Origin of the sequence: Micromonospora sp. SH-82 (assembly GCF_051132485.1) — a bacterium.
Classification (GTDB): Bacteria; Actinomycetota; Actinomycetes; order Mycobacteriales; family Micromonosporaceae; genus Micromonospora.
In genome coordinates this window covers 3,262,569-3,320,239 of sequence record NZ_CP148049.1, presented here as the reverse complement: position 1 = coordinate 3,320,239, position 57,671 = coordinate 3,262,569, and the positions used below count along the sequence as shown (strand labels likewise).

Genomic DNA, 57,671 nt, shown 5'->3' with positions numbered 1-57,671 from the left:
TTCGGACCCTCCAAGGAAATGAGAGGTTGGACGCAGGATGAGTGACACCAGGGCCTTTCCCGTACCACGGGCCTGCCCCTTCTCGGCCCCCCGCGAGTACGCGGACATTCACGTCGAGCAGGTGCTGCTGCCCACCGGACGGCGGGCCTGGGTGGTGACCGGGTACGAGGACGTCCGGGCCCTGCTGGCCGACCGGCGGCTCAGCGCCGACGTGCGGCACGCCAACTTTCCCGCCCTGGCCGAGGGGGAACAGGAGGTCGGGGCCCGCACCCGGCCCTTCATCCGCATGGACCCGCCGGAGCACACCTCCTACCGCCGGATGCTGCTGCCGGAGATGACCGTCCGCAAGGCGCGGGCGATGCGCCGGGCCGTCCAGCGGGTCGTCGACGAACGGGTCGACGAACTGCTGCGGCACGGACCCCCGGTCGACCTGCTCACCCAGTTCGCCCACGCCGTCTCCAGCACGGTGATGTGCGAGATGATCGGGGTGCGGCGCAGCGACCCCTGGTTCCGACGCATCACCGGCGCACTGGGCTCCCAGCAGATCGGCGGTGGCCGCAGCGACGCCCGAACCGCCACCGAGGGGCTGGACGCCCTCTTCGACGTCTTCGACGGGCTGGTCGCCGAACGGGAACGCCACCTCGGCGAGGACCTGCTGAGCCGGCTCATCGCCGACCACCTGCACACCGGCCTGGTCCGGCGCGACGACCTGCTCGCCACGGTGGCGATCACCGTCGTGGCCGGTCGGGAGACCACCACCAGCATGATCGGCCTCAGCGTGCTGGCCCTGCTCGACGACGACCGGCGGCTGTGGAAGCAGCTCGACGCGGACCCGACGCTGCTGCCCGCCGCCGTCGAGGAACTGCTGCGCGCCCTGTCCGTGGGCGACTCGATCGCCCTGCGGGTGGCCACCGAGGACATCCGGGTCGGTACGGTCGTGATCCCCGCCGGCGACGGGGTGATCCCGCTGCTGGCCGGGGCCAACCACGACCCGGGGGTGTTCGTCGACCCCTCGGTCGTCGACTTCACCCGCGAGCGGCGCAGCCACGTCGCCTTCGGGTACGGGGTGCACCAGTGCGTCGGGCAGAACCTGGCCCGGGTCGAGCTTCAGGTCGCCCTGGGCACCCTCGTCGACCGGGTGCCCAGCCTGGAGCTGGACGCCGAGATCACCGACCTGTCCTTCCGACACGACGCCATCGCCTACTGCCCCGACCGGGTGCCGGTCAGGTGGTGACGGGAACACGGAGCACGCCGGCGTGCGGCAGACCCGGCAACGGCTCGTACTCCAGGCCCGCCTCCGCCGCGACCTGAGCGACGGTCACGGTGAACCACAGGTACGAGTCGTGGACCTCGCGGACCAGCTCGTCACCGCGAAGGACCCGCCAGGTCGTGTCCAGGCGCATCCGGTCGGGCCCGGCGGGCTCGCCCGCCATCCACCACTCGTACCGGTGCTCACCGAGGCTCCGGGTGACCAGCCGCACCGGCGACATCGTCACCGGCTCCGACAACCCCATCAGCTCCACCACGATCGGCCCACCCGGGGGCAGCCGTCGCACCGCCTCTGCGAGCAGCCTCCGGCGGGCCCCGGCGTCGAGGTGCCCGAGCACCCCGCAGAGCACCACCGCGCAGAGCCCGGACGGCAGCGCCAGGTCCTCGGCGGCGGCGGCTACCACCGACACCCGGTCCCGCAGCGCGGGTTGGGCGTCCACCCGGCTGGTGAGGATCGCCCGCATGGCCGCCTCCGGTTCGGCGGCGATCACCGCCGCCTGTGGGAAGGCCCGGGCCACGGCCTCGGTGACCAGCCCGGTACCGGCCCCGATCTCCAGGATCGGCCCGGCGACGGGGTCGACCCCGGCCAGGGCCGCCACGACGGCCGGGGCGCTGCGCTCGGCGTGCTCGCGGGCAGCCAGGTCGAAGAACTCCGCCGAGGAGCCGTACCCGGTGACCGCCGGGCCGACCCGCTCCGCCGGCAGCGGCACCGGGCTGGCCGGGCTGATCAGCTCGGGCGGACCGAGCCGTTCCATCAGCTCCCGCCACCACCCCGCCATGGCCAGATCCGACTGCCCCCCGCGCAAGGGGTCGCCGCCGGCCCGGACCGCCCCGGCGAAATCGCCCAGTGCCACTCCCACCGCCTGCGGCCACCACCGGTCGAAGGCGTGGGCGTAGGTCGGCTGCTCGGTCGAGCCGAGGACCGAGGTGGTGGGCAGCGGCATCGACGGCCCCGCAGCGGTGGCCCCGGTGAGCAACCGGCCGTCCCCGTCGCGCAGGGCGTGCAGTCGCGGACTCCAGAGCACCGGGCCGTGAGTGTCGGCCAGGGTCAGCACCCCTGCGTCGGTACCCAGTGCGATCCGGTGCCAGAACAGTGCGTGGTTGTCCCGGTCGGCCGGGTCGATCTGGTTCTGCACCCGCAGGGTCAGCGGCACCCCGGCCAGCTCACCGTGCAGGGTCCGCAGCGGCCCCGACCCGACGGGCTCCGACAGGCCCCGGGGTCGTACCCCACCGACCGCCCGGACCAGGATGTCCGCCAGGGGTTGCAGCACGTGCACCGAGGAGGCGACGTCGGCGAAGAGCAGGGTCCGCTGCGCCCGCAGTCGGGCGGCGGCCTCCAGGAAGGTCCGCACCGGCTCCAGGTGCCGGTAGTGGGTGTTGACCCGGTACTGCACCCCGGCGGCGCGGGCGGCCCGCAGACACCGGGCGATCTCGTCGGGGTGCACGGGATGCTCCTGCAGGACGTGGATCCCCCGCTCCAGCAGCGCCACCGCCACATCGGTGCCCCGGCCGCCGCTGACCGCCCCCGGCACCACCACGCACGCCGCCTCGACCTCCGGGGGCAGCTCCTCGACGGCGGTGAAGGCGGGCACCCCCACCGACCGGGCGTACTCGCGGGAGTACCGGCTGCCGGTCGACAGGATCCCGGCCAGGGTCAGCTCCGGATGGGCCTGGACCGCCCGGACGTAGAACCGGCCGAAGTTGGTGCCGCACACGACGGTGCGCAGGGGGCGGGTCACAGGGTCCCCTCCTCGTACGTCCCGTCGTCGTGGCCGGGCACCAGGATCTCGGCCGCCCCGCACCGGTTGACCTCCTCCACCGCCCATGCCGGGTCCATGACCTCCCCGCCGTAGTGCAGCCCCGCCGGGACGGCCCCGTCGAGGACCGCCCGGACGGCGAGCACCCCGACGACGGCGGTCAGCCGGTAGCTCGACGTCGTGCTCACCACCGCCGTGTGGGAGCCTTCGGGACCCTCCAGGGTGAACACCATCCGGTAGTAGGGCTCGCGGCCAGCCAGGTCGACCTCCGCCGCCGTGATCAGCCGGGTGACGGCGGCGGCCCGTACCCCGGGGTCGTCGAGGTCGAGGGTCCGCAACCGGGCGAAGACGGCCCGCACGGCGGTGCCGGGGTACACGTTGTAGTTGTCCAGCTCCGACAGGCCCAGGGTGACGGCGAGGCGTTCGGTCTCCGCGGTCAGGATCGGTTGCAGGGTCGCCCGGTCCGGGAAGTACGGCACCTCGGCGTCCTCGACGACGCGCAGGACACGCAGTGCCCGCCGGCCGGTGCGCCACCCCGCCAACGGCAGCCCGAACGGTTCCCCGTGCGCCCCGCCCACGGTCAGCGACAGCATGACCTCGGCGGCCACCGCCTCGGTGCACCGTTCCAGCCCTCCGGCCCGGCAGGTCAGCCGGGCGCCACCGGGCCATCGTCCCGCCAGCCACCGTGGCACCAACACGGACAGCCCGGGCAGGGTCCCGGCCGACAGGACCACCCTGGCCCCGCCGCCGACGGCACCCGAGGCCGCCAACGTCTCGTGGACCGGGTCGTCGCCGCCCACGTCCACGTAGTGCGCCCCGGTCGCCAGCGCGGCCAGCGCCATCCGCTCCTGCAACGCGTAGGTCGGTCCGGCGCAGTTGAGTACCACCCGCAGTCCCGAGCAGAACGCCGCCAACGACCGGTCGTCGGTGGCGTCGACGGCCACCACCTCCCCGTCGGCGGTCGACAGCCGGTCCGGGCGGCGGGCACCCAGCCGCAGCGATCCGACCCCGGCCGCGCGCAGCTCCCGGACCGCGAACCGGCCCACCGCACCGGAGGCCCCGAGCACCCCGATCACGCCGGCTCCAATCCGTCGACCAGCTCCACCAGGTGCCCGAACACGGTCCGCACGTGGGTGCCGGTCATGCAGGTGAAGTGCTGTCCGGGGATGTCCCGGCTGGCCAGGTCCCCCAGGCACAACGTCGCCCAGTGCTCCGTGATCGTCTCGGCGCTGCCCGGGAAGGGGTACGTCCCGTTGTGCCGCAGGAAGGTGATGTCCCCGGCGTACGGCTCGGTGCGGTGCCGGCTCAGGGCGAAGATGCTCTGCTGGTACGTGCGCAGGGTCCGTAGCATCCCCTCGGGTTCGTAGGAACCGGCCAGGTCCGGCGGCAGGGCCTCGCACATCCGGGCCACCCGACGCATCCGGGGTACCGCCTCCAGGGCGGCGAAGGCCTCGGCCACGTCGGCGAACTCTCCCTCCAGGTCCGCCAGGGACCCGTTGGCGATCGCCCCCGGCGAACGGGTGAGGACCGCCCCCGCCGCCGCGCCGACCCGGTCCTGGTCGGCCGGGAAACCGATCGCCTCGAGGTCCATCCCCATCATCAGGGCGAAGGAGTACTCCGAGAGCAGATCGTCGTCGATGCGGAAACTCGGGCTGTGGCTGGAGATCACCGTGAGGCTGCGCACGGTGGCCCCCGACTCGGACAGCACCCGGGCCACCTCGGTGGCGATGATCCCACCGATGCAGTACCCGACCACGTCGTACTCCCGGGCGCCGGTGTCGAGCAACGCCGCCGCGTACCGGGCGGCCAGCCGGTCGATGAGCCCCTCGGGGTCGGCGTTGAGGAAGTCGTCCAGCGCCGGGATCTCCAGGCCCACCAGCCCGTTGCGGCCACCGGCCCGCCGGATCTCGGTGATCAGCGGCCGGTACGGCAGCAGGGTGCCGGTACCCGCGTGCACCAGCACCGTCACCGGGCCGGACGGCTCGTCGACCAGCCGCACCACCGGTGAGACCGGGACCCCGGTCTGGGTCGACCCGGCGTCGGCGTGCTGGCGCAGGTACGCGGCCAACCCGGCGACCGTCGGGGTCCGCAGCAGGTGCCGCAGGACCACCTCCCACTCCAGGTCCCACTCCCCCGGCAGGCCGTCGAGGCCGTCGCGCAACCGGCCGACCAGCCGGGCCACCAGCAGCGAGTCACCGCCGAGGGCGAACAGGTCGTCGTGCCGACCCACCCGCTCCACCCCGAGCAGCTCCGCCCAGAGTCCGGCCAGCCGCTGTTCCAGGTCGTCCACGGGCTGCTCGCCGGCCACGGGGAGGTCGGCGGGGGTCAGCCAGGACAGCAGGGCGGCCCGGTCCAGCTTGCCGTTGGCGGTGCTCGGCAGCGCGTCCACCACCTGCCACTGGCCGGGCACCATGTACTCGGGCAGCCGGTCGGCGGCGAACCGGGCGAGGTCGGTGAGCACCACCGGCTCCCGGTCGGTCTTGAACCGGACGAGGAACAGCGACTGCCCGCCGAGCCCCGTCTCGGCGACCAGGTCACCTCCGGCCGCGCCCAGTGCGTCCCGCCACTGCTGCGGGGTCAGGAACGCCTGGTCCGCCCCGGCCCGGACGTCGGTGAAGGGACCGGCGTGCTCGGTGAGGAACTCGCTGGAGATCTGCACCGAGGCCGCCCCGTCGTCGGTGTTCTCCAGCAACAGCAGCCATCCCCCGGGGGCGACCAGTTCCCGGATCCGACCCAGGACCGCGTCGACGTCGGGACTGTTGTTGAGCACTCCGGCGCAGACCACGACCTCCGCCGTGTTCGGGGTCAGCCCCTGACCACGCAGGTCCCGGTCCGGGTCGAGGACGGCGAACCGGGCCCCCTCGACCCGCTCCTGGGCGGCGGCCAGCCGCAACGGGGAGCTGTCGGTGCACAGGTAGTCCACGTCCAGCCCGGCCAGCGCGGGCAGCAGCTCCACGGCCGCGCCGCCGGAGCGCGTGCCGATCTCCACGATCCGCAGGGTCCCGGGGTGCGTCACGGCGACGGCCCGGACCGCCTCGACGATCGCGGCGTGCAGCCGCCGGCTGACGGTGTTGCCCCGGTAGGCCGTCTCCCTGGCCTGCGCAGACAACAGGCTGCCCACCTCGATCTCGTCACGTAGCAGCGGCACCAGTTGGTCGGCGCAGGACCGGACGGCGTCGAAGAGCTCCTGCCCCCACCCGGAGTTCTGCTGAAGGGCGGCCGCCCGGTCCCAGGCGGCCGTGACCTGGTCGGCCGAGGGCACCGGGACGGGCACGGCGGACCAGCGCCGCACCAGACGGTGGTGCCGCTGCGCGACGCCCAACTCCGCGCAGACCTGCTCGGCGCTGCGGCCGTCGAGCAGCCGCGCGGTCGACAGCAGGGCCGCCGCGTTGAACGCGTCGAGGAACTCCGCCACCCGGTGGTCCCCCGGAACCTCCAGCGCGTCGGTCAGCCCCGACGGCACGGGGGCGGGGCCGCTGCGCCGGGCCGGCTCGACGAAGGCGGCCAGGCGACGCAGGGACGCCTTCGCGGTCGCCCCCGACTCGCCCTCGACCACGACCGCGCTCGCCCCGACCCCCTCGGCGGCGTCCAGCACCGCCTGGATCTCGCCGAGTTCGATGCGGTAGCCGCGGATCTTCACCTGGTGGTCCGCGCGGCCCAGGAACTCGATCACCCCGTCCGGGTGGTACCGGCCGAGATCGCCCGTGCGGTACAGGCGCCGGCCGTCCACCGGGTGGGTGACGAAGCGGGCCTCGGTGCGGTCCCGGTCACCGAGGTACCCCTCGGCCAGCCCGACCCCACCGATGTACAGCTCCCCGACCACGTGGTCCGGGCAGGGGCGCAGCGCCCCGTCGAGGACGTCGAAGGTCTGGTTCCGCAGCGGGGTGCCGTACGGGATGCTCGGCCACTGCGGGTCGACCTCGTCCACCGGGTGGTGGATCGACCAGATGGACGCCTCGGTGGCTCCGCCGAGGGAGTGCAGCCGGGCCTGTGGCAGCAGGCTGCGGACCTGATCCGGCAGGGAGAGCGGGATCCAGTCCCCGGAGAGCATCGCCAGGCGCAGCGTCGGCAGGGGTTCCCCGGTGGTGCCCAGGTAGTCCGAGAGCATCTGCAGCTGACCCGGTACCGAGTTCCAGAGGGTCACCCCCTCGGCGGCGACGGTCTCGGCCCAGGCGGCGGGGTCGCCGCGACGGGCGGGGTCCGGCAGCACCACGGTCGCGCCCGCGCCGAGCAGCCCGAAGACGTCCCAGACCGACAGGTCGAAGCCGAGCTGGGCCAGGGCCAGGCCCCGGTCACCCGGGCCGACGGCGAACCGCTCGTTGATGTCGACGACGGTGTTGAGGGCGGCCCGGTGACTGATCATCACCCCCTTCGGGTCCCCGGTGGAGCCGGAGGTGTAGATGACGTAGGCCAGCTCGGTGGGGTCGGTGCGGGGGGTGGGCACCTCGGCGCCCCGGGCCGGCAGGGTGTCCACCGCGACCGGGTCGACTCCGTCGGGCAGCTCCAGTTCCCCGGTCAGCCACGACTGGGTGAGCACCCGCCGGACGGCGGCGTCGCGCAGGATCGTCTGCCGTCGCAGCGGCGGCTGGGTCAGGTCCACCGGCAGGTAGGCCGCGCCGGCGAGCAGCACCCCCAGCACCCCGACGACCTGTTCCCAGCCCTTCTCCATGGTCACCGCGACCAGTTCACCGGGGCGGACCCCCCGGTCGGTCAGCACCCGCGCGACGACCGCCGCCCGGTCCAGCATTTCCCGGTAGGTCAGGTCCTGCCCGTCGGCGCGCACCGCGACGGCATCGGGGGTACGGCGCGCGGCCGCCACCACGGGGTCGGTGAGCAGGCCGGCGGGGACCGGGGCCGTGGTGGCGTTCACCGCCGCGCGGACCCGCCGGGTCGCGGCGGGCAGTTCGACCGTGGCCGGGGCGTCCCAGACGGCGGGGTCGGCCAGCGCACCGACCAGGGTGGTGAACGCCGTGAACATCTCCCCGGCGGTGTCCCCGGGCAGCACCCCGTCCCGGACGTCCCAGCTCAGGGCCAGGGCACCGGAGCGCTCCATCACCTGACAGTCGATCCACACCTGGGGGGTCTGGCTGACGGCGTACCGGACCTCGGCCTCGGGTCGTCGTGCCGAGGCGGCCCCCAGGGTGCTGGTGAACACCACCGGCATCAGCACCGTGTCGGCCTCGCTGCGTCGGGTCAGCTCGGCGAGCACCTCGCTGCCGCCGAAGAGCGGATGGGCGAGGTCCTCCAGCAGGGTGGCGCTGATATCCCGGACCCGTTCGATGAAGGTCCGAGTGGTGCCGAGGTCGACCTCCAGCAGCTCCACGGCGGTGAAGTCACCGACCAGCCGGCCCACGTCGCGGTGCAGGGGCAACCGGTCGAAGACCGGCACATTGAGCATGAACCGGGGGCTGCGGCTCCACCGGCCGATCACCTCCGCGTAGGCGGTGAGAACCGCCGAGGAGACGGCGACGCCCCGGTCGGCGGCCTGCTTCTGCACGGCGGTGTAGGTCTGCGGCGGCAGGGTCACCGCGAGGTGCCGGAACCGGCCAGGGGCGTAGGGGTCCCCGGCGACGGGCAGGTCGGGGCCCGGAGGCAACCCGTCCAGGCGTCGCTGCCAGTACTCCCGGTCCCGGTCGTAGGCGACGCCCTGCCGCTGCCCCCGACGGGCCAGCACGTAGTCGCGGAAGCCCGCCGTCAGCTCCGGCAACTCCCGGCCGTGGTACAGGTCCTCGACCTCGGCGAGGACCAGTTGCAGGCTGGCGTAGTCGACCACCAACAGGTCCACCGACAGGTGCAGCAACAGCCCGCCGTCGGTCCGGGTGACCCGCACCCGGTGCAGGGGCCACCGGTCGGGGTCGGGCACCCGTTCGCTCAGCTCGGCACGGACCCGTCCGATCTCGGTGTCGACGCGGTCCCCGCCGGCTCCCCGCAGGTCGGTGACGGGGATCCCGGGCACCGACGGGTCGGCGAGGACCTGCTGGTAGCCGTCGGGGTGCACCACCGCCCGCAGCATGTCGTGGCGGGCGACGACGGCGTGCCAGGCGGCGACCAGCCGGTCGGGGTCGGTGTCGGCGGGGAAGGCCAGCTCCACGTAGGTGTGGCAGGCCACCCCGCCGTAGGGGAAGGCGGTGCCCCGCCCCACCAGGTAGGCGCCCTGGATGTCGGTCAGCGGGAAGGGCTCGTGCCGGGCCGCGGGGTCCGGGGTCAGGGTCGCCCGGTCCCGCTGCTCCCGCAGCACGGTCAGGACCTCCGCGCGGTGGGCGCGCAGCAGCGATCGGCGTTCCTGCGTCAGGGCGCCCTGGGCGGCCCGGAATCGGAGCTGCCCGTCCTCCTCCCAGAGCCGGATGCCGTTGTTCTCGAGGTCGGCGATGAGGGTCTTGGCGTTCATACGGTTCCGGTCTCCACGGCGTTGTCGGTGCGGGCGGTCTCGATGTGGGCGGCCAGGTCGGCGACGGTCGGGGCGGCCAGGAAGGTCCGCACGGAGATGTCGACCTCGAAGGTCCGGTTCACGGCGGCGACCAGGCGCAGGGCCCGCAGGCTGTCCCCGCCGGAGGTGAAGAAGTTGGCCCTGCGGTCGGTCGCCGGGTCGTCGAGCTGCTCGGCCCAGAGCCGGGCCAGGAGGGTCTCCACCGGGCCGGTGGGGGGGCTGGTCGGCTCCGCCTCCCGGGGTACCCGGGCGGTGAGCCCCGCCCGGTCGACCTTGCCGTTGGCGGTCAGCGGCAGGGCCTCCAGCGGGACCACCCGGTGCGGTACCGCGTAGACGGGCAGCCGCTCACCCAGGTGGGCCGGCAGGTCCCCGAGGGACCCCCGGGCAACGACGAAGGCCCACAACCGGCGGGTGCCCCGGCCCCCGGGGGCCAGCACCACCGCTTCGGCGATCCCCGGGTGGGCCCGCAGGGCGGCCTCGATCTCGCCGAGTTCGATCCGGTGCCCGCCGACCTTGACCTGTTCGTCGGCCCGGCCGAGGAACTCGAGGGTGCCGTCCCGCCAGTACCGTCCCAAATCACCTGTGCGGTACCAGCGGGTCCCACCGACGTCGACGAACCGTTCGGCGGTCCGCTCCGGATCCCCGTGGTAGCCGAGGGCCACCCCGGCACCGCCGATCCACAGCTCACCGGGGACCAGGTCGGGGCAGTCGAGCCCCACCGGGTCGACGACCCGGAAACGCTGGTTGGTCAGCGGGACCCCGTACGGTATCGAGGTCCACTGGGGTGGCACCTGCGCCACGTCCCAGGCGTTGGACCAGATGGCCGCCTCGGTGGCGCCGCCCAGCGCGGTGAACCGGCTCCCGGGGGCCAGGGCGCGGACCCGGCCGGGCAGGTCGAGGCCCACCCAGTCCCCGGAGACCAGGACCGCCCGCAGCCCGGCCAGCCCGTCGGCCTCCGCCGGGGCCGCCTCGGCGGCGGTGAGCAGCATGTCCAGCAGCACCGGGGCGGAGTTCCAGAGGGTGATCCGGTGCCGGGCGGCCAGGGTCAGCCAGGCCTGCGGGTCACGGCGGTCGTCCTCGGTGGGCAGCACCACCGCGCCGCCGGCCCCGAGCAGGCCGAAGACGTCGTACACGGACAGGTCGAAGTCGAGCGCGGAGACGGCGAGCACCCGGTCGGTGGGCCCCACCCGCCACCGGGCGTTGACGTCGACAACGGTGTTCAGGGCCGCCTGGTGGGTGATCGCCACCGCCTTGGGTTCCCCGGTCGACCCCGAGGTGAAGATCAGGTAGGCCAGGTCGGTGGGGTCACGGTCGACCGGTCGGGGCAGGGGTGTGTGCCGCCGCGCGGTCGGCACGTCGAGGTCCTCCCCGAGGACCGTCCGCAGACCGGCGACCCGGTGCATCCGTTCCCGGCGCACCGCGGGCTGGTCCACCCCGATCGGCACGTAGACTCCGCCGGCGGCGAGTACCCCCAGGACCGCGACGATCTGGTCGGGTCCCTTGGGCAGGCTGATCCCGACGGTGTCACCGGGCCGGACCCCCTGCGCGACCAGGGCCCCGGCGACGCGCAGGGCCTGGTCGGCGAGCTGTCCCCGGGTCAGGGCGCCGTCGTGCCAGAGCAGTGCCTCGGCGTCGGGGTCGGCGCGGGCGAGCCGGAGGAACCGGTCGTGCAGCAGCCCGGCGGGCGGCGGGGCGGCGGTGTCGTTGACCGCCCGGCGGACGGCCGCCTGCCCCGCCGGCAGCACCGAGGGGGGCGGGGCGGACCAGTCCGCCTCGGTCAGGTGCTCGACGAGCGTGGTGTAGGCGGCGAACATGTCGTCGAGCACGCCCGGTGCGAACAGCTCCTCCACCGCGTCCCAGGTGATCCGCAGCCGTCCGGTCGACTCGGTGACCTGGTTGTCGAGCAGGACCTGCGGGGACTGGGACACCCCCCACACCTGGTCGCCGAAGGCCGCCGCCGGTGCGGCCTCACCGACGCCGATGGCGCTGGTGAACACGACCGGGACCGAGGCGTCGGGGCCGCCGGAGCGGCGGGCCAGCTCGCGCAGCAGCCACCCGGCGGGCACCTCGCGGTGGTCGAGGTCCTCCCCCATGGTCCGCTGCACCCCGGCGACCAGGTCCCGGAGGGAGTCCTGCGGACCCCGGCGGTACCCGATCAGCGACAGGGTGGTGAAGTCCCCGAGGACCCGGTCGACGTGCCGGTGCAGGGGCAGCCGGTTGAACAGGGTGAGGGTGACCGCGACGGCCGACTGCCCGCTCCAGGCCCGCAGCACCTCGGCGTAGCAGGTGAGCAGCACGGTGGAGGGGGTCAGCCCGTGTTCCCGGGCGACGCCCCGGAGCCGGTCCCACCGGTCCGGGTCGAGCAGGTGTTCCCGACGGGTGAACCGGTGACCGCTGCACGCCGCCGGGTCACCGACGGTGGGCAGCGCCGGCGCCGGGGGGAGCTCGTCGAGGCGGCGGGACCAGTGCTGCCGGGCCCGGTGGGTGTCCTGCTCCGACGGGGTGGCCGCCAGCAGGTAGTCGCGGAAGGAGACCGTCACCTCGGGCAGGCGGGCACCCGGGTCGGTGTAGAGCAGGTCCAGCTCCCGGTAGAGCAGCATGATCGACAGGGCGTCGAAGATGAGGTAGTCCAGGCCGATCCCGATCCGGGTCCGTCGGGTGTCCCCGTCCCGGTACCGCACGGCCCGCACCTCGAACAGGGGCCAGCGGTCCACCGGCAACCGGCGGTGGGACAACTCCTCCCGCATCCGGTCCAGCTCCGCCGCCCCCTCGGACACCCCGATGGTGAAGGGCGGGACCGTGGGTAGGACCCGCTGGTGTCCCTCGTCGGCGAAGACCGCGCGGAGCATGTCGTGGCGGTCGACGAGGATCCGCCAGGCCCGTTCCAGCCGGGCCAGGTCGACGTCGGTACCGTCGAACTCGCTGTAGTGCCAGGTGCCCACGCCGCCCAGCGGCAGCCGGTCGTCGCGTCCGATCAGGTACGCGGCCTGGACGTCGGTCACCGGGAAGGGGTCGTACCGGTGGGCGGGGTCGGCGACCAGGTCGTCGGGGCGGGCGGCCGTACCGGCCCGCAGGGTGGCGGCGAAGTCCCGCAGGACCGGGGCGGCGAAGAGGGCGGCGATCCCGGCGCCGGCCACCCCCCGGTCCCGCAGGCGCCCGACCATCCGGGTGGCCAGCAGGGAGTCCCCGCCGAGGGCGAAGAAGGAGTCGTCCCGCCCGAGGTCGGTCACCCCCAGCAGCTCCGACCAGACCTCGGCCACCTGACGCTCGGTGCCCTCCCGGGGCGGCTCACCTGGCGTGGGGTTGCCGGTACCGGCGGCGAAGGCGGCGGCGACCGCTCGGCGGTCGAGCTTGCCGTTGGCGGTCAGCGGCATCGCCCCGGCGACGACCAGGTGCTCCGGCACCATGTAGACCGCGAGCCGGTCGGCCAGCCACCGCCGGAGTTCCTCGGTCGCCAGGGGGGTACCGCCGGTGGCGACGTAGAGCCCGAGCTGCCGGGTGGCTCCGGTGACGACCGTGGCCACGGCGTGGGTGACGGCCGGGTGGGCGTCCGCGGCGGCCTCGACCTCACCCAGCTCGATGCGGTGTCCCCGGATCTTGACCTGGTGGTCGGCGCGGCCGAGGAACTCCAGGGTGCCGTCGGCGTGGTAGCGGGCCCGGTCCCCGGTGCGGTACCAGCGGCGACCCTCGTACTCGACGAACTTCTCCGCGGTCCGGTCCGCGTCGCCCCGGTAGCCGTGCGCCACCCCGGGGCCGCTGACCCAGAGTTCACCGGGTACGAAGTCCGGGCGGTCCCGGCCCCGGTCGTCGGCGACCCGGATCCGCATGTTGCGCAGCGGCACCCCGTAGGGGATGGACCGCCACCCGGGGTGGACCTCGCCGACCTCGAAGACGGTGCTGTGGATGGCGGCCTCGGTCATGCCGCCCAGGGCGGCGAACCGGGCGCCCGGTACCAGTGACCGCAGCCGGGCCGGCTGGTCCAGGCCCACCCAGTCACCGCCGAGCATCACCAGGCGCAGGCTGGCCGGCAGCCCCGTACCGGCCGCCGCGCTCAGCAGCATGTCGAGCAGGGCGGGTACACAGCTGATCACCGTCACCCGGTGGCGGCGGACCAGTTCGGCCCAGCGGTGAGCGTCGCGGCGGCTGCCCTCGTCCACCACGACGACCGATCCGCCGGTGCGCAGCAGGGCGAACATGTCGTACGCGGAGAGGTCGAAGTCCAGCGCGGACAGGGCGATGGTGCGGTCGTCGCCGCCGACGGCGAAGACCTCGGCGACGGCGTCGATCGTGTTGACCACCGCCCGGTGCGGCACCTCGACGCCCTTGGGTTCGCCGGTGGAGCCGGAGGTGAAGATGACGTAGGCCACCGACTCGGGGGTGGCCGGTGCCGGCTCGGCCGGGGGCAGCGCGGTGGCGTCGGCGATGTCCAGCACGGGTACCGCCGCGTCCACGGGGCGGTGTCCGGCGTCGGTGAGCACCGCCCGTACCTGGGCGAGGGTGTGCAGCCGCCGCTGCCGGGCCGGGGGCTGGTCGACGCCGACGGGCACGTAGGCGGCCCCGGCCGCCAGGATGCCGAGGACGGCGACGACCTGGGTCCGTCCCTTGGGCAGGGTGACCGCGACGGAGTCGCCGGGACGGACCCCGTGGCGTTGCAGCAGGGTGGTGACCCGCAGCGCGGCGGCGGCCAGTTCGCCGTAGGTGAGGTTCCCGTGGTCGTCGTCGACGAGGGCGGTGCGGTCGCCTCGCCGGGCGGCGAGGGCGAAGAACCGGTCGTGCAGCAGCTCGGCGGGGACCTCCTGCCCGGTGTCGTTGAGCACCGCCCGGGCCGCGAGCTGCTCGGCCGGGATGAGCTGCCCCACGGGCCGGGTCCAGGTCGCCTCGTCGTGCAGCAGGTCCTCGACGAGGTGTCGGTACGCGGCGAAGGCGTGCTCGGCGACGCCGGGCTCGAAGACCTCGCTGCGGATGTCCCAGTTGAGCAGCAGACCACCGTCGAGTTCGGTGACCTGGGCGTCCAGCCAGACCTGGGGTCCCTGCGAGATGATCCAGACGGGGGCGCCGAAGCGGTCCCGCACCTGCCCGTCGAAGATCTCACCGAGGCCGAGGGCGCTGGTGTACACGACCGGGGCGAGCACGGGGGTGCCGTCGCCGAGGCGGGAGAGGTCCCGGAGCACCTCGACCCCGGGGTAGGCACCACGGGCGACGGCCTGGTGCAGGGTGTGTTGCACCTGGCGGGCCTGGTCGGCGAAGGGCAGGGCCCGGGTGAGGTCCACGTCGAGCAGCACCGAGCTGCTGAAGTCGCCGACGAGTTGCCCGGCGCCCGGCACGTCGAGGTCCCGGTCGAACAGGGGCAGGTTGAGCAGGAACCGTTGGTCGCCGCTCCAGGCGGCGAGGATCTCGGCGAAGGCGGTGGCGAGCACCGCCGCCGGGGTGAGGGAGTGTCGGCGGGCGAGAGCGGCGAGGGTCGCCCGGTCGGTGGGCGACAGGCGGTGGTGCAGCCGGGTGGTGGCGTGGAAGCGGCGCTGCGCGGACTCCGGTTGGAGCGGGTCGACGACCGTCGGGAGCTGCGGGGCACGGCTCAGCTCGGGCAGCCGCTGCTGCCACCACTGCCGGGCGGCGGCGCGTTCCCGGGTGCGTCGGGCGGTGCGGTGCTCCAGGTACCGGGCGTAGCTGCCGGCGACCGGGGGCAGGTCGGTGTCGGGCGCGTCGTAGAGGTGCCGCAGGTCACCCAAGAGGAGGCGCAGGCTGGCCGCGTCGGCGGCGATCATGTCGAGGTCGAGGTGCAGCCGGGTGGCGCCGTCGGGGAGCAGGGTCAGCTCGACGACGAGGACCTCACCGTTGTCGACGTCCATGCGGCGGTGGGTGCCGGTGTGTCGCAGCCGGTCCAGGCGGTCCCGGCGGGTGTCGGCGTCCAGCGCACGGAGGTCGTGCACGGTCACCGTCGTCTCCGCGGTGGCGGGCAGGATCCGCTGGGTGCCGTCGTCGAGGATCCGGGTGCGCAGCATGACGTGCCGGTGACGGAGCCGGGTCACGGCGGCCCGCAGGCGGTCGGGGTCGACGTCCCGGCCGTCGAACTCGACGTAGAAGTGTGCCCCGACCCCGCCGAGCGGCTGGCCGTCCTGGCGGCCGACCCAGTAGGCGTGCTGCATCAGGCCCAGCGGGAAGGGGTCGGTCGGGTGTTCCGCCTCGGTCAGGGTGCCGACGGCGGTCAGGTCCGCCGGTGGCTCCTCGGCGCCGGCCGACGCGACCGCGAGGTCGGTGAGCAGCAGTTGTTGCCAGGCGGCGAGGGTGGGGGTCTCGGCGAGGTCGTCGAAGCCGACCTCGAGACCCTGCCTGCGCCAGGCGGCGGCGAGCCGGATCAGGCGCAGGCTGTCCAGCCCGAGGTCGAACAGGTCGTCGTCGGAGGCGATGTCGTCCACGGAAAGGTCCAGCGCCGCGGCGGTCGCCGCCCGGATCTGGGCGGCGGTCGGTGGTGCGGTACGGGGTTGTGGTGCCTGGGGCACGGTCCGGTTCACCTTCTCGTTGCGGGGATCGGGACGGGCCTGGAGGGCCGGTGCCCAGCTGCCGTCGGAGGGTGCTCCCTGCATTGCAAATGAACACCATTGTCAACTAGCGTCACTCTAGACGTCGTAACCGTTGTTGCGCCACCCCGGGTTCATCGTCGAGGAGGTTCAAGGTGGACAGTGCGGATCGGCCTGGATGGCCACGGGAACTAGCCGAGCGGTACCGCAGCGCGGGCTGGTGGCGCGGGGCCACCTTCGGTGACCTGCTCACCGACTGGGCCACCCGGTTCGCCGACCGCACCGCACTGGTGGACGGCGACACCCGCCTCACCTACGCCGACCTCGACGAGTTCGCGCACCGGCTGGCGCGCGCCCTGTACGCCCTCGGGCTACGCCGGGGCGACCGGGTCGTCGTCCAACTGCCCAACCGTGCGGAGTTCGTGCTGCTCTGGTTCGCCCTCCAGCGCCTCGGCGTGGTTCCGGTGCACGCCATGCCCGGTCACCGCCGGTCGGAGGTCGGCCACCTCGTCGCGCAGTCCGGGGCGGTCGGTTACGTCGGGCCGGACCGGCACGCCCGCTTCGACCACCGGCAGCTCGCGGCCGACCTGCGCGAGGCCCATCCCGGCCTGTCCCACGTCGTGATCGACGGCGACGTCACCGGGTGGGACGGCTGCCACCGGCTGGCGGACCTGATCGCCGCAGGCGGGGAACCTGTGCCGGCAGCGGACCCGCCGACGGCGGAGGACCTGGCCCTGCTCCTGCTCTCCGGCGGCACCACCGGAACGCCGAAGCTCATCCCCCGCACCCACGACGACTACGCCTGCAACGCCCGGCTCGCCGCCGAGATCTGCGAGCTCGGGCCCGACACGGTCTACCTGGCGGTCCTGCCGATGCCGTTCAACTTCACCATGAGCTGCCCCGGGATCCTCGGGACGCTCCAGGCCGGCGGCACCGTGGTCGTCGCCCGGGACCCCAGCCCGACCACCGCCTTCCGACTGGCCGAACGGGAACGGGTCACCATCGCCGCGCTCAACCCGCCCCTGGTCCCCGCGTGGTTGCAGGAGAACGCCGAGACCACCCCCGACCTGTCCAGCCTGCGACTGCTCCAGGTCGGGGCGGCCCGGCTCGCCGACGATCTGGCGCGGCGGATCGAACCGGAACTGGGCTGCCGACTACAGCAGGTGTTCGGCATGGCGGAGGGGCTGATCAACCTCACCCGGGCCGAGGACGACGACGAGACCGTCTGCACGACCCAGGGGCGGCCGATGTGTCCGGACGACGAGATCCGGGTCGTCGACGAGGCCGGGGCCCCGGTACCACCGGGCGAGGTCGGCGAGCTGCTCACCCGGGGGCCGTACACCATCCGGGGCTACTACCGGGCCGGGGAGGTCAACCGGACCGGGTTCACCCCGGACGGCTTCTACCGCACCGGCGACCAGGTGCGCCTGCTGCCCTCGGGGCACCTGGTCGTGGTGGGTCGGATCAAGGACCAGATCAACCGGGGTGGGGAGAAGATCGACGCGACGGAGGTGGAGGGGCACCTGGCCGGGTACCCCGGGGTCCTCGCCGTGGCCCTGGTCGGCGCCCCGGACGAGGACTTCGGCGAACGACCGGTCGCGTTCCTGGTCTGCGCCGGGGACCCACCCACCGCCCGGTCGCTCGGTGCCTTCCTGCGGGACCGGGGGGTCGCGGCCTACAAACACCCCGACCGGGTGATCGGGGTGTCCCGGATGCCGCTGACCGCCGTCGGCAAGATCGACAAAAGGGCCCTGGCCGCGTCGCTCACCGGGTAGCCACCACCACGACCCCGGCCCGCCGGGGGCGCAGCCCGGCCCGGGTCAGCTCCTGGCAGAGCTGCGGCAGGGTCACCTCCCAGGAGACGTGCTCGGCGGTGCGGCGCTGCACCACGGTGCCCGCCTCCCGGACCTCGGTGGTGATCCGCCAGTGCACCCTGCCGGGTTCGCCCGGCAGGACCGCTCCGGTGTTGCGGTACTCCCGCCCGCCGATGCGGACCGGGGTGTCCGGTACCCCACCGGGCACCCCGAGGTTGACGACCAACGGGGCTCCCGGCGCCAGCCGCCGTGCCGCCGACCGCCACAGCTCCCTCCGGTCGGCGGGGCTCAGTTCGCTCACCGCGTTGGCCAGCAGTACGGCGCAGACCCGGTCGGGTAGGACCGACCCGGTGGCCGTGCCCGGCAGCACCGTCACCCGACGGGCGAGGTCGGGGTCGGCGCCGATCCGGGTGAACAGCGCGGTGCGCAGCGCCGGGGAGGGCTCCACGGCCAGCACCTCGACCCCGGGGTTGAGCCGGGCGAGCAGTTCGGTGCCGCGGCCGGTGCCGGCCCCGACGTCGACGGCCGGGCCCTGCTGCGGGTCGAGGCCGCGCAGCTCCGCGGTGAGCGACGGGGTGAGGGCCCGCCACATGCCGGCTATCAGCAGGTCGAAGTGCTCGGCGTGCGCGTCGTAGGCCGTGTGGTCCACGTTCCCTCCCGGAACCAGTTTGAACATGACAACGGTTTTCGTTTAGGCTGTCCACCGTACCGGCACCGGACCCACCTGCGCGAGGAGAACCGATGCGGGTCACCGCGAACATCGACGTCTGCGTGGGAGCAGGACAGTGCGTGCACGCCGCACCCACCGTCTTCGACCAGTCCGACGACGGCCTGGTGGTCCTACTCACCACCGACATCACCGACGCCGACGCCGAGTCGGTGCGCACCGCCGTCGAATGGTGCCCGTCCGGCGCCGTCGAGTTGCTCGACCGCTGACCCAGCGGCCCGGCACGACCGAGGAGAAACACGTGACAGAACACATCGGACGACGGTCGCTGCTGCGCGGCGGCGCCTGGGCCGCCGCCGCACTCGCCGCAGGACCGGCACTACTCGCCGGCTGCGGCAGCGACGACACCCCGGCCGCCTCCACCCCCTCCGGGGCACCCCAGCGCGGCGGCACCCTGCGCGCCGCCCTCGTCGGCGTCGGCGCCGCCGAGACCCTGAGCTACTTCCACGGCGGCACCAACCTCGACTTCGTCCGGGCCAGGGCGATGCACGCCGCGCTGGGCAACCTCGACCCCACCGCCCCCGAAGGGGTCCGCTACGAGGTGCTCGACGGCATCGACGTCAGCCCCGACCTGCGCACCTACACCCTGCGCATCCGGCCCGGTCTCACGTTCAGCGACGGCTCCCCGCTGACCGCCCGGGACGTGCTCTACTCCCTGATCACCCCGGTCGAGGACCCCAGGTCCCTGGCCGTCTACAAGACCCCCGGGCGCAACTTCGACCTCGCCAAGGCCGAGGTCAAGGACGTACGGACTCTGGTGCTGCCCACCCTCGCCCCCATCGCGGACGGACGGCTGCTGCTCTGCCAGGGCAACTACCTCGTCCTCAAGGAGGGCAGCCGCTTCGAGGAGAACGCGCCGACCTCCGGCCCCTTCAAGCTCACCACCTTCGAGCCCGGCCAGGGCACGGCCCTGACCCGCAACGACGAGTTCTCCCTCCCCGGACTCGACGGCCCTTACCTCGACGGCCTCGAACTGCGCAACATCCCCGACAGCGACGCCCGGGCCAGCGCCCTCACCAACGGGCAGGTCGACTTCGCCGGGGACCTCGCCCCGGTCACCGCGCGGACCCTCGACGGCGACGACCGGGTCGTCGTCCGCCGCAGCGAGTCCCCGTACCTGTCTGGACTGTTCTTCCGGCTGAACATGACCCAGAAGCCCTTCGACGACCCCCGGGTCCGTACCGCCTTCAAACTCGCCGCCAACCGTCAGGCCATGCTCGACACGGTGCTGCACGGTCAGGGTCTGATCGGCAACGACCTGCTCTCCCCCGGCTTCCCCGGCTACGCCGAGAGCATCGAACAGCGCGCCTTCGACCCCGACGGGGCCCGCGCCCTGCTGACCGAGGCCGGCGTCAAGGACCTGGAGGTCACCCTCACCACCGGCCCGGAGACCCCCGGCATGGTCGAGGTCGCCACCCTCTACGTGGAGAACCTCAAGCAGATCGGGGTCCGGGCGACCCTGCGGGAACTGCCGGCCGGGCAACTGTTCGCCGACTTCCCCGCCTACGTCAAGCTCCCCTTCGCGGCGAGCTTCTCGGTACCGGTCCCCCCGATGCCCCTCTACCAGGTCTCCTACGGCGGCCAGAACCCGTCAGCGCTGGGCTGGAACCGGCCCGACGTCGACGCCCTGGTCGTGAAGGCCCGCAGCAGCGCCGACCCCGCCGAGGCGAACCAGGCCGCGCTCGCCGCCCAGCAGGCGATGTGGTCCGACGGCAACACCGTCGCACCGGTCTTCAAGCCCTTCGTCACCGCCGCGGTGCCCGCCCTGCGGGGGGTCCGCGAGGACCTGTTCGAGCAGTTCCCCGGCTTCAGCAGGGCCTCCCTGCGGTGACCTGGGGTCGGTTCCTGCTCCTGCGGCTCGCCAGCGCGGTCGCGGCGCTCGCCGGGGTGTCGGTGCTGGTCTTCGCCGCCACCGCCGTCCTGCCCGGCGACGCCGTCGGGATCCTCAGCGGCGCTGACGCCACCACGGCCCAACGCGAGGTGCTCCGGGCCGACCTGGGGCTGGACCGACCCGCCCACGTGCGGTACCTGGACTGGGCCGGGTCACTGCTGCGCGGTGACCTCGGCACCGCCCTGATCGGCGGGCGGCCCGTCAGCGAGCTGCTCGCGGACCGCCTGCCGAACAGCGTCCTCATCGCCGGACTCTCCCTGCTCGTCGTGACACCGCTGTCCGTGCTCTGCGGACTGGTCGCCGGCCTGCACCCCCGGGGGGTCCGCGACCGGGCGATCTCCACGGCCACCCTCTGCGGCGTCGCCCTGCCGGAGTTCGTCGTCGCGAGCCTGCTCGTCACCGTCTTGGCCACCTGGCTCGGGGTACTGCCCCGGGTCTCCCTGGTCCCCCTCGGGGGCACCCCCCTGGACACCCCGGAGATCCTGGTCCTGCCGGTACTGAGCACCGTCGCCGTCGGACTCGCCGCCGCCACCCGCCTCATCCGCTCCTCCACCGCCCAGGTCGCAGGCGCCCCCTTCGTCGAGGCGGCCCGGCTGCGGGGCATCACCGGAGCCCGTCTCGCCCTGCGGCACGTCCTGCCCAACGCGATCGGACCCGCCGTACAGTCCCTGGCCCTGGTGACCGCCGCGCTGGTCGGCGGGACCGTGGTCATCGAGACCATCTTCAGCTACCCCGGCATCGGGTACGAACTCCAGCAGGCCGTCGCCAACCGGGACATCCCGGTCGTGCAGGGGCTGACCGTCGTCCTGGCCGGCATCGCGCTGCTCGTCCTGCTCCTGGCCGACGTCGTCGCCCGCCTGGTCGATCCGCGACGTGGACGACACCCGTGATGCGCCTCGTCGCCCGGGTCGGGGTCCTGTTCGTCCTCGCCGTGGCCGTGCTCGGACCGTTCCTCACCACCGGCTCCCCCACCGAGCAGGTCGGCGTCCCCTACGCGCCACCCGGGGCCGGTCATCCCCTCGGCACCGACGCCCTCGGACGCGACCTGCTGGCCCGCGTCCTCGCCGGCGGTTGGATCGTGGTCACCCTCGCCGCCGGAGCCACCCTGCTCGCCACCGCACTCGGCGTCCTGACCGGGGTGACCGCGGGCCTCGCCCCGCGCCGCGCCGCCGACCTGCTCATCCGCCTCACCGACGTGATCGCGATCGTGCCGGCGGTCCTGATCATGCTGGTCTTCGCCGCCGGGTTCCCCGGCAGCGACCTCGCCGTGCTCGCCGCCGTGGCGTTGACCACCACCCCCTTCTCCGCCCGGGTGGTCAGCGCCGCCACCCGCACCGTCGCCCGCAGCGGCTTCGTCGAGGTCGCGCGAGGCAGGGGCGACACCCCGGCACAGGTACTCCGCCACGACATCCTGCCCAACATCGCCGGTACGGTCCTCACCGACGCCGGCATCCGCTTCGTCGCCGCCGTCCACCTCACCGCGACCGCGGGGTTCCTCGGTCTCGGTCGAGGAGCCCCCGCCCCCAACTGGGGACGCATGGTCCAGGAGAACCTCCCCGGGCTGAGCCTCTCCCCCCTGCCGGTCCTCGTCCCCGCGCTGCTCATCGCGGTCCTCGCCGTGTCGGTGAACCTCGTCGCCGACGACCTGGCCGCCCGCACCACCGGGGTCACCGGATGATCGCCGAGGTCTCCGACCTGGTGATCGGTCCCGTCGGGGGTGGCGAACCCCTCGTCGACGGGATCGGTCTCACCATCGCCCCCGGGGAGGTCGTCGCCCTCCTCGGCGTCTCCGGTTCGGGCAAGACCACCCTGGCGCTCGCCCTGCTCGGTCACCTGCGCCCCGGACTGCACCTGCGGTCGGGCCGGGTACGGGTCACCGGCACCGACCCCTTCGGTCCCGAGGGTCGGGCCCTGCGCGGCCGGGTCGTCTCCTTCCTCGGTCAGGACCCGGCCGCCGCCCTGAACCCCGCCCGCCGCCTCGGTGCCCAACTGGCGGAGGCCGCCGGGGCGGGCCGGGTCGGCGAGTTGTTGGCGGCGATGGACCTGCCCACCGACCGCGCCTTCACCCGACGGCGGCCCCACCAGATCTCCGGAGGGCAGGCCCAGCGGGTGGCCCTGGCCATCGCCATCGCCGGCAACCCCCGTCTGCTGATCCTCGACGAACCGACCAGCGGTCTCGACGTAGCCCTCGCCGGGGACCTGCGCGAACGGCTCACCACCTACCTGCGGGACCGGGACTGCGCCGCCCTGGTCATCACCCACGACCCCACCCTGGCCTCGACCATGGCTCACCGGGTCGTCCACCTCGACGCCGGACGCCTGGCATCCGCCCCCGTTCACCCCGACCCGCCGCCGCTGACCGCACCCACCGCACAGGCACTGCTCCGGGTCCACCGGTTACGCGCCGGCTACGGCCGGCGGACCGTCGTCGCGAACGTCTCCTTCGAGGTCGCCGCCGGTGTCTGCACCGCCCTCACCGGCCCCTCCGGGGTCGGCAAGAGCACCATCGCCCGGTGTGTCGCCGGACTCTCCACCCGGACCGGTGGACGGGTCACGCTCGACGGCGCCGACCTGGCACCCGCCGTCCGACACCGCAGCATCGCCCAGCGTCGGGCCGTGCAGTTCGTCGGACAGGACTCCGTCGGAGCGCTCAACCCCCGCGAGACCGCCCTACGGGCGTTGCTGCGCCCGCTGACCACCCTCGGGGTGCCCCAACCGGAGGACCACGCCCACGCACTGCTCCGCCGGGTACGGCTGCCCGCGTCGGCAGCGTACCGGCTACCCGGTGCCCTCTCCGGCGGAGAGCGCCAACGCCTCAACCTCGCCCGCGCCCTCGCCGCCGAACCCCGGTTGTTGATCTGCGACGAGATCACCTCGGCACTCGACCGGGGCACCGGTCACGCGGTGCTCGACCTGCTCGCCGAGCTTCGCACCGAACGGGACATCGGCGTGCTCATGGTCAGCCACGATCCGGAGGCCGTCGCCCGAAGCGCCCACCATGTGGTGGACGTCCCATCCCCGCAGAACCCCTGAGGAGCGTCGCACGTGACCACCCCCCGACAGTTCGTCCGCCGAAGGGTCCCCTTCGGCGCCGACCCGGTCGCCACCGCCGCGGCCCTGGCGGCGGCATCGGATCAGCCGCACGTCGTCTACGAGCAGCCCGAGGCGCTGTGCTGGGCCGAAGGGGAACTGGCCACGGTCGTCGTCGCGGACGGGGTGACCACCCTGACCCTCCCGGAGGGACAGACGAGCTTCCCCGCCGGGCCCTCCGTCTTCGACGGGGTACGCAGGGCACTGGCCGCCCTGCCCTTCGACGGGTGGCGGGTCTACGGGTGGGCCAGCTACGAGCTGACCTGCGACCCGCCCGCCGCCGAGCGCACCGTCCACCTCGTCGTACCCGAACGGGAGATCCGCATCCGCGGGGCGAGCGCCCTGCTGATCGCCCCCGACGAGGCCGAACTCGACCTGCTGCACAAGCGCCTCACCGACGCCGCGCACCGGGCACCGGTGGCGCCGCCGGAGACACGGATCGCCCTGGACCTCACCGGAGTGGAGACCACCGCCTACCGCGGTGCGGTGGCGGACGCGATCGCCACCATCCGAGGGGGCAGCCTGGACAAGGTGATCCTCTCCCGGACCATCGACGTACCCGGGGAGATCGACCTCCCCGCCACCTACCTGACCGGCCGTCGCGGGAACTCCCCGGCCCGCTCCTTCCTGCTGCGGCTCGGGGACTGGCAGGTGGCTGGCTTCAGCCCGGAGATCGTCGCCCGCGTCACCCCCGACGGCGCGGTCGTGACGCAGCCTCTCGCCGGCACGCGCGCCCTCGACGGCAGCCCGCTGCTCGACGCAGCCCGCCGCGACGAGCTGTACCGGGACGCGAAGGAGGTGTTCGAACACGCACTCTCGGTCCACCTCGCCGCCACCGAGATGTCCACCGTGTGCACCCCCGGCACGGTCGGCGTCCACGACTTCATGGCCGTCAAGGAACGCGGCAGCGTGCAGCACCTCGCCTCCGAGGTCAACGGACGCCTCGCCCAGAACACCACCGCCTGGGACGTCCTGTCGGTGCTCTTCCCGGCCATCACCGCATCCGGGATCCCGAAGCGACCGGCCTGCGACCTGATCCGCCGCGTCGAACCGCGGCGCGGGCTGTACAGCGGCACGGTCCTGATGGCCGACGCCGACGGCACCCTCGACGCCGCACTGGTCCTGCGCAGCGTCTTCCGGCACGCGGGGCGGACCTGGCTGCAGGCCGGTGCGGGGGTCGTCGCCCAGTCCGACCCGGCCCGGGAACTGGAGGAGACCCGCGAGAAGCTGCTCAGCGTCTCCCGTTTCCTCGTCCCCGCCGAACAGACGGATCCGCAGGGCGAGCCCACCCGAGTCCTCGAACCACATCCGGTGATCTAGTACCGACGCCGGTTCGGTCGGGTGTAGGTGGGGCGGGTCGCACCGGTGCGGTGACCCGCCCCACGCCGCTCGACCGGGACCCCATCCCGGCGCGGAGCACGTCGACGAGCCGGTGGCGTGCCGCAGCCTGGTTGGCCGGACGTGCACTGCTCGCGAACTCGCCGCTGCTCGTGCGAGGCGCGGATCCGGTCACCGACACAGGACAGCGTGCTGTCCGGCGGCGTGGGGTCTACCTGTTGTCATCTCGAAGGCACGCTGCCCGGTACCGAAAGCCGGTTTCCCGGCGGCAGGGCGAGGACCGCCGCTGCCGCCGGGGCGGATGTCGTTCAGTGGGCTGACAGGGTTCCACTGATCTCGTTGGGGACCGCGGGCAGTTCCACCGAGCCGACGACCTTGCCGGTGGTGAGGTCGAGCCGGTGCACCTTCTTGGTGGCGGGCTCAGTGACGTAGGCGACGTCGCCGCGAACGAACAGGGCCGGGCGGGGTTCCTGCCAGTTCATCGGCTCTTTCCACGCACTGACGACGGGCCACGCGTTGGTGATCGCACCGGCGGCGGGGTCGACGACGTGGAGCTTGCCGTCGGTGCCGAGGATCAGGCCCTCACCATTCGGGCCGCGCGCCAGAGAGCGGAAGCTGTAGCTGACGTCCTCCGGCATCGGCACCACCTTGAGTGAGTTCGTGGCGGTGTCGATGAGCGCGAACTGCTCAGGGAACTCACGCTCCGCGTCTGCGTCGATCTTGTAGTCGCCGAGCAGGACGGGCGACTTCTCGCTGCCGACCTGGGTGGCGACAGCGCCGTACGCCCGGTCGCTCTTGACCTTGACGAAGTCGCCGTTCTTGAACAGCAGGACCCCGTCGGTGCAGCCGAGGCCGACGACCTCACCCTGGGCGACGGCTTCGCCGTGTACGCCCGGGCACTCCTCGCTGCGGGCGATCTCCTTGCCGTCCTTGTCGAGCGCGATCGCGCCGGGGCGGGACTCTTCGGTGCCGAGGCTGACCACGAGGGTCCCGTCGCTCAGTTCGACCGCGACGCCGTGGTGCGGCTGTGCGGTCTTGTACTGGCGACCGGTGGGCTTGCCGTCGGCGAGGGCCTTCGGGTCGAAGCTGTGCACCTCACCGGTGCCGTCGGTGAACAGGACGGTGCGGTCGCCGTGCAGCACGACGTGGCCGGGCTTGGCACCCGGGTAGCTGATGTCGGTCATCTTGCCGGCGACGGCGTCGAGCACCTGGAAGCCCGCCTCGGTGGAGACGAAGACGCCGGTGTCGTTGCCGGCCGGGTTGATCCGATTGAATCCCGCCAAGGCGATGGTGTGCGCCACCGTCAGGGCCTCGCCGTCGAGCACGTGGATACCACCGTCGTAGGTGATCGCGACCGGCTCCTGCACCGAGGCGGCCGACGACGAGGACGGGGACCCGGTCTCGTTCGTCGCCTCGGACCCGCAGGCGGCGAGCGTCAGCGAGGCTGCCACCAGCGCGGCCAGGCCGCTGGTTGTCCGTCGATTCACTGCATTCCCTCTCTTAGATAAGACTGACAATCGTTTTCATTAAGGTATACGGCGATGCCCGTACGGGCGCATCTGGGGGTTCAGCCGCTCAGGCCGCCGATGATCGCCTCGGTGTTGAAGCGCATCATGTCCAGGTAGGTCGCGGCGTCACCGTCGGCGCCGCTGAGCGATTCGGAGTACAACCCGACGACGCCGACCGTCACACCGGCCTCGGCGGCGAGGACCTCGGCGAGGCGGGCGGGTTGCGCGGTATCGGCGAAGATCGCCCGCACCTGGTGGGTCTTGATAGCGGTGACCAGCGAGGCAAGGTCGGAAGCGCTCGGCGAGGCCAAGGTCGTTCCACTCGGGATGATCGCGCCGACGACAGTGAGGGCGTAGCGTTCGGCGAGGTAGCCGAAGACATGGTGGTTGGTTACCAGAACCCGACGCTCCGCCGGGATCGCGGCGAAACGCTCGGCCAGCCGCGCGTCCAGATCGCCCACGTCTTTCGCGTACGTCTCCGCGCGGTGGCGTACGGCCTCGGCGTCCACACCGTCGACGTGCGTGACGATCTCCTCGCCCAGCAGCCGAATCGCGGTGACGACACGTCTCGGGTCGGTCCAGAAGTGTGGGTCCGGTAGCCCGGCGGCGTCGCCGTCGCGGTATTCCATCGGCTCGACCCTGGCGCCCACCTCGACGGTGGGGACACCCTCGGACTTCGCCGCCTCGACGTGGTGCAGCACGCCCTCCTCCAGGCCGAGCCCGTTGTAGACGACCAGGTCGGCCGTCTGCATGGCATGTGCCTCCCGCGCGGAGACGGCGAACGAATGCGGATCGGCGTTCGGCTTCATCAGGACGCTGACCTCGGCCTGGTCACCGACGATCTCCGCGACGACGTCGCCGAGGATGTTCGTGGTCACCACGATGCGCGTCCGCTCCGGTGAGGTACAGGCGGCGCTCCCGACCAGTACGGCAGCTGCGGCGACGAGCGCCGTCAGCATCCTCGCCGCCCTCATCGGCCGACCTCCACGGCCAGATCGGGCTGCTCGGCGACCCGCAGCGTGCGGGCGGTGCGCAACCCGTCGCGGTAGTCGATCTCGTAAATGACCCGGGCAGCCGGCTCGGCCAGGTAGGCACGGTCGATGTCCAACATCAGGCTCGCCGCCGGCACGGTCTTCTGCGCGAGCACCTTCCCGGTCTCCAGGTCGTAGCTGATCAACGTGCCGGACCTGTCCAGAGCAAGCACCGTGCTGCCGTCCGCCGGCGAGGCCGCCGCCACCAGCTCACGCCCTCCAGCCGGGAGGTATCGCAGCGTGGCCTTGGCCGCGTTCACCGACCAGATTCCGGCGCGATCGGCGACAGCCGCCTCGTTGCTCCGCGGCCGGTACCCGAACATGTCCGTGGCGACCGGGGTCTGCGGGCTGGGCAGGGTTGTGGCGGTGAGCTTCTCGCCCTCGAGCCTGACGCGCACGAGACTGTCCTCGCAGGCGATCACCGCGCCGCCACGCAGGACGGCCCAGCCGCGCGGCGCGACGCACGGCACGTCCAGAGCACCGGTCCGTTCGCCTCGCTCACTCATCGCGGTGATCCGATTCGCAGGCTGGCCCGGATCGTCGCCGACAGCGACGAGAAGCTGCTTCGCGTACGGCACGGCCAGTGCGGAAGAGCTGCCGGAGTCGATGGTGGCAAGCTCGGCGACCTTGCCGGCTTCGAGTTCCCGACGGTCCAGCACGGTGACCTTCCCGTCCGCCGTACCGACGGTGGTGTGAGCCTCGAAGCCGGCGACCGTCGTGACCGGCGCGTCCAGGGTCAACGTGCCGACCGAGCGGGCCGGCGCCAGATAGTAGTGGACGTGGTCGGTGTGATCGACCGTCCAGACACCGGTGTCGACGATCTCGAGCCTCCGGTCACCGTCACCGACGTAGACGAAACGGCCGTCCTCGGTGACCCGTTCGGCACCGAGCGACAGGACTATCTCCTTCTCGGTCGTAGCGGTCAGATCGAGTAGGTGCAACCGCTGGTCCCCACGGGTCGCGTACGCGATGGCCGACCGGGGTTCGGCCAGCTCCTCGGCACCGGCGACATAGCCGTGCGGTGTCTCCTCGACTGCCGTTGGATCATCCGACGAAGCGCACGCAGACAAGGCGAGAGTGACACTCAGGGTAGCGGTCCACACGGCGCGCCGGGAACTGGTGACGATCACGAGATTCCTTCCGATGAGGGATGTGCGACTGGTGTGGGGGCCAGCGGCCTGCGTCCACCCAGCGCAGTCACGATCCGGCGCGCCCCAAGGAGCACGAAGAAGATCGACACCGCAGTGGCGGCGATCGTGGCGCCGGCGGCGGTCGCGGCGTACCAGGAGACCCACAGACCGATCACGGTGGCGGCCGAGCCGATCACGAAGCTGGCCAGCATTACCGCGGGCAGCCGGCGCACCACCAGCATGGCGGCAGCCGACGGTGCGATCAGCATTCCGAAGGCGAGCAGGGTGCCGACGACACTGAAGGCGACCGCCATCGTGACGGTCAGCAGCGCCAGCATCACCATGTTGGCCAGATCTGGTCGAAGGCCCAGCGTCTGGGCCTTGCGCGGGTCGAAGGTCAGCGCCAGGAACGGCCGGTAGCACCCGACGGTCACCGCCGCCACCACGGTGACGGCGACGGCGAGCATCAACAGGTCGGGCCGTTGGATCGCCAGTACGTCGCCGAACAGGAAGGCCGTCAGGTCGGTCGCGAACGACCGCGAGTGCGACACGACGATGACCCCGACCGAGAGCATCCCGACGAACAGCAACCCGATGCTGGTGTCCCGCCCGAACTCCCGGCTGTGCCGCAGGGCGTTGACCCCGGCGGCCATCGCGAAGGCACTGACGGCGGCCCCCACGACGAGGTTCCCGCCCATGATCGAGGCGACCGCCACGCCCGGCAGCATGCCGTGGCTCATCGCCTCCCCGAGGAAGGTCATCCCCCGGGCGATCACCCACACACCGACCAGCGCACATGCCGCCGCCAACAGCACGCCACCGATGAGCGCGCGGACGACGAAGGACACGGTGAACGGCTCGACCAGGGACCACATCACCTGGCCGACTATACTGGAATGAAAACCATTGCCATTAAGGGGGCTGTGTTGAGCGCTGATGTCCTGACTGCGGAGCAGGTGGGTTTCCGGTACGGCGACGTGCCCGTCCTACACGACGTGAACCTGCGCGTCGGCCCCGGCTCCACGGTGGCCCTGACCGGCGCGAACGGCACGGGCAAGAGCACACTGCTACATCTGCTCGCAGGTGTCACCCCGCCGACCCGGGGCCGTGTCGTCCGGAGGCCGGGCACCCGCCTCGCCCTGCTACCACAACGCACCAGCGACATCGACGCACTCCCCCTGACCGTCGGCGAATGCGTCCAGATCGGGCGGTTCGAGAAGCGCCGTCGCCTCAGTCGAGGTGACCGCGCGCGCGTGACGGAGATCATGCAGTGGCTGGACATCGCCCACCTCGCTCGTCGCCGGCTTCGCGAGCTGTCCGGCGGCCAGCGCCAGCGCACCCTCATTGCGCAGGCACTCGTCCAAGACGCCGACGTCTACCTCCTGGACGAGCCAACCGCCGCCCTCGACACCCGCAGTCGGCAGCACGTCCACGAACTACTGGCCGAACGCGTCGCCGCCGGTGCGGCGGTGGTCGTCGCCAGCCACGACCCTGCCGAGGCCGCACTCGCGGAACGGACCATTCACTTGGCAGGCACCGCGCCGAGTCTCGTCACCGCGAAGTGACATCACCGGTCTGAGGGGTCGATGCCGACCACCCGAACAGACCCCCTCGGCCCGCCCGGCGTCGGGAAGACTGCCGGGCCGTGTTCTCGAAGTCTGATGTCGGCACAGCGGTGGTTGACCCTCGATCAGGTCGAGGACCCACCCTCACCGAGAACGTCCCGCACGCGATCGACCAGTGGAGACCTCGGATGCTCGACCTGGAAACACTACGGCCGATCCTGCGCGCCACCTGGACCGCTGACACCTGCGACCCCCACGACCTACCCGACTGGCGGCCGGACAACCCCGCCCGAGGACAGTGCGGAGTGACAGCCCTCATCGTCCAGGACCACCTCGGAGGAGACCTGATCCTCGGTTCTACGAGTGCCTGACGGCGCGGGCTGACGCGTTGTTCGATCTGACCGACGCGGTGTTGTGCTCCGACGGGCCGGTCCGGTCGTTGGTGGAGTTGTCGCTGGTGGGTGAGCACCGCCGTGGCCATGGGGCGTTGTATGACGCCCTCGCCTGCGGCCGGCTGGACATCGATCGGCTGCGCACCACTTTGGCGGCGGTGCCGTTGCCACGGGCAGCTGACGGCCGGTTGGTCCTGGCGGTGGACGTCACCTGCTGGCTGCGGCCGGGCGCCCACACCTCACGCAGCGAATCCTGTGCCACACCTTGCCGCCGCAGGACCGCTTTCCGCGACGTTGAAGATCAGGTCGTGTTTCAGGGATCAAGGCCAGGGGCACTGAAGGTGACATCCATGCCTATTGCGACCTCGACGCGATCACCGTGGTCGTGATGGCCCCGGCGATAAGCGTTGCGGAGAGGACGAGGAACCAGGGCCACCGGGCGCAGCCGGGCCGATCGCGATCAGTCCCGTCAGGACCTACTGTTGCGATCTTCGGCCAGGCACGGTGGCTGGGCGCAGCCCCAGCGCCCACGAACCTGCCTGGGTGCCCAGATTGAAGTTGCGATCCTCGCCCGGGCGCGGTGGCCGGGCGCAGCAGCCCCCGAACTGGGAATATTCACTCCGATCGTTAAAATGCATCCCCACATCGAATCGGTGCTGCCCATTTTGCACCCATTTTAAGGTTGGGAACCTCCTGGGAATTTCGTGTTCACCTCAGACAAGTCATCGTTAAGGGTAGACGGGGTGCTGCTATCGCAAGCGCATCGAAACGCAGGGTCACCGCGCAGAACCTTCTCACCTACCGACCCCCGAGAGGACAGATCAGCACCGGGCGGGTTGGCGCCGACCCCGGCGGATGGGACGCGGAGAGGTTAGGCGGCTGGCGGCCGGTTACTGCACGGGATGAACGTGGTCGCGCCGTCGGCGGTTGCTTCTTCCAGTTCTGCGAGTACGGAGGTGCTGGTGTCGGCAACCAACTTGTAGGAAGGAGTGACCGAGTGCGTCCCAGATCCTTGATGTCCTCCGGTGTCGGCGTACGAGTTGGCGTGGCCAGTCAGGTACGACCAAACCTGCCCAGCCCGCCGTACCTGGCGGGGACCTTCATGTTCGCGCCGACGCCGTCGCTCGCTGAAAAAATCGACTGTCGTTAGAGCCTTCTGCAGGCACGGCCGGAGCGGGACCACCGAGCAGGTGTGGCCCGATTACGGTGCACGAGCGCTGCGGGTAGTGCCCGGGACCAAGCCGACCCGCACCGCAGCCGCGCAGCGGCGAGGAGCGGAAGCGGCGCGGTAGGAATGTGGGCTGGGCTTCCCGCCAGCGCCCAAGACCATCTACCCCTCGAACCAAGGGCACGAGGCTGGTCCTGTTCATCTGTACCTACCTGGTCACGTTCACCCGTACGCCGACATCCGGCGGCGAGCATCAGGGTTGCGGCGATGCGTCTGAGGTCATGGAACTGTACGGGTGGCAGGCAGCTTCAGTGGACGGACTCGGTCGAAGCGGCCGGTGACCGCCTCCGGGTGCCAGGGCCGGCCGTCTCGTTTGCGGACAAAGGGGGTGCCGGTGTCGGCCCACGTGTCGGCGGTGCCCTTCCCCTCGTAGCGTGGAGGCCAGAGCTTGAGGGATAGAGGTTCATGGCTGAGACGAGACGCCAGTTCGATCCGGAGTTCCGGGCGGGTGCGGTGCGGATCGTGCGTGAGACGGGTAAGTCGATCGCTCAGGTCGCCCGTGACCTGGGGGTCAACAGCGGGACCCTGGCCAACTGGGTGAAGCGGGACCGCGAGGCTCGCGGTGAGGCCGCTGCCGGGCAGCTGGCCGAGGACGAGCGGGCGGAGCTGGCCCGGCTACGGCGGGAGAACGCCGAGTTGGCGATGGAGCGTAATGACGCCCCTATGTTTGTCAAGTCGTCGGGGTGGGTGTTGTCGCTGGTGGCAGGGCTGCGGTGATGAGGGGGAAGATCTGCCGGGCGACGTAGCGCTTCAGGCAGCGGATGGCTTCCTTCGTTGATTTGCCCTCGGCTGTCCGTTTCGTGGCGTAGTCGCGGGTGCGTTGGTCGCGGCCGAGTCGGGTCAGGACGATGGTGTAGAGGGCGCTGTTGGCGCGTCGGTCACCGCCTCGATTGAGCCGGTGGCGGGTGGTCCTGCCCGATGACGCCTCGATCGGGTTGACGCCGCAGAGGGCCGCGAACGCGGCCTGGTTGGCCAGCCGGTCGGGATTGTCGCCGGCGGCGATAAGCAGCGCCGCGGCGGTGTCGGGACCGACGCCGTGCTGCTCGAGCAGCTGCGGCGCGCAGGCGGTGATGGCGGCGCTCATCTGCTGTTGTAGGACGCGGGCTTCGTCGGTGAGGGCCAGGACTCGGCGGGCCAGGCTGCGCAACACTGTGCTGGTGGCCGCGCGGGTGTCGGGTCGGCTCGCACCAGCAGTGCCTTGAGCTGGTTGATGGCCTGGGTGCGGGCCTTGACTGCCGAGTCCTTGGCGATCTTGAACATGCGGATCGTCTCCACGACGCCGTCGCCGCTCTTCGCCAGGCCGGTGGCCTGCCCGGACAGCACCGCGCGGGCGGCGTTCTCCGCGTCGATGGCGTCGGTCTTGCCGCGGCGGCGGCGCACCGCCCGATCGGGCCGGTTGACCTCGACGACCCGCAACCCGTCGCGGTGCAGGTGCCGGGTCAGCGCGGTGCCGTGGGAGCTGGTGCCCTCCACCCCTGCGCGGCGCAGCCGACCGTGTCGGCGCGCCCAGCTCACCAAAGCGGTGTAGCCGGCGGCGGTGGTCGGGAACGCCCGCGTGTCCACCAGCGCACCCAGTACGGTGACCACTGCGGCGACGTGCGTGTCGTTGTGCGTGTCGACGCCAAGGACGATCTCCTCATCCATCGCCGCGGCGTTGGTCGGTACGTCGGTCGGCAACAGCAGATCCTTCCACTCGGGGACAGGGGGTCGACCGTCGACCGGACGTGGTGGTCAGGACTGTGACGGCGCATCGGCGAGGCCCCTATCGGGACACATCTACGCCCAGGTCGGGTCGGTGCCACCCGAGGGCGAAGTCGACGGGTCATCACGAAGGCACCCGCAGGGCCAGTCTCAAGCTGGGTCAGACCCCGCCCGCCGGGCGGCACCAGTGGATCCTCACAGTCCTCAAGCGATCCGTGGTCGGGTGGGTCAAGGAAGCGACGAGCCGGTGAGCGTGGCCGCCTTCATCGCTTCCCAGAGGACCGAGCATTCCGTGCCGCACGCGGTGGCCTGCCGGGCCCTGGGAGTGTCCGAGTCCTGGTTCTACAAGTGGCGTGACCGGCCACCGACCCACCGCCAGGAGCGGCGTGTCCGGTTGACGGCGGCGGTCAGAACGGTGTTCGACGACTCGGGCGGCACCTACGGCAGCCCCCGAGTCGGGATCGAGCTGCGCGAGCAGGGCTGGCAGGTCTCGGACAACACGATCGCGCAGCTCATGGCCGAGCTGGGCTTGGCCGCCCGGGTCAAGCGCCACCGGCGGGGCCTGACCCGCCCAGGTACACGTCCGGCCGCACCAGACCTCATCAAGCGGGTGTTCACCGCGCCGGCGCCCGATCGCGTCTGGTGCGGCGACATGACCGAGATCCGCACCGACGAGGGCAAGCTCTACCTGGCCACCGTCATCGATCTGTACTCCCGTCGGATCCTCGGCTACGCGATCGGCGCCCACCACGACGCCGGCCTCGTCGTCGCCGCGCTGAACATGGCCGCCGTCACCCGCGGCGGCAACATCGACGGGGTGATCTTCCACAGCGACAGAGGCAGCGAGTACACCTCGGCCGACTTCGCCCAGGCCTGCGCCCGATGGAAGGTACGCCAGTCGATGGGACGGGTCGGGTCGTGCTTCGACAACGCCGTCGCCGAGGCCACCTTCTCCACCATCAAGGTCGGATACGTCCACCGCCGCCACTTCCGCACCCGTACCGAGGCCCGCCTGAAGATCGCCACCTGGATCACCGACTTCTACAACCGCCGTCGCCGGCACTCCGTCTGCGACTGGCGATCACCCATCGACTACGAACGATCAGAGACCCGCGCCCTGCAGTCCCGGGCCACATAACAGAGCCCTCCACGATTCCAGGGGATTGACAAGTCGAGCAAGGCCGGCATAGCGGGCGCTCCCGCGTGTCGTACCCGAGGTTGGCCCCAGCCCTCGGCCTCAGAGGGCGGTCTGCGGCAGCTTGATCTGATCTATGCGTTGCGTCTGGTTGGTGGCCTTCCGGTGGGTTCGCTGTGGATAGCGGCAGGTCGATGAGTTGAATGTGAGTTCTGGTCGTGACCGCTCGGGCGGGTGGGGCGTTAGCCTGGTCATGGGTGATCGGAAGCCGTATCCGAGCGATGTCAGCGACGAGCAGTGGGAGCTGATCGGGCCGTTTCTGCAGGCGTGGAAAACCAGACGCGTCGCGGTGTCGGTGTCGGGCCAGCCAGGCGACTACGACCTGCGGGAGGTCGTGAACGCGATCTTCTACCAGAACCGGACGGGTTGTCAGTGGGCGTACCTGCCGCATGACCTGCCGCCGAAGTCGGCCACCTACTACTACTTCGCGCTGTGGCGTGATGACGGCACTGACCAGGTGATTTACGATCTGCTGCGCTGCCAGGCGAGGGAGAAGGTGGGTCGTCGGGAGGATCCGAGCGCGGTGGTGTTGGACACCCAGTCGATCAGGGCGGCGAACCACGTCCCGGCCACGACGACCGGCAAGGACGCGGCGAAGAAGGTGTCGGGGCGTAAGCGAGGCTTGGCGGTGGACGCGTTGGGACTGGTCATCGCGGTCGTGGTGGCCGCGGCGTCGGTCACCGACAACGCCATTGGTATCCGGCTGCTCGACAAGGTCGTCGCACACACCCCGACGGTGAGCCGCGCCTGGGTCGACGCCGGGTTCAAACAAGACCTCGCGCTGCACGGCGCCGTCCTCGGGGTCGACGTGGAGGTCGTCAAACGCTCCGACACTCGGCCCGGGTTCGTGCCGATCCGTAAGCGGTGGATCGTCGAACAGGTCAACGGCACGTTGATGCTGCACCGCCGCCTCGTGCGCGAGTACGAGAGCCGACCGGAATCCTCGGTGTCACGAACCCTGTGGGCCTCGACGGCGAACATCGTGCGCCGGCTGACCGGAACCAGCACACCCACCTGGCGGCACCGGTGAACCTCCCCACCGTCCTCGACCTGATCACCGACCGGGAGACCACCGCACGCCGGCACGCCGACCGACTCCGCGAGCAGATCACCGCCCTGACCAGCGAACTCGCCCGCCTCGACGGCGAACTGGCCGACCTGGCGACGACCCGCACCACTCTGCGCACCCTCGCCGCCGCCGAGTTCACCGCAGACGATCCGACGATCGCCAGCGGCCCCTACCAGCAGATCCTGCATGTCCTCGGTGCCGCGCCCGCCGGCATGCGCGCCAAAGGCATCTGCCTCGCCCTCGGCGTCGAACCCTCACCGAAACACGTCGAAGGCACCCGCGCGAAGCTGAAACGCATGGTCAACCAGCGCATCCTCACCGAAGACGAACCCGGTCTGTTCACCCTCATTCCAAAACAGACGTAGTACTGCGAACCGGCCTCTCAGCAGTCGGTGTCTCCGTAGATCTCGTGCAGGATCTTGCGGACATGGCGGGCGATGTCGGCGGGATGCGTGGTGGTCGCGTGTTCGCGGTTGAGCGATTCGTGCACGTCGCTCCAGAACCGGTCCTCGCCGTGGCCGGCCGGCAGGCGCAGAAACCAGCGGTAACCGGACAGGCGGGCTGGGATGCCGGCGTCTTGCAGGTAGGCGTTGATGTCGGCGTCAATCTCGGTCTGCTCGGCCGCGGCCCGTGGTCGAGCCTGGTGGTCGTCGCCGGCCGGGCCGCTCGTCGTCACTACGGTGATGTGGCGGTCAGGCCGGTCGGGGCAGCGGACGAGCCTGGCCAGCCCTGCGGTCCAGCCAATCAGGGCGCCCCAGCCGCTCTCGGGCAGTTCGAGATACTCACCCGCTGGCTCGATCGGCGCCTCCGGCGACAACTCGACGTCGTCCCAGCTGTTAGCGCTCGTCTCCCCGTAGTCGATCATGGTTGCCTCCCGCCGCGATGGGCTGGGGCCCGCCGGACTCGGTAGGCCTCAGCCCATTGTCCCCAGGCGAGGGCTGGCTGCTAGGGGAAAACGCAGTTGCTGGTCCCGTAGCAGTTGAACTGCTGCGACCGCAGCGGCGCGGCGATGTAGGTGGGATACCCGCTTGGGGTGAACAGCGTGTTGACATCCGCGTAGTACTCGTTCGAGTTGACCAGACGGTTGCCGTAGACGGTGCCGCTGTCCCACCGCCATCCGGACGGGCCGATCACCGGGCCGCCGACGTAGTGGTCACCACAGTTGGCGTCCGGCAGGTTGTTGCGCTCTTCGTAACAGTTGACATAGGTGTCGTTGAAGTCCAGCGTGGGCCCGCTATCCCAGATCAGCGTCGCCCGCCACTGCGCCTGCCGACCGTTGAGATTGGTCCGCAGCACCACGTCGTAGGAACCAATCACTCCGCTGGTGTTGCCGTAGGCGGCGTTGCCCTTCGTCTCCGCCGCATAGTTGTTGATCTTCCGACGGCAGATCGAGCCGGTCTCGCACCACGTGTCGTAATCATCGGCGAGAACGCCGACTCCCGAGCCCTCCGCCCTTCCCGCCGCTGGCGCGACCGCCGTGAACGCCGTGATCACCTGTCCCGCCGGCGAACGAGTGATCGCAGTGAGCCCCTCCGCTGTGCACACCCACTGCGACGCCCGCTGCTTCGCCGCCAGCTTGATGCACGGCGCGAGAGCTGCGCCACCCTCGTCGGACTTCCTGACCTCGGACGGCCCGGCCATAGCCACACCAGGTGCGGCCATGGCCGAGATAAGCAGGGCCCCGGCGAACACCGCTGCGGCCTTCCGTCGCATGTCCATCGAACCTCCCGTATCGCGACGGACTTCATCGTGAAACTTCCTTGCGACGAATCGTGGCGCAACAGGCACGTCGGGTAATCGACACTGGTAGATCGATCAGCTTGCCGACCTCGCAAGACCCCGGCAGGCAGCAGGATCGACAGGCTGGCACCAAAACCTCCTGCCGATCTTGGCTCAATGGCAGAAGTTGGCGCCGAGACCAACTGTCGATCATGCAGATCGACGGTCTGCAATCACCAAGAGTCTTGACCGATCGATCGGTGCAGCGGTGAGGAGGCAGATCGTCAGCCAGCGCCGCCGTATGCGGCCTGCGACGCTGCTGAGTGTTCCGGTGGGGCGTTGTTCGATCAGTCGTACGGCGAGGAGGGTGATCGGGAGCGCGGCGGCGACGCCGATGATGCTCCAGGCCATGGGGGTGAACGGGCCGAGCACGGGAAGTGGTGGGAGCAGGTGGGCTGCGGCTTGTGAGGCGAGGATGGTGAGCTGCACTGCGGCGAGTGCCGTCAGTGCGGCCAGGAACGTCCGCTGGGACTGCCCCGGGTTTGGTTGACTCGCGGTGTTGAGTGGTTCAGGCCGCGTGTGCGGGTCTGTTGATTGTCTCGAACTCGATGGGGGTGAGCCGTCCGAGGCGTTGTTGCCGGCGTCGGCGGTGGTAGGTGCGTTCGATCCAGGTCACCATCGCCAGGCGGAGGTCGTGGCGGGTGGTCCAGCGTTGCCGGTCCAGGACGTTGCGTTGCAGGAGGGCGAAGAACGATTCCATCGCGGCGTTGTCACCGCAGGCGCCGACGCGGCCCATCGAGCCGACCAGTCCGTTGCGGCGTAGTGCCTTCACGAACTTCTTCGACCGGAACTGGCTTCCTCTGTCGGAGTGGACCACGGTGCCGGCCGGGTTCCGTAGTCGGATCGCGTTGTGCAGGGCGGTGACGGCCAGGGAGGCCTTCATGCGGGTGTCGATGGAGTAGCCGACGATCCGGCCGGAGTACACGTCCTTGATCGCGCACAGGTAGAGCTTGCCTTCGGCGGTGGGGTGTTCGGTGATGTCGGTGAGCCACAGCCGGTTCGGGGCGTCGGCGGTGAACCGGCGTTGCACCAGGTCGTCGTGTACCGGCGGTCCGGCACGCCTGGTCAGGCCCTTGCGCTTGGCGAACACCGACCAGATCCGCTGCTGTGAACACAGTCGGGCGACCCGGTTACGGCCGGCGGTGACGCCGTGGGCGGGGAGTTCGTCGGCGATGAACCGGTACCCGAACGCCGGATCATCGTGGTGGATGTCCAGGGCGGCGTTGATCAGGTGGGCGTCATCGACGTCGCGTCGCGACACCGGGTCGGCGCGCCACGCGTAGTAGGCCTGCTTGCTGAACCCCAACACCCGGCAGGTCACCGCGACGGGAATCCCGTCCGCGGCCAGGTCACCGACCAGCGGGTACATCATTTTGGGGAGATCTCCCGGGCGAAGAACGCCGCCGCTCTCCGGAGGATCTCGTTCTCCTGTTCCAGGAGCTTGTTGCGCCGTCGCAGGTCCCGCAACTCGGCCGACTCCGAACCGGTGACGCCGGGACGGACGCCGTCCTCGACGTCGGCGAGCTTGAGCCAGCGGTGCAGACAGCCCTCGGAGATCCCGAAGTCCTTCGCGATCTGCCGCAACGGCGCCTCACCCTTGCGAGCGACCGCGACCACGTCACGGCGGAACTCCGGCGGGAACGCTTTCGGCATGACAGACATCCTTCCAGCGAGGAACGCATCCTCACAAATCAGGAGTCAACCAAACCGGGTGCAGTCCCCTCGACACCGGTGACCCTGACAACGCACTTCGAGCCGCCGAGGGCTGGAACCCACCCCCCACCGTCCCAGGCGAACGAATCTCACACTTCTACATCGACCTGGCACGCGCCTACCAACAGACCGGTTCACCCACACAAGCCCTCACCGCCCTGCTCAACGCGAGACGAGCAGCACCCGAGCACACCCGGATCCACCCCCAGGTTCACCGCATCGTCGCCGCGGTCCGACCTCGCCTACCAGTCACTGGCCCACTCCACGAGTACGCCAGCTGGACAACTCAAGCAGCACCCGCCAGCTAACGCGGTCGCACGAGATCCGGCAGCTGCGTCAACGTGTCCAGCACCAACCCCCCTGGCTGGGCGGCCGCAACATCACCTGCCCACAGATGCCCCCACGGGCCGCGCTTGATCAGAGCAGCCTGCAGACCAGACGCCTGGGCCGCCCTCACGTCGTAATCGCGGTGATCACCGACGTAAAGGATCTCGCCCCGGTCCCCCGGGGCGAACTCACCGACCCGCCCGAAAAAGCCCGGATCCGGTTTCGCGACACCCCACTCCCCCGACGTAGCGACAGCATCGACAGGCAGATCGAGTGCGCGGATCAGATCAGCCGCCCGGGCCGTCTGGTTCCCGGCCACCCCTACCCACAGACCACGCGCCCGTAGCTCCGCCAACGCAGGACGGACATCCGGATAAAGATCACCATCTCCGATCTGTTCACCCCTCCCGGCCTCCTCCCGGCGCTGCCGCTCGACACCCAGATCGATCCCCGGACGCAGATAATCGAACGCCTCAGCGTTGTCACGACCCTGAGCGACCACAATCCCCACCAACGCCGACAGCGTGTGCCGTGGGACCCGCAGCCAATCCGCCCACGCCTGAAACTCGCGGGTATCGTCCAACAACGTCTCACCGACATCGAACACCACTGATTTGATCACGTAAGGCTCCTCAGTCTGGGCAAGCGGTACGACCAGCCGACGCCTCCCGAGCGTGATGTGTCACCCGGTCGTACCGGAGTGCAGAAGTAGCCCGGCGGGTCACGCGGCTCGGTTGAAACGGAGCCGCATCGAGTGTTTCTGGTATGAGATGTCACGCAGCTCGAATCCGGCCGGTAGCAGATCCAGCCTCACCGGTCTGGCTACAGGCTCCGCCATCGCTATCGGAAGGTGGATGACGACCTCGTCAACCCGATCGATGTTGTGACGGAGGACGCTGGCACTACTGGATCCACTGAAAAGAACGTTTCTGGACCCTGCTGCGTAAGCCTCGGAGAGCCAGTTCCGCAGGTCAACGTCGAGAGGTTCGGGGAGCAGAAAATGGGCTCGCGCATGGCCGTCTAGGACTCCTTCCTCCGGCAGCGCGTCGACGACCACGATGTCGACATGGTCGCGCAGATCAGCCGTGAGTTGCTCTTCGGGCTTGTGGCGGCTCTCGTCGCTGATGCTGTAGGCCCAGGTGACATAAGGCCAGCTTCGTCGTGTTGCGGTGAGCCAAGGGCCGAGGACGGTGAGCGTCTCGGCGGGCAGCACGTCGGTCTCGACATCGATCCCGGCGGCAGCCAGTACCGCAGCACCACCGTCGCCCCGCGAGGTGGGATCGAGAACGCTGATGACGACTCGAACCACGCCCGCATCAAGCAACTCTTGTCGGCAGGCGGGTGTGACGCCGACATGATTGCAGGGTTCGAGCGTGACGACGGCAGTGCCACCACGAGCGGCGGCACCAGCCATCACGAGCGCGTTCACCTCAGCGTGAGGTTCCCCTTTGCGCCGATGGAAGCCCACCCCGACGACCACTCCAGCCTGGTCGAGGATGACACATCCGACAGGCGGGTTGGGGCTTGCGGTGCCCAGACCGAGAGACGACAGCATGATTGCCTGCCGCATAGCGGCATACTCAACTGGCGTTGCCATCACGCATGCTCTCAAGGTCGTCAAGGAAGGCGCCAACCTCGGGGAGGTGCCGATGGCCTCCGACGGCGCTACTCAACTTCAGGAGTTGGTGCAGGATGCGCCGCGACCCTGCCCGCCTGGCAATCGACAGAGCCGTTCGTGCGGTCGCGGCCGCCACGTCCGGTTGGTTCGCTGCGGCGTGGGCTGCTGCCTTGCTGGCCAGTGCCGAGGCGTAGTCCTGACGATGCCGAGACGGAATCAACGGTATCGCCGCGTCGAGAACGGCGATGGCTTCGCGCGGCCGACGTGCCAACTGCAGACACGCCCCGCGATACACCTCGATGTATCCGCTCGTGCAGTAGGAGGCGTGCTCGCCCTCCGGTTTCCCCGGATAGCGGTCTGCAGCCCGATGGTGGGCATCGTCGAGCAGCCGCATGGCACCGTGGTGCTCGCCTGTGGCAGCGAGAGCATGCGCGTGTTGAACGCGGAGTGCCGCCCGCATCGGACGCGGCACCTGCTGATCGAGCTGCAGCGCGGCTTCAGCCTGCTCTGCAGCTCGGGTAGGGTCACCGAGCGCCAACCACTGTTGGCTGCCTCGGTAGTTTGCCCATGCCGTCATGGCGGGGTCGGCGATCTGGCCGCTCCAGGCGAGGGCTTTGCCCGTCCAGTACTGGCCGCTGGTCTGATCGTTCAAAGACTGGAACAACCACGCCGCCGACTCCGCGTACTGTGCGGCGAGACGGATCAAGGCTGGCCGCAGCACCGGCGGCACGTCCCGAAGCAGACTCTCGACAGTGGTCAACTGGCTGGAGACGCCGATGAGTGCATATTCGGGGCCGAAAACCTTGTCGTTCTGGACGAGAAGGTGCCACTGCTCTCGCAGTTGGTAAACGATCTCGTCCCAGCTGCCTCGCTGCCGCTGGTTCAAGTCGCCGCTGACGCGCGGGACATCGGTACGTCGTGGGCTGAAGAGGTCGAGGTCAGCGTTGGTCGCCGCGCCGAGTACCTGACGGAGTGCAGCGCGGCGGGCTTTGCTCGGCCAGCGGTGCTCGCCGCGTTCAAGCTTGCCGACCCACCGAGGGTCCACGTACTGATTGGCGATGTCCTGGCCGGGGTGAAGCCGGACGAGGGCCGCGTTGACGGCGTCCGCGAACTCGCTTCGGGACATGCGCTGGCCGGGGCGCAGGGGCGACGGTAGACGCCGACGCGCGTCGGCGAGCACGGTGTTCGGCCTGATCACCGTGTCCGGATGACGAGGCACCTTCCTCCCTTCCATGAACGTATCGGCTGCGCCGACTATGTCACCAGCAGCCCGGAGTTTCCATCCATGGTCTGTCGTCGTCGGGTCGCCGGCTCCGCGCGTGAGTTCGCGGAGGCGACCTGCCCAAACAAGCCGCCCTGATCCCGTAGCTCGGGAACCGCGGCGTGGTCGAGGCTGGCGTTTGGGACCATCTCGATGTTGTGGGATCCCAGGTAGAAGTACTATTGCATGTCCTCGATCGGTGAGTCGGACGGCAGCGGGTGGTCCAGGAGGAAAGGCAGCCGGACGCCCTCGTCCTCTTCGAGGTAACTCCCGCGAATTGCTACGCCGCGAGGACTTCGGCGAGTTCGCGTGCGGCTGGCCTGGTGCGGAGGTTGGCGGGGATGCTGCGGTAGAGGTCTGCGGCGCGGCGGTGGGAAAGGCCGGTGCGGTAGCGGGCGGGAATGCCGGTCAGGGTTGCGGTTGCGGCATGGCAGGCGTCGAGGGTGTGGCCGTCGCGGTGTTGGCAGGCCGCCGCGTCGAGGCGTAGCAGGGTGCGGGTCAGCGTGCTGGTGGGGGCGGAAAGTGCGAGGGCGTGGGCTTGGCTTTCCCGTGCCCGGTCCGTCTCGCCGAGGGCAGTAAGGGCGTGGGAGAGGTGGACGTGGTGCTTCTGTTCGCAGTGACCGAACCAGGTGTCCGCGCTTTCGGCCTCGGGCAGCGCGTCGGCGAGGCGGTCGGCGTCGCGCAGGGAAGTGGCGGCTTCGTCGCGGCGGCCGGCGAGAGCGTAGGCGCGGCCGGAAACGGCAGCGGCGAGGGTAGCGGCGGCGGTTGCTCCCGGTCCCGCGATGTTCCGGGCCTGTTCGGCGAGTTCGGCTGCGGAGTGGGGTGCGCCGAAGTTCAGTGGCAGCATCGCCTTACGGGCAAGGATCCAGGCGTGTAGCTGCCGGTCGCCGGACTCTTCAGCGGAGCGAGCAGCGGTGGCGAACCAGGCGTGGGCCTCGCGTTGGTTGCCGAGGTCGTGCAGGACGACAGCTGTCATGCCGCCGAGTTGGCCCATGATCCGGGTCAGGGCGACGCGGGTGACGGCGGGTTGAGGGCGTTGCAGCAGGGGGATCACGTCGGTGACGTCGGCGATCAGGTCGGCCAGGACGTCGGTGGGCACCCGGCCTGCGTAGCCGTAGCTGTGCTGTTCGGTGGCGGCTTCCAGCCTGGCGAGGTCAGCCGGTCCGGTGGAGGTCAGGGCGTTGTCGGCTTTGGCCAGCACGTCGGCCAGTTCGGTGAGCGGGGCGGCGGTCAGTCCGGCAGCGAGGGCGGAACGCAGGAGACTTCGTCGATGCATGGATTCATCCTCCCTCGCGGGCCGTGGTGCGACCGGGAGGTCGCTCTCCCAGGATCGCGCGGCCAGGCCCACCAGGGCACCAGGGATCCGTAATCCATCCGCGATCCGCTCGATCGTCTCGATGCCGGTGATCCGCGCTTCGCCTCGGGCAACGAGGCTGATCCGTTCGGCTTTCAGCCCGGTTGCGGCGGCCATCGCGTTCCAGCTAAGCCCTGCCACCTTCGCCGCAGTGAAGACCACTTGAAAGTTGCGGTCGCGTAGGGCTGGCACCACGACAGGGTCGCGGAGCAGCCGACGGGGAAGCATTCGAGCTAAAGCCGACGGATCCACAGCACTCCTTGTTGGACGCGCAGGCCGGTCGACGGACTATACCGTCGATTACCGCCACACGCGTCACCCCCCGTAGTGGTACCCCCTTCGTAGGGTTACGCGTCGTGTGGTGTGCGGGGTGTAGTGACTCTCGTCGTTGCAATCCTCGCAGGAAGGCAGATCGATGGTCCCCAACACCTCGTCCACGGCCCCCGCGGCCACCCCGAGCGCTGGCGGCTCCGACCGTGTCCGGCAGTTTTCCTCGGTGGCGGAGGCGACGCTCGCGCTGGGCTGCAAGACGTACACCGGCACCATCTTCCAGGGTGGCGGCGGCGTCCCCACGGTGACGCCCGCGCGGTAGATCCGCCCGCTTCTGATCGGAGCGGATCGAGACGGCTGCCGGCCCGCGACCGCTGTCGCGGTCCGGCAGCCCTCAGTCTGGGAGGCCCCTGTGACGTCAGCACTTCCCCCGGCGCTGCGGATGGCGGACATGCGGTTTCGCCATGAGCACTTCGGCGCCCTTGCCTGGACCATCACCCAGCCCCGCCGGTTCGTGGAGTTGCCGAGCGCGGCGGCGATGGTCGCGCTGCTGGCACGCGAGCCGTTGGCCCCGCAGTTCCCGCCGCTGGCGCAGTCCGCCCTCAGCGACCGTTTCGGCCTCGACCACACCCGGTGGGCGACCGTCGTCGGTGACCTGCACTCTGCGGGTGTTCTCGCGCCAGCCGACGGCGTACCGGCCGAGCTGGTGACCGACGCACGGGTTCACGCGGTCGCGGACGAAGCCGAGGCGGCACGGCCCCGGTCGGCGGTACTCAAGCCGTTCTGGGTGCACCTGCAACCCTTCACGGCCTGCAACCAGAAGTGTTTGCACTGCTACTGCTCCGGCGGTCCGAGGGCGGATCCGTTCCTGCTGCCGCTGGAGCAGTGGCACGAGATCATCGGCCGGCTCGATGACTACGGCGTGCCAGACATCTACATCACCGGTGGGGAGAGCCTGCTCCTGCCGGGATTCTTCGACCTGGCCGCCGACATCATCGGCCGGGGGTTGGGCTTCGGGGTGTCGACCAACGCCACGGTGCTCAACGCCGGTCGACTGGAGCGGCTATGCGAGTTGGGGGTGTCCCCGGTGCAGGTGTCGCTGGACGGCGGCCAAGCCGCCACGCACGAGATGATCCGGGCCGCGCCTGGCTCCTGGGCCAAGACCCTCGCCGGTATCCGCGCGCTCGGCGAGTTCACCGAGGTCGCCATCAACACCGTGGTCAACCACGTCAACCTGCGCGAGCTGGAACAGGTCGTGCAGGTCGGGCTCGGCGTCGGGGTACGTCGGTTCAAGTTCTTCCCGCAGAAGCCGGTCGGGCGGTCCAACCCGGCGGTGACGTTGGACGACACCACGATCTTGACTGTGCTGCTGCCGGAGTGCCAGCGCTTGGCCGAGGCGTACGACGTGGAGATCGAGACGATCAGCCCGGCCGAGGGGTGTGGTAGCGGCAGCATCGGATTCGCCGTCGACCAGCGCGGTGACGTCTACCCGTGCATTTTCGGGGTGGAGAACCGGTCCCTGCGGGCCGGGAACCTCCTGACCGACGACCTGGACAGCATGTGGTTCGGCGCGGCGGTGTGGAAGCAGTTCCGTGGTGAGCCGACCACGCCGTGCCGGCGATGCGAGGTGCCATGCCAGCGGTGACCGATCCCGACCAGGCGAGGGTGCTGGTGTGGGCGCCAACGCTGTACGAGTCCGGGTTCAAACAGCGACACGTCGACGGTGACGCCCTCGGGGTGCAGGCGTCCCTGCGCACCGCCGGCTACGACAGTGTCCTGTTGGACGCCTACTACCGGGGCCGGCCCGCCGCGACGCTGGCCGATACGCTCGCCGATGCCGCCGGGTTCGACGTGCTCGTGGTGCACCTGTTCACCTCGGACGCGTACGGACCTCGGCTACGGCGCATCGCCGACGAGCTGCTGGCCGCGCGGCTGCGCCGACCCCGGCTGACCGTCATCGGCTTCGGGCCTCTGGCGGTGTCCGCCGCCGGGGAGCTGATGGCGCATGGTGCGGTGGACCACGTCGTCGCCGGGCCCACCACCGTCGCGGCCGATCCGTTCGTCGCGGGGCTCCTCACGCACCTTCGCGCGCACCTGGCCGTGTACACGTCGCTGCGGTCGCTCACCGCCGCCGACCTGCCCTACGGCGCCGACTCGGTGGTGTCGGTGGCCGCGAGCCGAGGCTGCCGGTCGCGCTGCATGTTCTGCGCCTACAACGCCGACCTGCCCGGCGGCGGCTGGCGGGACATGCCCATGACCTTGGTCGTCGACGACATCGCCCACCTGCACCAGGCCCTCGGGGCGACGACGTTCGCGTTCTCGGACTCCGACTTCGGTGGCACCCGACGAGAGTGCGCCCGCCGCGGCACGGACCTACGAGACAGGCTCCGGGCGGTGGGGCTCGCGGGCACGCTCACGTTCGCGATCAGTGTGCGCGCGGAAACCCTCGACCCGCACACCGTTGGCGTGCTGGCCGACGCCGGGGTCCGCACCATGCTCATCGGCGTGGAGTCGTTCAACCCGGACACCCTGCACCGCATCTACGGCAAACGTCAGGACCTCACGCACCTGCGGGAGGTGGTGGCCGCCGCCGACGACGCCGGAGTCACGACCGTGGCCAGCTACATCCTGTGGCATCCCTGGCAAACCGTCGCCGGGCTCCGCACCGAGCTGGAGGCGCTGGACCGCTTCGGCCGCCACCGGATCCCGCACTTCATGGCCCGTAGCCGCTTGGAGGTCATCCCCGGCACCGTCATCGAACGGCAGATCGCCGCCGACGGGCTGCTCATCAACGCGCCGTTCCACCGCGCGTTCACCATCGCAGACCCGGGTGCCGCCGCCGTGGCCGATGCACTGACCGAGTGGTTCGCCACCACTGCGGCGCCGGTGCTCGCGGGCCTGCATGAAGCTGAACCTGGCAGCCTGGACCGGCTCGCCGAACTCAAGATCGCCGAGTGGGCGTGGCTCACCGAAACCGTCAACCGGGAGGCTGCCTGTCATGGGTGAACTGCTGCTCGGCATCCATGGCGGCGCCAACGCCACCGCTGCCATCGCCGTCGACGGGCACCTCACGTACTGCGTGCAGGAGGAGCGGTTCACCGGCATCAAGGGCTACATGGGCTTCCCGCACCGGGCCGTCGCTGCGTGCCTGCACGCGGTCGGCGCCGAACCCGCCGACGTCGCCGAAGTTGTCTACGGCAGCCGCTCCGGGGCAGTGGACCACTGCCGCCGTGACGAATGGCTGCGCCGCCTCGCCGCCTTCCACCACCAAACGACCCTGGCCCATGCCGAGGAGCATCTGGTGGCCGCCGCACCCGGCGGGCTGCCACAGCGGGTCATCGAGCTGTTGCGGCAGGGCGGCCTCACCGCCGCCCGGATCACCTACGTTGACCACCACACCGCGCACGCCGCCGCCGCGTACTACGGGCTACGCACCGACCCCGACCGCCCCTACCTCGTGCTGACCTGCGACGGATTCGGTGACGGCGCCTGCGCGACTATCTCCACCTGGACAGCCGGCCAGCGCACCGAGATCGCCCGCACCAACATGCGCAACTCCATCGGCCTGCTGTGGTTCTGGTTCACCCACGCCGCCGGGTTCACCCCCCACGAGGACGAGTACAAGCTCATGGGCATGGCCCCCTACGCCCGCCCCGACCGTGCCCGGCAGGTCGCCGACATCCTGCACACCTACCTCGGCCTCGACCCCACCGGCCTCCGGCTGCAGCGTACGACCACCGCCAGCATCGAACGGGCCTGGCCCGACATCGCACAACACCTGCAGGGCCGGCGCTTCGACGACCTCTTCGCTGGCTTGCAACTTTTCACCGAAGACCTGCTCACCCGATGGGCCCGCAACGCCGTCACCGCCACCGGCATCCGAAACGTGCTCGCCGGTGGCGGCGTGTTCATGAACATCAAGGTCAACCAGCGCATCGCCGACCTGGACTGCCTGGACACATTTGCGGCGTTTCCGTCCTGTGGAGACGAAAGCCTCCCACTGGGCGCCCTCTACCACCGTCTCGCCACCACCCAAGGCCACCACCGCGTTCAGCCGCTGACCGACTGCTACCTCGGCGACGACATCACCCCCGACGACGCCCGGCGCGCCGTCGCAGGCACCGGTTTGCACCTGCATGAACCCGACCGTATCGAGGACGTGATGGCCGGGCTTCTCGCTGACGGGCAGATCGTCGCCCGCTGTGCCGGCCGCATGGAGTACGGGGCCCGTGCCCTCGGCAACCGCTCCATCCTCGCCAACCCGGCCGACGCCGACGTACCACGACGCCTGAACCAGCTCATCAAACAGCGGGACTTCTGGATGCCGTTCGCGCCCGCGATCCTCCGCAGCCACCAGCACCGCTACATCCGCAACCCCCGCCGACTATCCAGTCCGTACATGATGCTCGGCTTCGACACCCAACCCGACGCCGCCACTGACATGATCGCCGCCATCCACCCCGCCGACCTGAGCTGCCGACCGCAGATCGTCAACGACAACAGCCCCACCGGCCTCGCCAAGATCCTGCACGCCTACCACGCCCGCACAGGCCGGGCCGGGCTGCTCAACACCTCACTGAACCTGCACGGCCACCCCATCGCCCGCACCGCCGCCGACGCCATCGCCGTGCTCCAGCACTCCGACCTGGCCTACCTCCAACTCGGCCCGTACCTCGTCACGAAACACGAACCGACATGCTGAGGCTCATCGCGATATCCACCGCCTGGTCGGCGGTGATGATCGCCTCCCGCAGCTCTACATCACGCGGGTCAAACGCAGTCAACACACTGCCCCGCAGGTCCGCGCAGGAAAAATCCGCCTCCCGCAGGCTCGCACCGGACAGGTCCACATCCCGCAGCACGACACCCTGACACCGGGCACCGCTCAGGTTCGCTCCGCGCATCCGCACCCGGGTGAACTCGGCGGTGCTGAGATCGGCGCCCAGCATCTCGACGTCCGACCAGTCCCCGCCCTCCACCTCCAGACCAGACAGGTCACACCGGTCGAACACCGACGCGGTCAGCGTGCACTCCGTCAGCGAGGCGTCCCACCAGTTGCAGCCAGCGAACCGGCAGTCCTTGAACATCGAACCGACAAGCCGAGCACAGTTGAACCGCACCGCAGTGAACGTGCACGACTCGAACACACCGTCCTCAAGCGTCGCCTCGCACAGGTCGACCTCCCGAATTGCGGCCCCCTCGTACCGCAATCCCACAAACCGCGCTGACCCATCCGAACTCATTTCTGGGTCCGGCCAGTCCGCGCTGGCGACAACTCGCCGGGCCGCCGACGCACGCCTGCCCGCCCTCAAGAATCATCGTCCTCAATATGAATGCCTGCGGCCCGTGCAAGCCCATACGACAGGCTCATCAAATCGGTGTGGTGCACGATCGCCCCCTTCCAATTTGAAACGTCACCGACGCCGGCCAGGTTGCATCCGCGAAACCGCGCCCCCTCCATTGCAGCATGATGAAATACCGCACTTGTCAGATCGCAATGTCGAAACACCGCCCCACTTAGATCAGCGTTAGTGAAGTCGGCACCACTGAGGTTGCATTCCACGAAGCTGACCGCATCGAACTTCGTCATCCGCCAGGCCGACAGATCTGCACGGCATTCCTTGATGGTGACATCCCGCAGCAGACCATCAGCCAAGGTCACGCCCGTCATTCTGCACTGGGAAAGTCGAACCCGGGTCATGCTTCCACCGTCAGCACGGATATTCGCCAGACTGGAGTCCGTCACCAGACAGTCCGTCATCGTCACCTGATCCAAACGACAGCTGGACAAATCAGCTCCGCGGAATCGACATTGAGTGAAAGTCATCGAGTCAGCATCCTGCCCGGCCAAGCTCAGGCTATAGAAGGCTCGGCTCTCAAGCTCCGACTCAGATTCCAGCTCGCTGGCATCAAACAGCACCAGTTCCGACGGCGGCAATGGACTCCGGGGCTCTCTCACCTTCCGGGCAGCGCTTGAACGGGTAGTGGACACACGTCGGGGTGACATACACTGCAGCCTAAGCCCTACCGCGCCACTCACCATGGGTCGAATCGCCGCGTTCTAGAGAAGCCGTGACAACGGCTGTCGGCAACGGCACGAGGTGACTGTTCATGGTTGGCAACAACCCAGGGTTATTGCGTTCTGGGGAAACTGCTGGTCACGGCGGTGATGAGGTCGGTTGAGCGACGGTCGGCGCGTCGGTTGGCGCGAACCACGCGGGCGCCGGGATGGCCGCCCGCGCCTCGTAACGCGACGGCGCTCGGGTCAGGGCTTGAGGCCGTCGACGACGATGCGCAGGGCGGTGTCGAGGACGCCGTGCATGGCCTCGACAGACAGGATTTTCGAGCCGACAAGAGTGGCGATGCCGTAGGCGGGCGTAAAGGCCGCCGTGCCGATCTGCGCGGGGTCGCCAGCCATCACCTCGCCACTGGCCTGCCCGAGCTCGATCACGCTGATGACCCGGCGGGAGAGCCGCTGCGCGGCTTCGACCATCTCGGGGTCGTGGTACTTGCGCGCGTACATTAATTAGGTCCACCAACGCCGGGTTCTCCACCGCGAACACCAGATACGCCCGGACCATCGCCCGGAAGTCCGCCTCGAACGATCCGGAACCACCCGCCGCGGCGAGCGCCTGCTCGACCTCCACGAAGCCGGCCAGCGCCACGGCGTCAAGCAGAGCCGCCTTGTCCCGGAAATGGCGCCGGGGCGCGGCACTGCTGACGTTCAGATCCCGGGCCAGCTGCCGAAGAGAGAGTTCGTCGGCACCGGTCTCGCGCAGGACGAGGTGGGAACGCGCCAGAAGCTCCTCGCGCAAGCGTCATTGATCCCGCTCACCTGGTCGAAGACGCTGCGCAGCGCTTCTCCGAGCCGATGCTCGGCGGGCAGAAGGGCCGCCCGCAACGCGGGGTCGGTGCGCGACGCCGTCCACAGTTCCATGGCCGCCTGGAACGGCGGACCCGTCATGGATTCGCGGAAAGCACGGACGACGCGGCGTAAAGCATCCGGCTCGCCGTCGGCGTGAACGGCGATGTCCTGGATCCGGGCCAGCCGGATGTCGGCGATGTGGTGGGTGGCAGCGACGATCATCTCCGCCTTGGAACCGAAGTGGTGCAGCATCGCACCACGCGAAACATGAGCCTCGTTCCGGAATGCGCTGGGTGGTGGTCCGGACGTAGCCGTACTCCACCAGCGACGCCATGGTGGCCTCGAGCAGAATCTCCCGGGTGCGCTCGCGCTGCTCTTTCCGGGTCATCGCTCGGGATCAGCCAGATCGGCAATGTCGGCCTCGGTCGGTACCGCACCGCCGCCGTCGGGGATGAACCGCCCCTGATCCCTACAGCGCACCGCGGCGTCGAAGCGGTGATGCTGGCGGCATCACCTCGTGGCACCGTCGTTCTGGACTCTGTTTCATGTCGGCGTGGCACGCACGACCTGCTGGAGTCCGATTGTAGAGTTCAAATCCCCTCTAGAGCTATGAGCCTTGGAGTCGCCGGTGTCAGGTCTTACTACCCAGGTCACAGCAGACGATCCACAAGAAAGTCGCTCTCAAGAGGAGCCCGTCTGTGCCGATCAGTGATACGGACATCTTGACGGCGCTGTCGGCGTACCTGGAGGGCTATCCGGACGAAGCGGCATCGCTGTCCGAGCCGGTGAGGCTGCTGGCTAAAGGGTCGGGTTTCGCCTCACGACGCAACTTCTTGATGCATGTAACTGTCGGTGCGCTCTTGGTGCGTAATAGCGCGGACGTTCTTTTGGTCGATCACCGCGCCTACGGGATCCCCTTGCAGCCTGGAGGTCATGTCGAGCCGATGGATTCCACGCTGGTCGGTGCGGCTGTGCGGGAGTTGGTGGAGGAGACCGGTGTTGATCCGGGCAGTCTCGTTCTGGCCTCCCCTATTCCGGTGTACGTCGAGTTCGGGAGGGTTCCGGCGCGGCCGGCGAAGGACGAGCCAGAGCACTTCCATCTTGACTTCGGTTACTCGTTCGTGACGAAGCAGGCCGATGTGGGGTGCATCCAGGAATCGGAGGTACGGGGCGCGGCCTGGTATCCACTTTCGTTGGCGGAGCGGCTCGTCGGGCACCGCATCGGGCGAGCGTTGACGGTTCCGGCATGAGGGGTTGAACGGCCAAGGTGTGTCTCGGGCCGATCGGTTGTCGTGCTCTCCGGTTCGTGGTCGACCTTCGGCCGACTGGTTGTTGCTTATCCGAAGGATGGTTTGCGGTTTCGCCTGCGCTTGAGCTCGAAGAACCCCTCGGTTTCCGCGACGAGCTTAAGCCGTCCCAGAGTCGTCCGGCGGCCTCACCCGGGGCGCAGGTGTGATGACGGGACCGAACAGTGCGGTGCCGGAGATGCGGAGCACGGGCGTCCCGACGTCGAGGCCGACCTCGTCGAACGCCTCGTTGTGCGAGTCGATGATGAGCTGGTCGAGTGCTGTGCTGGTGGCCGCCGAGGCCACCGACAGAGGCAGCCCAGCGAACCCCACCACTCCGTTCCGCCCCGTAGCGACGACCGACCATTTAGGCAGGGCGTGTACTCCATGACCACCATGAACGAGACGGACACCTCGGACCCCGCAGCACTGCGCGCGGCGATGGTCTCCGAGTTGCTCGAGGACCCGATCACCTCGGAGGCCGTTGCCGCTGCCTTCTCGGTCGTGCCCCGCCATCTCTTCGCCCCCGGCGAGGCGTTGGAGGTGGCGTACGACTCGAACACGCCCCTGGTGACGAAGACCGACCCCGACGGCACAGCGCTGAGCTCGGTCTCCGCGGCGCACATCCAGGCCGTGATGCTCGAGCAGGCGCAAATCGAACCGGGGATGCGGGTGCTGGAGATCGGCTCCGGCGGGTACAACGCCGCTTTGATCGCAGAGTTGGTCGGCCCCACCGGCTCGGTGACGTCGGTGGACATCGACCCCGAGATCGTCGCCCGGGCGCACACCTGCCTCCAGGTAGCTGGCTACGGGCAGGTCCGGGTGGTGCGGGCCGACGCGGAACACGGCGTGCCGGAGTGTGCCCCCTACGACCGGATCGTCGTCACGGTGGGGGCCTGGGACATACCGCCGGCGTGGATCGACCAGCTGACCGGGCGGGGCAGGATCGTCGTGCCGCTGCGGTTCGCCGGGCTGTCCCGCTGCATCGCCTTCGACCGGTCCGGAATGGGACTGGTCAGCCACAGCTACCGGCTCGGCGGCTTCGTGCCCATGCAGGGCGCAGGTACGTACAGCGAGTCGTTGGTGCCGATCACCGGCGAGGCGACCCTGCGGCTCGACGGCCCGCATCCGGAGTTCGACATCCCCGCCCTGCGCGAGGCCATGCACTCCCCCAGCATCGAGCGCTGGTCCGGGGCGGCCTTCGATTTGCCCGACGAGCTGGAGCTGTTCGTCGTCACCAGCGCCCCGTCGGTGCCGTTCCTACACGCCGGCCAGCGCCTCGTCGACCAGGGGGTCTTCACCCCGGCGGTGACCTACGGCACCGCCGTCCTGGTCGAGGGCGGCAGCTTCGCCTACCGCACCAAACGCGAGAACGAGAAAACCGACGGATGGGAGAGCGGGGTGTACGCCTACGGGCCGCGCGCCGAGGCGGTCGCCGACCGGTACCTCACCCTGCTGCGCCGCTGGGCGGCCGACCATCGTCGACGCGACGCCGCGCGCATCGAGTACCTCCCCACCAGCACCGGCGCACCACCGAACGGGTGGTACGCCCGCAAGCGGCGCGGGGTTGTCGCGGTCACCTGGCCCTGACAGCATTCCGGAGCCCCGCACTGGGGGCAGTGATGGTCTCTGAGTTGCGCGAAGATGTGGGCACGTCGCGGGCCTCTGCAGGGTGTCGGCGAGAACCGGGAGGAACTCGTTCTCCTCGCCGATCGCGAGGTTGGTCTCCGGTTCGACGGCCCCACCCCCACCGACGTCGGTCCGCTGCGGCAAGCCCTGCGGCAGCCGGGCGTGGATGTCTGGTCCGGTGTGACCGTCGGCGAGCAGGAGCCCTTCGACAACCTCGACCTCTACCAGATGACGGTCACGCCCGGTTTCTGCATGCTCGCCGCCGAGAAGTCAGCGTTCGACCACGGCGTGGTCAACGCGTCGTGGCGGGTCCCGAGTCCTGCCGTCGTCGAGGGCGACAGTTCGCCTACCGGATGCGTCCCCGCTCCCTCGACGACAGTGGCACCCGCTACGAGCTGGGCGTCCGCGCACACGGCCCGGGCGCGGCGCGGGTCGCGGAGGAGTTCGCCGACCGGATTCGGGTCAGGGACCGAGAGCACCGAGGTCAGCGGGCACACATCGAGGTGTATCCGGTCGGCACGCCGGATCATGAACTGCCCAGCGGGCTTGTCATCGACAAGCGTCGCAACCGGGTCATTGTCTCCTGGCCCTGACGCCCGGACCCAAGTCAGGACCAGGCAGCAATGGCCAGCCGGAGAGCCAGGATGTGAAACATGACCACCAGGAGATGGACGGGTTCTCTGCATCTCAGTGCAGAGGATGCGGTGCGAGCGTCCGTCAGTTTCGACCAGCTTCGCAACTACGGCGACTCCTTGTACTGGCTCGAAACTCGGCCCGACAGTGGCGGAGAAGTGATGCTGGTGCGATGGACTCCGGCTGAGGGGGTACGTGACGCTGGCCCCACCGCCTTCCGCATCGGCAGTCCCGTGCACGCCTACGGTGGCGGTTGCTACGCCGTCGTGGACCGGGAGTTGTGGTGCGTCGACGACCGTGGTCTGTATCGGCGTCCTCGGGACGGTGGTGGCGACCTCGAGTTGGTCGACTCCGGTGCGGTCGGGGGGTTGGTCGCCGGCACGGGCGAGGTCCTGGGCGTCCGGGAGACCGACCAGGGCGACGAGTTGGTGGCGGTGGAGTGCGCGGAATCGTCACGGGTGCGGGTGCTCGCCGCGTCGGCGGGATTCTTCGGTACGCCGCAGCCCGGTCCGGGTTTCTTGGCCTGGTCGTCGTGGCGGGTGGATGACATGCCGTGGGATGCCTGCGAGGTGTGGGTGGCGGCCTACGAGCCTGGTGGGCGGCTTACCGACCGGCGGCGGGTGGCGGGTGGACCGGGTGAGTCTGCGATCGAACCGCGGTGGGGGCCTGACGGGGCGCTCTACTTCGTGTCGGACCGTGGCGGCTGGTGGAACCTCTTCCGCTGGAACGGTCAGGAGGTCCAGGCGGTAGCCCCGCTGGCGGCGGAGTGCGCGGCGGAGCCGTGGGAGCTGGGTTACTCGTCGTACGGATTCCTCGACGACGGGCGGATCGCGGTCGTGGTTCAGGAGGGGCCACGCCACCGCCTGGTCCTCATCGACGCGGAGGGAACGGCCGAACCGGTCGCGCTTCCGTACACCTCTATGAAGCCGTATGTGGTGGTCGACGGTCAGGCAGTCGCTCTGATCGCTGCGTCGCCGACGGCGGCATCGCAGGTCGTGCTCGTTCACCTGGGGGCAGGTGCACCGCGGGTGGAGGTGGTCGCCCGGTCAGAGCCCTACCGCCTCATCAGCGCGGCCGTGTCGACCCCGACCGAGCTGCGGGTCCAGGTGGAGGAAGACCGGCAGGTGACGGCGTTGCTGTATCCACCGACAGGTGCCGCGTCGGGGTGGCGGGCTCCTCTGATCGTCCGGGCGCATCCCGGGCCGACCGCCTCCTGCCTGCTACGTCTGGACTGGCAGACCCAGTTCTTCACCAGCCGGGGCTTCGCCGTCGTGGACGTCGACTATCTCGGCAGCACCGGATACGGCCGACCGTTCCGCCAGGCCCTGTACGGCCGGTGGGGGTGGGACGACGTGCACGACTGCCGAGCGGTGGCCGAGCACCTCCTCGCCACCGGACAAGCGGTCCCCGGTCAGGTGTTCATCCGTGGCGCCAGCGCCGGCGGATACACAGCCCTCCAGGCAGTGGCGCAGGACGGTCCGTTCGCCGCTGCCACAGCCGTCTCGGCGATCGTCGACCCCGACCGGTGGGCGGCTACCGTGCCCCGCTTCCAGCGCGCCCACGCCCACCGTCTCCGCGGCGGGGCAGGCCGGGTACCGGCCGGGCTGATCCACCGACCGGTACTGCTCATCCACGGCACCAACGACACCGTCGCCACCGCGACCGACGTCCAGAACCTCGCCGCGCAGCTGACGGACCGCGACCAGCCCGGGAGACTGCTGCTGCTCGACAGCGTCGGCCACTACGTCGCCACGTCCCACAGGGCGAGGGAGGCACTCGACGCCGAGCTGGACCACTACCGCTCAGTCATCGGCGAGGGAAAGCAGCACCGCGACGACTACACGGCCGCCAACGGCAGTTGATGCCGAATGTAGTCGCTGAGCTCGCGAACCTCCGGCTCGCTTCGTCGATCTCCACCGCACCGATCGTGTCGGTCAACACCGTCTTCGACCGAGTCCCGATCCGGACGTTGCCCGACCTGCCACCAGCCGAGTCGTGCTTCACGTAACCGAGGTGCTCGGTCATCTCCTCGTTCAATGCCGTCTCCAGGACCGACTTCGTCAGCTGCTTGAGCAGCCCGTCCGGACCGGTCGACGAAGACCTTGCTCCCTCGCAGCCTTCACCAGTCAGCAGCGGCCTCCCCTCCACCGACGACTCGGACCGCTCCTTCCGTCCGGTCGTCGTTCAGCGTCGCAGTCATCACGGCACCCTCCTCACCAGACACAGCGCCTGGTAGGTCAGGCCGGAGACACCGCTAGATCCACACCCGAGAACGAGGAATGAGCAGGAAGGGAGACAGCGGGGGCCTGAAGAGGGGTGTGCGGGGTGGTCAGGGGCGGTGGGCCAGACCGGTGTCGCCGACCACCGCGTCCAGATCCGCGAACAGGTCGAGCAACGCCGGTTGCGCCTCAGCAACCTCCGACCGCAGATGCACCCGCGCTGGCAGGGACGCCCCGTCCAACAACAGCCGGTCCAACTGGGTGTGCAACGCCAACCCGGCCAAGAGCAGGTCACCGTCGGGAAGGCGCAGTACACCATCGGCGGGTGGAGAGGGTGTCCGCCGAGTCACCAATGCTGTGGAGCTGTCCGGCGGTCCCTTCAGGGTGCGGGCTATGCCTCGGCTGGCCGGATCCCCGTGTCGTCTACACGGTCTGGTCCTGGCGGAGACGACCGTCGTCTTTCCACCGCTGGAACTACTGGTTCCGCTTCGGTTGACCGACGGCACGTACCTGTGCGCTGGAACGTGGCCGATACCGGCGGCGGGCCGCGGCAGGCTCAGCGAGTTGACCCGGTCTGCTGGGTCGGCCACGTCCTTGTCGCCGCCGACCAGGCTGACGCGGACGGCACCCTCAGAATCGTCACGGCTGCGCGAGGAACTGTCCTCCACGCCGCGCTGTGGCGTGTACGGCTTCCGTCGGCGCTCGGCGCTCAGGCTGTCGCGGTCGCGGTGTTCGGCGCGGCCGACAGGCTGTTCGGGACGACGTTCGGTCCGCTGGAGCCACCCGGCCACCATCGACCAATCTCGGGGCGCCGAGCGGCACGGCTCGGAGAAACAGTCACCCGAGCCGAGTGATCGCCGCCCGGAGCCGACTCAGGGTCCGCTCCCGACCCAGGACCTCCAGCGACTCGAACAGCGGCAGGCCGACGGTTCGGCCGGTGACGGCCACCCGTACGGGCGCCTGGGCCTTACCGAGCTTCAGCCCGCGTGCGGCGCCAAGCTCCTCGACGGTGCGCTTCAACGAGTCGGCCTCCCAGGTGATGTCCTCGAACGCGGCCACCACCTCGC

The 57,671-nt window shown here is 70.4% G+C and carries 45 protein-coding genes and 3 pseudogenes (1 of these 48 only partly in view); 22 read left to right on the top strand and 26 right to left on the bottom strand.

Going from position 1 to position 57,671, the window contains the following annotated elements; genetic code table 11:
• The first annotated feature begins 37 nt into the window (after positions 1-37).
• On the top strand, positions 38-1,234 hold the full coding sequence (locus WHN02_RS15215; protein WP_434739397.1) for a cytochrome P450: 1,197 nt from the start codon (positions 38-40) through the stop codon (positions 1,232-1,234).
• Here the strand turns inward: WHN02_RS15215 and WHN02_RS15210 are convergent.
• From WHN02_RS15210 to WHN02_RS15195, 4 genes are read right to left on the bottom strand one after another with little or no spacing between them, the layout of a single operon-like run.
• Positions 1,224-3,008, bottom strand: coding sequence for a Gfo/Idh/MocA family oxidoreductase (locus WHN02_RS15210; protein ID WP_434739396.1), 1,785 nt, complete (start codon positions 3,006-3,008; stop codon positions 1,224-1,226). The genes WHN02_RS15215 and WHN02_RS15210 overlap by 11 nt on opposite strands.
• Entirely contained in the window at positions 3,005-4,102 is a 1,098-nt protein-coding gene (locus WHN02_RS15205; RefSeq protein ID WP_434739395.1) for a saccharopine dehydrogenase NADP-binding domain-containing protein, read from the bottom strand. The genes WHN02_RS15210 and WHN02_RS15205 overlap by 4 nt, the downstream gene beginning before the upstream one ends.
• Positions 4,099-9,414 (bottom strand): amino acid adenylation domain-containing protein, encoded by a 5,316-nt coding sequence (locus WHN02_RS15200; RefSeq protein WP_434739394.1) that lies wholly within the window; start codon positions 9,412-9,414, stop codon positions 4,099-4,101. The genes WHN02_RS15205 and WHN02_RS15200 overlap by 4 nt, the downstream gene beginning before the upstream one ends.
• Positions 9,411-16,037 (bottom strand): amino acid adenylation domain-containing protein, encoded by a 6,627-nt coding sequence (locus WHN02_RS15195; RefSeq protein WP_434739393.1) that lies wholly within the window; start codon positions 16,035-16,037, stop codon positions 9,411-9,413. The genes WHN02_RS15200 and WHN02_RS15195 overlap by 4 nt, the downstream gene beginning before the upstream one ends.
• A gap of 89 nt (positions 16,038-16,126) precedes the next feature.
• On the opposite strand from WHN02_RS15195, the gene WHN02_RS15190 reads away from it, so the two are divergent.
• The gene (locus tag WHN02_RS15190) at positions 16,127-17,746 is read left to right on the top strand and encodes a (2,3-dihydroxybenzoyl)adenylate synthase (RefSeq protein ID WP_434739392.1); all 1,620 of its coding nucleotides are present in this window, start codon (positions 16,127-16,129) and stop codon (positions 17,744-17,746) included.
• On the opposite strand, the gene WHN02_RS15185 is transcribed toward WHN02_RS15190, so the two are convergent.
• Positions 17,736-18,434: a methyltransferase gene (locus WHN02_RS15185; protein ID WP_434739391.1), complete on the bottom strand. Its 699-nt coding sequence runs from the start codon at positions 18,432-18,434 to the stop codon at positions 17,736-17,738. The genes WHN02_RS15190 and WHN02_RS15185 overlap by 11 nt on opposite strands.
• A gap of 92 nt (positions 18,435-18,526) precedes the next feature.
• Here WHN02_RS15185 and WHN02_RS15180 point away from each other — a divergent pair, with 92 nt between their 5' ends.
• Genes WHN02_RS15180 through WHN02_RS15155 form a run of 6 tightly spaced genes read left to right on the top strand, consistent with a single transcriptional unit; the run spans position 18,527 to position 24,813 of the window.
• On the top strand, positions 18,527-18,721 hold the full coding sequence (locus WHN02_RS15180) for a ferredoxin (RefSeq protein WP_434739390.1): 195 nt from the start codon (positions 18,527-18,529) through the stop codon (positions 18,719-18,721).
• A 32-nt stretch (positions 18,722-18,753) separates the two neighbouring features.
• Entirely contained in the window at positions 18,754-20,343 is a 1,590-nt protein-coding gene (locus WHN02_RS15175; RefSeq protein ID WP_434739389.1) for an ABC transporter substrate-binding protein, read from the top strand.
• The gene (locus WHN02_RS15170) at positions 20,340-21,293 is read left to right on the top strand and encodes an ABC transporter permease (RefSeq protein WP_434739388.1); all 954 of its coding nucleotides are present in this window, start codon (positions 20,340-20,342) and stop codon (positions 21,291-21,293) included. The genes WHN02_RS15175 and WHN02_RS15170 overlap by 4 nt, the downstream gene beginning before the upstream one ends.
• Positions 21,293-22,081 carry an ABC transporter permease gene (locus WHN02_RS15165; protein ID WP_434739387.1) on the top strand — a complete coding sequence of 263 codons (789 nt, stop codon included), beginning with the start codon at positions 21,293-21,295 and terminating at the stop codon, positions 22,079-22,081. The genes WHN02_RS15170 and WHN02_RS15165 overlap by 1 nt, the downstream gene beginning before the upstream one ends.
• Positions 22,078-23,436: an ABC transporter ATP-binding protein gene (locus WHN02_RS15160; RefSeq protein WP_434739386.1), complete on the top strand. Its 1,359-nt coding sequence runs from the start codon at positions 22,078-22,080 to the stop codon at positions 23,434-23,436. Before WHN02_RS15165 ends, WHN02_RS15160 begins: the two co-directional genes overlap by 4 nt.
• Positions 23,437-23,448: 12 nt before the next feature.
• Positions 23,449-24,813 carry a salicylate synthase gene (locus WHN02_RS15155; RefSeq protein WP_434739385.1) on the top strand — a complete coding sequence of 455 codons (1,365 nt, stop codon included), beginning with the start codon at positions 23,449-23,451 and terminating at the stop codon, positions 24,811-24,813.
• Between the two features lie 326 nt (positions 24,814-25,139).
• On the opposite strand, the gene aztD is transcribed toward WHN02_RS15155, so the two are convergent.
• The 4 genes from aztD to aztB form a co-directional block, all read right to left on the bottom strand.
• Complete coding sequence (aztD, locus tag WHN02_RS15150; RefSeq protein ID WP_434739384.1) at positions 25,140-26,318, bottom strand: zinc metallochaperone AztD; 1,179 nt, start codon at positions 26,316-26,318, stop codon at positions 25,140-25,142.
• 80 nt (positions 26,319-26,398) lie between these two features.
• Entirely contained in the window at positions 26,399-27,298 is a 900-nt protein-coding gene (gene aztC, locus WHN02_RS15145) for a zinc ABC transporter substrate-binding protein AztC (RefSeq protein ID WP_434739383.1), read from the bottom strand.
• Between the two features lie 11 nt (positions 27,299-27,309).
• Positions 27,310-28,500: a hypothetical protein gene (locus WHN02_RS15140; RefSeq protein ID WP_434739382.1), complete on the bottom strand. Its 1,191-nt coding sequence runs from the start codon at positions 28,498-28,500 to the stop codon at positions 27,310-27,312.
• Complete coding sequence (gene aztB, locus WHN02_RS15135; RefSeq protein WP_434743967.1) at positions 28,497-29,375, bottom strand: zinc ABC transporter permease AztB; 879 nt, start codon at positions 29,373-29,375, stop codon at positions 28,497-28,499. The genes WHN02_RS15140 and aztB overlap by 4 nt, the downstream gene beginning before the upstream one ends.
• Positions 29,376-29,396: 21 nt before the next feature.
• On the opposite strand from aztB, the gene aztA reads away from it, so the two are divergent.
• The 4 genes and pseudogenes from aztA (at position 29,397) to WHN02_RS15115 (ending at position 32,402) form a co-directional block, all read left to right on the top strand.
• The gene (gene aztA, locus WHN02_RS15130) at positions 29,397-30,065 is read left to right on the top strand and encodes a zinc ABC transporter ATP-binding protein AztA (RefSeq protein WP_434739381.1); all 669 of its coding nucleotides are present in this window, start codon (positions 29,397-29,399) and stop codon (positions 30,063-30,065) included.
• A 188-nt stretch (positions 30,066-30,253) separates the two neighbouring features.
• Entirely contained in the window at positions 30,254-30,436 is a 183-nt protein-coding gene (locus WHN02_RS15125) for a YunG family protein (protein ID WP_434739380.1), read from the top strand.
• Positions 30,364-30,722 (top strand): annotated as a pseudogene (locus tag WHN02_RS15120) (transposase); the annotation flags it as partial. The gene WHN02_RS15125 and the pseudogene WHN02_RS15120, both read left to right, overlap by 73 nt.
• A 1,368-nt stretch (positions 30,723-32,090) precedes the next feature.
• A complete protein-coding gene (locus WHN02_RS15115; protein ID WP_434739379.1) occupies positions 32,091-32,402 on the top strand; it encodes a transposase in 312 nt (103 codons plus the stop codon).
• Here WHN02_RS15115 and WHN02_RS15110 read toward each other — a convergent pair.
• Positions 32,356-33,329 (bottom strand): annotated as a pseudogene (locus WHN02_RS15110) (IS110 family transposase). The gene WHN02_RS15115 and the pseudogene WHN02_RS15110 overlap by 47 nt on opposite strands.
• A 349-nt stretch (positions 33,330-33,678) precedes the next feature.
• Between WHN02_RS15110 and WHN02_RS15105 the strand changes: the two are divergent.
• The 3 genes from WHN02_RS15105 to WHN02_RS15095 all read left to right on the top strand — a co-directional run bounded on the left by WHN02_RS15105 (position 33,679) and on the right by WHN02_RS15095 (position 36,015).
• Positions 33,679-34,524: an IS3 family transposase gene (locus WHN02_RS15105; RefSeq protein WP_434739378.1), complete on the top strand. Its 846-nt coding sequence runs from the start codon at positions 33,679-33,681 to the stop codon at positions 34,522-34,524.
• A gap of 250 nt (positions 34,525-34,774) precedes the next feature.
• Positions 34,775-35,611, top strand: coding sequence for an IS5 family transposase (locus tag WHN02_RS15100; RefSeq protein ID WP_434743965.1), 837 nt, complete (start codon positions 34,775-34,777; stop codon positions 35,609-35,611).
• Positions 35,608-36,015, top strand: coding sequence for a hypothetical protein (locus WHN02_RS15095; protein WP_434739313.1), 408 nt, complete (start codon positions 35,608-35,610; stop codon positions 36,013-36,015). Before WHN02_RS15100 ends, WHN02_RS15095 begins: the two co-directional genes overlap by 4 nt.
• Positions 36,016-36,032: 17 nt before the next feature.
• Here WHN02_RS15095 and WHN02_RS15090 read toward each other — a convergent pair whose 3' ends face one another.
• The 8 genes from WHN02_RS15090 to WHN02_RS15055 form a co-directional block, all read right to left on the bottom strand.
• Entirely contained in the window at positions 36,033-36,515 is a 483-nt protein-coding gene (locus tag WHN02_RS15090; protein ID WP_434739377.1) for a DUF5956 family protein, read from the bottom strand.
• 80 nt (positions 36,516-36,595) lie between these two features.
• A complete protein-coding gene (locus WHN02_RS15085) occupies positions 36,596-37,369 on the bottom strand; it encodes a hypothetical protein (protein WP_434739376.1) in 774 nt (257 codons plus the stop codon).
• Positions 37,370-37,579: 210 nt separating this feature from the next.
• Positions 37,580-37,858, bottom strand: a complete 279-nt coding sequence (locus WHN02_RS15080) for a hypothetical protein (protein ID WP_434739375.1) — start codon at positions 37,856-37,858, stop codon at positions 37,580-37,582.
• Positions 37,859-37,937: 79 nt separating this feature from the next.
• A protein-coding gene (locus WHN02_RS15075) for an IS3 family transposase (RefSeq protein WP_434739374.1) occupies positions 37,938-39,082 on the bottom strand; the annotation gives its coding sequence in 2 pieces (ribosomal slippage) (positions 37,938-38,809 and positions 38,809-39,082; 1,146 coding nt in all).
• Between the two features lie 364 nt (positions 39,083-39,446).
• Complete coding sequence (locus WHN02_RS15070) at positions 39,447-40,091, bottom strand: HAD family hydrolase (RefSeq protein ID WP_434739373.1); 645 nt, start codon at positions 40,089-40,091, stop codon at positions 39,447-39,449.
• 99 nt (positions 40,092-40,190) lie between these two features.
• Positions 40,191-41,039, bottom strand: coding sequence for a bifunctional diaminohydroxyphosphoribosylaminopyrimidine deaminase/5-amino-6-(5-phosphoribosylamino)uracil reductase RibD (gene ribD, locus WHN02_RS15065; RefSeq protein ID WP_434739372.1), 849 nt, complete (start codon positions 41,037-41,039; stop codon positions 40,191-40,193).
• A gap of 10 nt (positions 41,040-41,049) precedes the next feature.
• Positions 41,050-42,321, bottom strand: a complete 1,272-nt coding sequence (locus WHN02_RS15060; RefSeq protein WP_434739371.1) for a hypothetical protein — start codon at positions 42,319-42,321, stop codon at positions 41,050-41,052.
• 307 nt (positions 42,322-42,628) lie between these two features.
• On the bottom strand, positions 42,629-43,894 hold the full coding sequence (locus WHN02_RS15055; RefSeq protein WP_434739370.1) for a hypothetical protein: 1,266 nt from the start codon (positions 43,892-43,894) through the stop codon (positions 42,629-42,631).
• A gap of 529 nt (positions 43,895-44,423) precedes the next feature.
• On the opposite strand from WHN02_RS15055, the gene WHN02_RS15050 reads away from it, so the two are divergent.
• From WHN02_RS15050 to WHN02_RS15040, 3 genes are all read left to right on the top strand, one after another.
• Positions 44,424-45,617, top strand: a complete 1,194-nt coding sequence (locus tag WHN02_RS15050; protein ID WP_434739369.1) for a radical SAM protein — start codon at positions 44,424-44,426, stop codon at positions 45,615-45,617.
• A 134-nt stretch (positions 45,618-45,751) separates the two neighbouring features.
• Positions 45,752-46,978 (top strand): B12-binding domain-containing radical SAM protein, encoded by a 1,227-nt coding sequence (locus tag WHN02_RS15045; protein WP_434739368.1) that lies wholly within the window; start codon positions 45,752-45,754, stop codon positions 46,976-46,978.
• Positions 46,971-48,674: a carbamoyltransferase C-terminal domain-containing protein gene (locus WHN02_RS15040; RefSeq protein WP_434739367.1), complete on the top strand. Its 1,704-nt coding sequence runs from the start codon at positions 46,971-46,973 to the stop codon at positions 48,672-48,674. Before WHN02_RS15045 ends, WHN02_RS15040 begins: the two co-directional genes overlap by 8 nt.
• Here WHN02_RS15040 and WHN02_RS15035 read toward each other — a convergent pair.
• From WHN02_RS15035 to WHN02_RS15020, 4 genes are all read right to left on the bottom strand, one after another.
• Positions 48,649-49,188, bottom strand: coding sequence for a pentapeptide repeat-containing protein (locus WHN02_RS15035; protein ID WP_434739366.1), 540 nt, complete (start codon positions 49,186-49,188; stop codon positions 48,649-48,651). The two genes, WHN02_RS15040 and WHN02_RS15035, sit on opposite strands and share 26 nt — an antisense overlap.
• Positions 49,189-49,280: 92 nt before the next feature.
• A complete protein-coding gene (locus tag WHN02_RS15030; RefSeq protein WP_434739365.1) occupies positions 49,281-49,979 on the bottom strand; it encodes a pentapeptide repeat-containing protein in 699 nt (232 codons plus the stop codon).
• A gap of 258 nt (positions 49,980-50,237) precedes the next feature.
• On the bottom strand, positions 50,238-50,495 hold the full coding sequence (locus tag WHN02_RS15025) for a hypothetical protein (protein ID WP_434744125.1): 258 nt from the start codon (positions 50,493-50,495) through the stop codon (positions 50,238-50,240).
• Positions 50,496-50,696: 201 nt separating this feature from the next.
• On the bottom strand, positions 50,697-51,089 hold the full coding sequence (locus tag WHN02_RS15020; protein WP_434739364.1) for a hypothetical protein: 393 nt from the start codon (positions 51,087-51,089) through the stop codon (positions 50,697-50,699).
• A 446-nt stretch (positions 51,090-51,535) separates the two neighbouring features.
• On the opposite strand from WHN02_RS15020, the gene WHN02_RS15015 reads away from it, so the two are divergent.
• Positions 51,536-52,087, top strand: a complete 552-nt coding sequence (locus WHN02_RS15015) for an NUDIX hydrolase (protein WP_434739363.1) — start codon at positions 51,536-51,538, stop codon at positions 52,085-52,087.
• A 156-nt stretch (positions 52,088-52,243) separates the two neighbouring features.
• On the opposite strand, the gene WHN02_RS15010 is transcribed toward WHN02_RS15015, so the two are convergent.
• Positions 52,244-52,639 (bottom strand): mycothiol-dependent nitroreductase Rv2466c family protein, encoded by a 396-nt coding sequence (locus WHN02_RS15010; RefSeq protein WP_434739362.1) that lies wholly within the window; start codon positions 52,637-52,639, stop codon positions 52,244-52,246.
• Between WHN02_RS15010 and fxlM the strand changes: the two genes are divergently transcribed.
• The 3 genes from fxlM to WHN02_RS14995 all read left to right on the top strand — a co-directional run bounded on the left by fxlM (position 52,520) and on the right by WHN02_RS14995 (position 56,247).
• Positions 52,520-53,713 (top strand): methyltransferase, FxLD system, encoded by a 1,194-nt coding sequence (gene fxlM / locus WHN02_RS15005; RefSeq protein WP_434739361.1) that lies wholly within the window; start codon positions 52,520-52,522, stop codon positions 53,711-53,713. The two genes, WHN02_RS15010 and fxlM, sit on opposite strands and share 120 nt — an antisense overlap.
• 341 nt (positions 53,714-54,054) lie before the next feature.
• Positions 54,055-54,345 (top strand): hypothetical protein, encoded by a 291-nt coding sequence (locus WHN02_RS15000; RefSeq protein ID WP_434739360.1) that lies wholly within the window; start codon positions 54,055-54,057, stop codon positions 54,343-54,345.
• Between the two features lie 201 nt (positions 54,346-54,546).
• Positions 54,547-56,247: a S9 family peptidase gene (locus WHN02_RS14995; protein ID WP_434739359.1), complete on the top strand. Its 1,701-nt coding sequence runs from the start codon at positions 54,547-54,549 to the stop codon at positions 56,245-56,247.
• Between the two features lie 43 nt (positions 56,248-56,290).
• Here the strand turns inward: WHN02_RS14995 and WHN02_RS14990 are convergent.
• The 3 genes and pseudogenes from WHN02_RS14990 to gltX form a co-directional block, all read right to left on the bottom strand.
• Positions 56,291-56,585: pseudogene (locus WHN02_RS14990) on the bottom strand (transposase); the annotation flags it as partial.
• A 129-nt stretch (positions 56,586-56,714) separates the two neighbouring features.
• Positions 56,715-56,954 carry a hypothetical protein gene (locus WHN02_RS14985; RefSeq protein ID WP_434739358.1) on the bottom strand — a complete coding sequence of 80 codons (240 nt, stop codon included), beginning with the start codon at positions 56,952-56,954 and terminating at the stop codon, positions 56,715-56,717.
• Positions 56,955-57,441: 487 nt separating this feature from the next.
• On the bottom strand, positions 57,442-57,671 hold the 3' portion of the coding sequence (gltX, locus tag WHN02_RS14980; RefSeq protein ID WP_434739357.1) for a glutamate--tRNA ligase. Its footprint extends 1,180 nt past the window's final position; the window shows 230 of its 1,410 coding nt (coding positions 1,181-1,410); its start codon lies beyond the right edge, outside the window; it ends in the stop codon at positions 57,442-57,444.

Coding starts and splice junctions, on each gene's coding strand:
- WHN02_RS15215 (WP_434739397.1), top strand. CDS start 38: ATGAGTGACACCAGGGCCTTTCCCGTACCACGGGCCTGCCCCTTCTCG.
- WHN02_RS15200 (WP_434739394.1), bottom strand. CDS start 9,414: ATGAACGCCAAGACCCTCATCGCCGACCTCGAGAACAACGGCATCCGG.
- WHN02_RS15195 (WP_434739393.1), bottom strand. CDS start 16,037: ATGCAGGGAGCACCCTCCGACGGCAGCTGGGCACCGGCCCTCCAGGCC.
- WHN02_RS15180 (WP_434739390.1), top strand. CDS start 18,527: ATGCGGGTCACCGCGAACATCGACGTCTGCGTGGGAGCAGGACAGTGC.
- WHN02_RS15165 (WP_434739387.1), top strand. CDS start 21,293: ATGCGCCTCGTCGCCCGGGTCGGGGTCCTGTTCGTCCTCGCCGTGGCC.
- WHN02_RS15160 (WP_434739386.1), top strand. CDS start 22,078: ATGATCGCCGAGGTCTCCGACCTGGTGATCGGTCCCGTCGGGGGTGGC.
- aztC (WP_434739383.1), bottom strand. CDS start 27,298: ATGCTGACGGCGCTCGTCGCCGCAGCTGCCGTACTGGTCGGGAGCGCC.
- aztB (WP_434743967.1), bottom strand. CDS start 29,375: ATGTGGTCCCTGGTCGAGCCGTTCACCGTGTCCTTCGTCGTCCGCGCG.
- aztA (WP_434739381.1), top strand. CDS start 29,397: ATGAAAACCATTGCCATTAAGGGGGCTGTGTTGAGCGCTGATGTCCTG.
- WHN02_RS15125 (WP_434739380.1), top strand. CDS start 30,254: ATGCTCGACCTGGAAACACTACGGCCGATCCTGCGCGCCACCTGGACC.
- WHN02_RS15115 (WP_434739379.1), top strand. CDS start 32,091: ATGGCTGAGACGAGACGCCAGTTCGATCCGGAGTTCCGGGCGGGTGCG.
- WHN02_RS15100 (WP_434743965.1), top strand. CDS start 34,775: ATGGGTGATCGGAAGCCGTATCCGAGCGATGTCAGCGACGAGCAGTGG.
- WHN02_RS15090 (WP_434739377.1), bottom strand. CDS start 36,515: ATGATCGACTACGGGGAGACGAGCGCTAACAGCTGGGACGACGTCGAG.
- WHN02_RS15085 (WP_434739376.1), bottom strand. CDS start 37,369: ATGGACATGCGACGGAAGGCCGCAGCGGTGTTCGCCGGGGCCCTGCTT.
- ribD (WP_434739372.1), bottom strand. CDS start 41,039: ATGCGGCAGGCAATCATGCTGTCGTCTCTCGGTCTGGGCACCGCAAGC.
- WHN02_RS15060 (WP_434739371.1), bottom strand. CDS start 42,321: ATGGAAGGGAGGAAGGTGCCTCGTCATCCGGACACGGTGATCAGGCCG.
- WHN02_RS15050 (WP_434739369.1), top strand. CDS start 44,424: ATGCGGTTTCGCCATGAGCACTTCGGCGCCCTTGCCTGGACCATCACC.
- WHN02_RS15040 (WP_434739367.1), top strand. CDS start 46,971: ATGGGTGAACTGCTGCTCGGCATCCATGGCGGCGCCAACGCCACCGCT.
- WHN02_RS15030 (WP_434739365.1), bottom strand. CDS start 49,979: ATGTCACCCCGACGTGTGTCCACTACCCGTTCAAGCGCTGCCCGGAAG.
- WHN02_RS15025 (WP_434744125.1), bottom strand. CDS start 50,495: ATGTACGCGCGCAAGTACCACGACCCCGAGATGGTCGAAGCCGCGCAG.
- WHN02_RS15020 (WP_434739364.1), bottom strand. CDS start 51,089: ATGCTGCACCACTTCGGTTCCAAGGCGGAGATGATCGTCGCTGCCACC.
- fxlM (WP_434739361.1), top strand. CDS start 52,520: ATGAACGAGACGGACACCTCGGACCCCGCAGCACTGCGCGCGGCGATG.
- WHN02_RS15010 (WP_434739362.1), bottom strand. CDS start 52,639: ATGGCGGGGCACGACCGAGAAGGCAGCGGCAACGGCCTCCGAGGTGAT.
- WHN02_RS14995 (WP_434739359.1), top strand. CDS start 54,547: ATGCTGGTGCGATGGACTCCGGCTGAGGGGGTACGTGACGCTGGCCCC.